The sequence below is a fragment of the Nocardiopsis sp. RV163 genome (genome assembly GCF_001029525.1).
GTDB classification, from domain to species: domain Bacteria; phylum Actinomycetota; class Actinomycetes; order Streptosporangiales; family Streptosporangiaceae; genus Nocardiopsis; species Nocardiopsis dassonvillei.
Window position 1 is genome coordinate 1 of the sequence record NZ_LEKI01000009.1, and the last position, 57,671, is coordinate 57,671.

Below are 57,671 nucleotides of genomic sequence, written 5' to 3' on the forward strand. Positions count from 1 at the left end.
GGGCATGTGGGCGGCTGACGCGCCCCTACCCCAGGGCCACCCGGGCGCGTCAGCCGCCCACATGCCCCGATACGGTCGCCGCCCCGCGCTGTCGTCGACGACTAGCGCAACCTGATGATCTAAAAGGCCCCCAGCACCCATGGGCACTGGCAAAATGCCCCTGATCGACTAACTGGTGCCGTTCACCAGATAGCAGGAGCAGAGCTAGCTCGGTCGGGTCGGCTTCCTCGCCGTAAAGTGCACAGCACACTGACCAGAGGAGAAACGATGGCACATGCAGCGGTACCGGACTTCGACCAGCGCCTCGCCGGGTTCGGATCCGCGAGGTTCGCCCAACTACGGCAGGGGCAGCGCCAAGTCCTCACCGCGTATGCCCAGCAGTATCGCGGCACTGTAGACCTAGCCATCGAGATGCCGACCGGCGAGGGCAAAACTCTCCTGGCCCTGTTGATCGCCGACTATGCCCTGGACCAAGGATGGTCAGTGGCCTACCTGACCGGCACCCGCCAACTTGCGCAACGGGTCGAAGAAGAGGCCAACGCACTGGGATTGGACGTTGTCCGCTTCGCTGCAAAGGACTACGGCGGGGCCAAGCTCGACGACTACCACCAAGCGCAAGCGGTCGGTGTAATGAACTATTGGGTCTACTTCAACAGTAGCCCTGTCCCTCAGCCAGCCGACATGGTCATCTTCGACGACGCCCACCTCGCCGAGCAGCCACTAAGCGGGCTGCAGACCCTACGCATCCCCGACAAGCAAGGCCCTGCCAGCGAGCTCTACCAAACGATCTGCGAACTCTTGGCGGCACACACCGACGCCTACCCTGGTTTGCAGGCGATGTTGGAAGGTACCGCCCAGTCCAGCACCCCGCCCGAGTTGCTGTCATTCAAGGACTGGGCGGCCATCGCAGGCCCTGCTCGCGACGCCATTGAAGAATCACCCCTCATCAACGAGGACGAGATCAAATACGTCTGGCCTACCATCCGTGACCATCTCAGCCGGTGCGGAGTGCTCATCGGGCAGTCCGGCATCGAGATCCGCCCGTACCATCCGCCGACTACGCTCAACACTTGGTACAGCCAGGCTAAGCAGCGGATCTATCTCTCCGCGACACTCGGCTCAATGGATGATCTGCAACGACGTGTCGGTGGCGGCCCGGTCACCCGGCTAGAGCCCGCGCAACCGCTCCCTCCGGGCGCAACCGGCGAGCGGCTGTTGGTGCTCAACCCCAGTTCGGAGCGCCCGTTCGACTCCACCGTGCTCGATTGGGCGCTGAGCCAAGCCCGCGCTGCGGGCGGGCGAGCGGCCTGGCTGTGCGCTAGCCACACGGAGGCTGACACTCTTCAGGAAGCCCTCATTGAGGCTGAAGAAACGGTCTATCGGCTTCGGCCTGGCGATGACGGGATAGTGGACACCTGGAGCCGGGCCGCGAGCGGACACCTTGTTACCGCAGGCCGTTACGACGGTCTCGATCTTGCGGGTGACGTTTGCAGGCTAGTCATCATCGTCTCGATCCCGCAGGCCAGTAGCGAGTTCGAACGTTTCGTCGTCGCCTACCTTGGCGACGCCAGTTTCATGCGCCACCGCGTCGGTCAGCGCATCACCCAAGCCCTGGGGCGTGCCAACCGCGACGCCACGGACCGATCCCTTTACCTCGGGCTGGACCCCAGCTTCGCACAGGTGCTCGCCGACCCTGCGGTCCGTAAGTCCATGCCTGAAAACGCTACACCCACCATCCGCGCGGCCTTGGAACGGTACGACCAAGGCTGGGAGGGCACCTTGCGCACGTGTGATGCCTTTTGGGAACAGTCCGAGCGGACCCCCGATTCGAGTGCATCTGGCGAACAATCACCATCTCGGCGCAAGGCTCGCCCCGGGCGCGGCACTGGCAAAAGCGGTGACGTATCCAGCTCTGATGCCGAGGTCTCGGCAGCGACCGACCTATGGATCGGCGACCACACGAGTGCTGCAGTTAAGGCCCGCGAGGCTGCGGCACAGCTGGTTGCTGCCGGGGAAACCGAGCATGCGGCGTTCTGGCGTTATGTTGAGGCCCACGCTCACTTCGACCGAGGCCGTGCCCAGGACCTGGCCGCTGCGCGAGAGGTTCTGGATGACGTCACTAAGAACGGACCACGGACCGCTTGGTTCCGTCGACTGGCCCGCACTGTAGCTGACCTTGAAGGCTATGAGCGTCCGACTGATGACATCGACCGGATCTTCCTCGCCTGGGACGAGTGGCGTCGTGAAGCCGGGGTCAGGCTTGACCGTGCTCTCTCCAAAGGCCGAATCTTGCTCACAGGCAACCACGATCAGCAGTGCGAAGGACTGAAGGTACTCGCTCGACTCGCCGGTGCCAGTGGCGAACGCCCACCGAAACGTGAACAGAGTGCGACTGACTGCCGCTGGACTTGGTCTACTGCCAAGCGCGCCGAGCGCCGCGTATGGGAAGTCAAGACGGGCAAACCAAACCCACTCATCCGCAACGATGTGAACCAGCTACTCGGTCAGATCGAAGTCGAAAACAGGCGTTCAGTGAAAACTCGTGTTTACGGCTGCCTACTCACCCCAGCAGGCACTGTAAAGGACGACGCGGTCGAAGCCGCGCATGACAGGACCGTGTTGATTAATCACGGCGCGGCCGTTCGCCTCTATGATCTATTGGCCGATCGACTCCGGACGTACGACGCACTGTGCGGTGACGGAAACGCCGAGGCGCGCGGCGATGCTCGAACGAAGATTGAATCTCTTTTGCCCCAAGACGGATGGCTCGGCAAACTGTTGTCTCCGACACGAGGAAAACTAGTCACCATCGATAGTATTTCCACTCTCTTTCCTTCCGCATAAGACATTCTATCCAAGAATAGTGATTCCACCCCCGCCCCCTCCACCAACTACAACGCATCAAAAGGTCGCATTCTGCACCCCCAAAGGAGGCGGCACCATAGACCCAAAGGATCTCATGTCACACGCTCGCCCTGGGCAAAATAAATTTCGCTTCGACATCATAAAGACCTACCCTCAGCGCGGCCCACTTTGCCAGTATCGCCTATCAGCATCAACCGGGTTTGAATGCAACAGATGCAGCCGAAGCAAGAAGTCGAAACTGGTAGCTACAATCCTCAGCGATTGGCAGCGCTTGCTTTGCAACGCATGCTACGGCCATCTCCTCTCGCTTTGGGAAATCAAGTCAGGAGAACTCCCGGACAGCGAAAAACACAATGAACTCTTTCGAGCACTTCAAGAGTTCACGACAAGAGATCAAGTGGAGCAGTCCCGAAAGAACCTTCTAAGCCGACAGGAGGGCGCCAAACTTCTATCGCAACCTGCTTTGACAATGATAGCGACATCCGAAGCCGTCGCCAGCAGACTTTCATTGCGAGCCACAGAACTAGACTGGTCGGCAGCCATCATTGGTCTATGCAAAGCTCTTGAGGTCGAATCAATCCGCCTTATTGCCGAACCACTTCGAAATGTCACTGAACAATTCGACCTCTCCGAGGATCTTCGAGACGGGCGCCTCAGACGCGTAGCAAAATTTTGCACCGGCAGGAGCAAGCCACCAGAACTCGGCAGCTTGGCCCACTTTCTCGCTGAGGCATCGGCCCCTCACAGACAAAGATCTAGCAGCATTCTCGTAAGCTCACTTCGAAACCTCAGCCTCAACTGGCCCCACTCAGACTGGCTATTCTCACAAGATGGGTTCATAGATTCAACCCGAGAGCTAACCCAGAAATATAGGAATCCTGCAGCACACACGGATCTTCTCACCATGGAGGAATACAACTCATGCCGTGAACTTATTCAAGGAAATGAAGGTATTCTATGGAACCTCCATACTGCAACCCAGCCCCATCGCAAGTAAAAAGTGATAGAATAACACTGTAATTCTTACATTAAAATTGAGCTCCGAGTCCGCTCTATTTATTACTCATGCCGCCAGGAGACCTTTGATCCGATAGGTTACCGGCCCCGAGCGCGAGGAAACCCCAGGCCAGTCGGGGTGAACCCGTGGACAGGCCTGGGGTCGGTGGTGCTGTGCGGCTCCTGGTGTGCTCGCCGCTTCGGCTACGACACCGTTATGCGCGTACGGGCCTGAGCATCGCGGCGGTGGCCTCAGCCGCTGCCCGCGCCACCTCGGGGAACACGGTCTGGTAGGTGTCCTGCGTGAAGTGGGTGGTCGCGTGCCCGAGCTCGCCGGAGACCACCTTCACGTCCGCTCCCGCGGCGAGCGCGAGCGAGGCAGCGCCGTGGCGCAGCCCGTGCAGGTGGATCGGCGGCAGCCCCGCCGCCTTGGCGATCCGGTTGAACCATCGGGTTACCTGCCCCGGGTGCCAGCCCGTCCCGCCGGGCTGGGTGAATACCAGCCCTGTGCCGTTCCAGGTCTTTCCTGCTTGGAGTCGGGCCTCGGTTTGGAACTTCTTCCATGAGCGCAGCACCTTCACGGTGTCCTTGTCCAGGGTGATGGTGCGCTGGCCTGCCGCGCTCTTGGGCGTGGTCGTGGCTGTTTTCCAGCCCAGGGTCACCACCTGGGTGCGGATGTCCACCTGCCCGTCGGTGAGCCGGGTGTTCGCCCACGGGAGCCCGACCGCCTCTCCTCGGCGCAGGCCTTTGACGGCGATGAGGTGGAAGAGCGGGAACAGCCAGGTGTACTTCTTGGCGTGGGCCAGGAAGGTGATGGTCTGCTCCGGGGTCCACACCATCACCTCACCGGGAACCACCCCGTCCACCTGCCACTGGCGCACCCGGTCAGCTGTCCACACCAGCGGCTTCGTACGCGGGCAGGACGGAAGGCGCACGTGGGAGGCGATGTTGACCGACACCGGCAGGTCCGGGCGGCGCACCGCCTCGGACAGGGCGCTGCGCAGCGTGGCGCGGATGCGGTGCTTGGTGGTCAGTGAGATCACCCGCTGTCCCCTCACCGAGTTCCGCACCTTCGCCTCAAGGGACTCACGGCACTCCAGAATGTGGGTGTTGGTCTCCTCAATGGCCGCGAACATCTCCTCGACCTGCCAGGAGGTGAGTTTGTCCAGGCGGGTCTGCCCCAGATGCGGGACCAGATACCGGCGGATGTGTCCGTCGTAGGACAGGCGAGTCTTCTGGGCCAGGTCCGGTTTGCCCGTCAGCCACTCGGTCAGCCATGCCGCGACGGTGGGCACCGTTTCCCGGATGCGCACTCCGGCGCCGATGCGCCGCTTGACCTCTTCGATTTCGGGGAGGCGGTGGCGGCCCCCTAGGGCGGCCTGGATGAGGTCGGCGACCTGAACCTCGACGTCTGGTTCTTCGTCGGCCAGGCCGATGAGGGCTTTGATGTGGTCGATCGCCTTCTGCGCCTCGTCCTGGGAAGCGAGCCCGGTGCGCCTGGCCTGACGGCGCCTGCCCTCGGTAGTGCGGGGCAGCTCCAACTGGAAGCCCCACTCCCCGTGCCGGGGGTTCCAGCCGCCTTCCTCCCGGCGCAGCTTCGCGCATTTCACTCCGAGGAGTTTGCCGGTCATCTGGTCGCGGCATCCGCAGCGTTTGAACACCGATCCGTCATGAGAAGCCATCTACTTCTCACCTTTCCTGTGGTCGTCACGCGCACCGCACCCACACTCGTTCCGTGAAGGGAAGGCCAGGTGGTCCAGGCCGAGGTGGACCAGGACTCCGGCGGTGGGCACCACCCACGCCTTACCGGTGCGGTACGCGGGCACCGGAAAGGCACCTTCACGCAGGAGCCGGTAGGCGGTGGTGCGGCCCAGGCCGAGCATCCGCCCGGCCGTCACCGGATCCAGCACCACCGGCAACGACCCCACCTCATCGAGCCGAAGGGAAGGTTTCACACCCACCCGTCCCACCTCTCCCCCGTCTGTGACCTGCACGGATACGGTGCGCGGCCCCGCATATGGCGGGGCACCACGCATCCACGCTCGACCTCGTAGAGGTGGTCAAGCGGATTTGATGTATCTCCCAACGGATTCACGCTCCCCCGTCAACCACCCACCCGTTTCGGTTGGTATGCCGTTTTCACTGGTCAGGGCCACAGGCGGCCCCTGTCGGCCACCCGTGCCCCGGCTGGGGTGACGGGGCCGGGCTGGGGCGGTGGGGCCGACGTGGGGCACTACAGCGCCCCACGTCGGCCCCGCCCCAGCGGGTCGCTGGTCAGTCGGGGCGCACGTGACCGGTGTAGGTCAGCCAGGCCCGGTAGGCGGCCCGGGTGTGTTCGGGGATGGCCACCGCCCGGTACCGTCCCGCGCCGTGGGCGTGTTCGACCACGTAGTGCTCGCCCTCCCACGCCGGGATGCGGCCCAGTAGGGCGGCGACGTCTGCCACTTCATCGAAGGCCTCGTCGTCGGTGTCGGTGTGTGGGAAGTAGACGACCTCCACCCGAGTGTGCGGCCCCACCGGCAACTCGGGGTTCAGGTCGAGGAAGTCGGCCAGGGTACGGATGTCGTCGATGATGCGCCTGCGCAGGTCGGCGGATGCGGTGTCGGAGAAGCCCACAGGGCCAGGTGTCCTTTCACGGCGAGTGGTGGCAACGGCAGCCGGGTTGGGGGTGGGTGGCCTCATGCCGCAGCGCTCCCCTCTCCCGCGGCCGGGGTGGGGTTGGTGAACACGAGCGCGTCCTCGTGCTGGATCACGTGCACCGGCTTGTCCTCTTTGCGCAGGCGTTTGGTTTCGATGAGTTGGAAGAACGAGGTCCGCGAGACCACCTCCCCGTCCTTGAGGGCGCACAGCAGCGCCGCGCACCGGTCGATCTGCACCAGCCCGGCCCTGCGTGCGGCGTCGGCGACCTGGCCGGGAAAGTCGATGAGGCGTCCGTCTTTGCGGTAGGGGCGGGTGGTCACCACGACCATCCCGCCCGGGGCAAGCAGCGGTCTGCAGGCGGCCATGATCCGGGTGAAGGAGCTCGCCAGCACGTGTGGGCGCTGGTAGGCGAGGTTGTCCGCGCGCCGGTCGCGGTCGCGGGAGTAGACGTGGGCGTGTTTTTCCACTGCCTCGGCGCCGTCGCGGCGCGAGCGCACCTGTCCGTGGGTCATGGATCCGTACGGGGGCGAGGTCAGCACCAACCGCACCGTCCCCGCCAGGGCGGTGTCGGCCAGACCGGTGAGAGTGCGGGCGGCTTCGCCGGTGTGCACCCGGCCCTGGCCGTGGGCTCCCCGGGCCGTGGCGGCTTCCAGGTTCAGCCTCGCGATGCTGGCCCACTTGGGTTCCAGCTCCACCCCGACCACGTTGCGGCCCAGGTGGACGGCTTCGACCAGGCTGGTGCCGATCCCGCACATCGGATCCAACACCACCTCCCCGGGTCGGGTGTAGGTGCGAATGGCGTGGCGGGCGATGGCCGGGAGCATCTTGGCCGGGTGCTCCACCGACAGGCGCGAGTAGCGGGTGCCGCGCTGTTGGCGGGCCTGCTGCTGGCCGGTCAGCCACACCGACCACCCCGCACCACTCGCCCGGTCACCCGGCTGTTCGGGGTGCTCGTGCGGGTGCGCGTCGTCGAACAGCTCCTCCTGATAGTCCTGTGTCATGCGTCCACCTCCCCGGGGACGTCCGCGGTCATGGTGTGGCCCTTCTTCGGCAGGCGGAACACCGACACGTTCAGGTGTGCGGGTGAGGTGATGGAGGCCGCCGCGTCAGCCACCGAGGCCGGCAACCCCGCCTCCATCTCTGCCTCCTCGGGGTCGAACCCCTCACCCCGGACCGGGATGGTGGCACCGAGTCCGGCTTCGCAGAGCGGTGCGGTGATCGCGATGACGTGCTGTAGGTAGACCAGCCCCGCGCAGGAGGCGGCCCGCACCAGCCCCGGCGCGGGGTCGACCACCTCGCCCTGCGGCGTGTGTCCCAGGGCGGTGATGGCGGCGATGATTCCGCCGGGGCGGGTGATGGTCGCGGCGAAGAGCATCCGTGCCCGCAGCCGCCGCTCGCGCGTCTGCCGTTCCTGGTCGACCTCGGCGCTGACCGTCAGGGCCGTCAGGTCGGCCCAGGCCACCTCCCGCTCCCCGCGTGTGGGCCGGTGCGGGGAGGTGGGCGGGGCCACCTCGCAGGAGCGCCCCGCGGCTGCGGCCTGTTCGGCGACCAGGCTGGTGCCGGTCAGGTCCGCGACCATCGCACCGGGGCGGGTGTACTCGGCCACCAGGCGGCGGGCCAACCGTCGCGGCACCGGCACCAGGTCCCCGCCGGGGGGAGGTGGCTGGTGCACGGTGGGCGCACACAGCCAGACCGCCAGCGGTGGCCTGCCCGCCCCGGTGTTGTTGAGGGTGTGGGTCATCAGGATCCCCCTTCGTTGTTCTCGCCCTGATGAACCCCTAAGAAGACATCCCCATCGCGAATGCGACACCGGCCTGGAAAAAACTGGGGGAAGTCGCAGCATGTTGAAGGCCCAAGGCCCGCACCAGCGCGGGGCTGGTGCGGGCCGGGGGCCTTCACCCGGTTGGCGCGGTCGGGGTCAGGGGCGCTTGCCCTTCAGGCGGCAGGGGCAGCCCGCCTGCTGCAGCATGTCCCGCACGAGCAGGGGCATGGGCAGGGCGATGATCATCGCGAGGTGGTCCAGCGGGGTGCCGTGGCAGCACCGCCCCGTAGCGCGGTCGTGGGTGGCCAGGTGGTGGCCGCACGGCCCGCAGATGGTTCCCGGGCCCCGCTCGTCGTGGTGGACCATGCCGGGCCACTGGCCGCGCACGTAGTAGGTGTTGAGTAGGCGGCTGGTGCGGTTGACGATCCCGATCAGGGTGACGCTCACGCACAGCCCGGTCAGGGTCAGGGCGTACTTCCACTCCAGGCAGCCGAGGTCGAACACGGTCCAGGCAACGTCGAACATTGATACTCCCCTAGGGTATGTGGAAGGTGGGGGTGCGGGCTGTTCAGGGGCCCGCGCCCCCGGGGTGGTGGGTTAGGTCTGGTCGGTGTCGTTGCCGGTGGTGGCGAGCCAGTCGATGACTTCGCGCAGCACACTCACCCGGTACAGGGCGAGCTGGTGCTCGGCCTCGCAGGCGTAGTGGTCGGCGCGGGTGAACTCCAGCCGTTCGGCCCAGCGCGCCAGGCCCTCGGCGAGGTGGGTCCTGAGCACCGGCATGAGGTCGGTGGCGGCCCTGGTAGCGATGGTGTGCGCCTCCTCGGGTGCGGCATCGGCGTGCAGGGCCCGGACCAGCTCGGTCACGGAGGTGGCGGTGCGGTCCCGCAACCGGCGTGCTTCGGCGTCGCCGGGCAGAGGTGCCCCGTCGGGGGCGAGGTGGCATCCGCAGGCCCCGACCGGTCGCCAATCACCCTTGAGGGCGGAGGCGGCGATCGTTTCGGGTGTGGGCAGGGGCGGACGGGCCTGGGCCGAGCCGTGGGCGGCGCTGGCCGTGGCGACGGGTTGGGGCCGCTGCGGGCCCGGGGTGGCTGGTGCCAGGGCGTACCACACGTGGGCGTGGGTGTCGGTGGTCCTGAGGACACGGCCCTGCGCTTCCAAACACTTGAGGTTGTAGTTGACCGTGGCGGTTTTGTAGCTGGCCCTGAAGTGGGCGAGGACCTCGGGTGTGGGGGTGCCCTTGGGGTGTTGGGCCAGGAAGGCGTGGATCGCCTCGCGGGCCTCTTCCGCGCTGGGGGTGGTCGTCCCTGTGCGGGAGTGCTTCATGGCCTCAGGGCTCTGGGGCATTTCCCCGTGCCCGTCGCAGGCCGCCCAGGCCGTCACTTCCTCCACCAGGGCCGAGGGGAGGGGGTCCTGGGCGGTGGGCAGCTTCAGGTGGGTTGCTACCTGTGGATCCTGTTCCTGGGCCATCTTCCATGCCACTCGGGGGCCGGTGTTGCCCGGTCCGCTGCGGGCGGCGCGGTGGCGGGTGAAGAACCCCGCGTCGCCCATGGCGGTGAGCAGGTGCCCGGCGTTGTTGGTGTTGGTGGTGGCAGCCGCCTCGCAGGCGCGGCGGGCGGTGACGGCTCCTTCTCGAACGGCGCAGGCCAGGAGTTGGGCGTAGCGCAGGGCGGCCAGGCCGGTGACCGGTGCGGGCATGGGGGTGTCGGCCTCGGGTGAGGTGTGGGCCCACATGCCCTGGCCCTTGGTCGCCAGGTAGGCGTGTCGGGCCAAAAGGAGGCGCATGAGCTGGTGGCCGTGGGGGCCGGTGCCGTGGGCGAGTACCTCGGCCAGCCCTGCGGTGGTGGGCGTCGTGTCGGGGTCGGACAGGTAGGCGGTCACCGACTCCTCCAGTGTGGAGCGGGTCGTCATGGGTCGTCCCTTCGTTGGGTTGCGGGGTGGGTTCACCACCCCGCCCTATACAGGTGGGGGTATTTTCGAGGTGGGGGTGCGGGCTGTTCAGGTGCCCGCACCCCCGGGTGGTGGCGGGTTAGGTGGGGTGCTTGGCCGAGCGGTAGCGGCGGGGCTTGTCGCAGGTCTGTACCGCGCGCTCCTCCGTGGCCAGGCGGGCGAGGTTGTTCTGGATGGCTCCGATGGAGCGGCCCTGGAGCAGGTGGCTGATCTCGGTCGCGGTGAACTCCTCGCCCGGGTCGGCGTCCAAGATGGCCTTGACCATCAGCTTCAGCTCGCCCGGTGCGAGTCGGGTGCTGCCGCTGACCGGGTTGAGGCCCTCCCCAGCGGTGACCCTGATACGGGTGGCGGTCGCCGTAGCCGTGCCTCGAACGTCGGAATCCGGCCGGGGCGCAGCGGGTAGCGCCGGAGCGTCTGTGGTGGTCGGGCTCTGGTCCTCGGTCGTGGTCGCCTCCTCTGCCGGGGCCCACTCGGAGCCCGCCTGCGGAGAGGCCTCCTGCGTTGCCGGGGCGGGAACGTCCACCTCGGGGGACTCCTTCGCAGCGGTGTCCGGTACGGAGGCGAGCTCGGCGGAGACGGTCTCGGTCTCCTCCTCGGCGTGGTCGGTCGCCTGGGGTGCGGTGTTCTCCCTCAGGTCCGTGTCCGAGGTGGTGGCCTGCCAGGTGTCGGGCAGGCGGCGACGTCCGTCTCGTCCGCCCGGGGTGCGCACCGCCAGCCCGTCCTTCTCCAGGGCGGGCAGGTGCTTGCCCAGGGTGGACTTGCCCACCCCTGCACGCTCGGCCAGCTCGGTGACGGTGACGGGTTCGGTGGCCTCGGCCAGGGCGGCCAGGACGAGGTCGCGGGTACGGGTAGCGGATCGGCGCGGAGTAGAGGTGGTCGTGGTCATGGCAGACGGATCCCTTCGTAGAGCGGTGGTGTGAGTGAGGGCTGCCCCGCCCCGGTGACGGGGCAGCCCGGCCGGGTGCGGGTCAGGCCTGAGCGGTCAGGTGCGCGGTGATGCGGTCGCGGATCTGGCCGGGAAGGTGGCGCTGGTCCCGGGCGGGGGTGTGCCAACTGGTGATGAAGCGCCCCTGGTGGGTGAACCAGGTGAAGGTCGCTGACTCCTCCGCGGCCGCGTCGGGGTAGGGAGTGGCGACCGTGACCGTGACGTCGGGGTGGACGGTGTCCAGGTAGGTGTCATCGAGGCGACGCAGTTCGCCGGTGTCGGTGTAGAGCGGGCGGCGCAGCAGGGCGAATCCGTTGCGGCGCATGCCTACGCGCAGCCAGTCCAGCGCGGTGCGGCGGCGCGGGCGGGCGGGTTCCCAGGGCTCCCATTCCAGGCAGGCGTGGGCGATGTGGTCGGCTGCGGCGACGAGCGCGGGCCAGGCGCGGCCGGAGGGCAGCATGCATGCCCATTCCAGGTCGTGCAGGAGGTCGCCGTAGCCGTAGACGATCGTTTCCCGGTCGGTGGCCAGGAGCCACTCGGCACCGATGAGGTGGTACCCGCCTGAGTAGGTGCTGAAGGTGATGAGCCCACCGGGTCCGGTACGGGCCAGGGCCTGCAGGAGCTTGTCGGTGAGGTGCTGGTCGGCGAGCCGCTCACGCATAGGGCGGTATACGGGCACGAAAAAGTCCCTTCGGGTAGGCGCGCCGAACACAGCGCTCGGCGCATGGGGTGTCGGGTGGTGGGGCCGCCCCGCCCCGGGGACGGGGCGGCCCGGTGAGGTGGCGGTTAGGAACGGGTGCGGCGCAGGTAGGCCTCGACCGCGTCGCGCGTGCGGTGCGCGTTGGGCCCGGTCGCGAACTGGTTACGCATGCGCGTGGGCCATCCGGTCACATGGCTGCCGTTGTCACTGATCGTGATCGAGGACAGTGCGCCGGTCTTCTCGTCGGTCGGGCTCTTGACGGTGACCGTGATGGCCGGGTCGGTCCGGTAGGCGTAGCGATCCCGCACCATCCGGGTGACTGGGCTGGTGTAGTCACCGCGGCGGGCATACCGGCCGTAGTAGAACGGACCGGCAGTCAGGTCGAACCCGAGCTTGTGCATGGTCTGGCGCATCCGGGTGACGACAAACCCGGTGGCGGCGATGTCCTCGACCTCATCGTCCAAACGTTCCCAGACGGTGCAGTCGACCGCCGGAACCAGCTCCTCCCAGCCTCGGTTCACGTCCCCGCCCCCGTACTCCTCGGTGTGCATCTCGAGGTCGCGGACCAGGTCGTGGTAGCCGTACACGATGAAGGAGGTCTGGTTGGCGGGGTCGAGGGTGCGCGAGTGGGTGGCGTAGTAGTCGCGCCGGTACAGATCGGCGATGATCACCCCGCCGGGGCCGATCCTGTCCAGGGTGCGCAGCATGCGCAAGGTGATCTCGGCGGAGGCGAACCAGTCAGTGATCGCCACGGTGGACACGTCCTTGAACACGTGAAGTTCCTTCTTGTGGGCGCGCCGAACACAGCGCTCGGCGCAGGAGTGTCGGGTGGTGGGGCCGGCCCGCCCGGGTGACGGGGCGGCCCCGGGTAGGCGCTAGCGGTCCTGGTTCAGGGCGCAGATCACCGTGGAGGCGATCAGGCGGCTGGTCGCGGCGTGGGTGAGCGTGCCACCGGTGCCCAGGGTCAGGTCGGCGACCGGCCGGGTACCATCGCCCGGGTCGCTGGCGGTGACCCTGGTCGGTTCGGTGAAGCCGAAACCGACCGTGACGGTCGCGAGGTGGGTACTTCCCTCGAGGCGGTAGTAGTCCGTCATCTGGGGCAGCCCGCTGGCGGGAAGCCTGAAGACCGGGGCTGCGGCCAGGTAGGCGCACTCGTCCGCCAGGCGCTTGCGCAGGTCTTCCACCTGGAGGTTCATCGTCCGGATTCCGGGCCAGTCAGCCCGCCAGTCGCTGGCGATGTCGGTCAGGTCCCGGGCGAGGTCCTCGTCGGTGGCCGCGTGCCCCTCCTGGGAGAGGTCCTCGGCCAACTCCCGCAGCCCCTGGTAACTGGTGATGATCATCTGGGTGGGCATGGTCGCCTGGTGCGGACTGGCCACCCCTACCTGGTGGTCGCTCTCGTCCCAGGTCAGGCACATGCCAGGGCCGTGGTCGCGCAGGTCCTTGATGTGATCGCGGGTGATGAGGATCCGCGCGCTTTGGGGCATACTCGTGCTCACAGCACACTCCATTCCGTTGGTGGTGTTGGGCCCGCGCCCAGCCGTCCTGGCTCCACACCTGTCGGTGGGCGCGGGTGTTGCGGTGTGGCCGGTCTGGAGGCGGCAACCCCCAGACCGGCCTCATCAGGCCCCGGTGACCGGAACCGCGCGGTGGGCGTGGAGCTTGAACAACAGGGCTCCGACTTCGGCGCGGTACCGAACCGCTCGGGCGTGGTCGTCCGCTGCCCGCCGGGCAGCGGGGCTCTCGCCCTCGGTGCGGTGCAGGTGCACCGCGCGTCCCCGTGCGGCCAGTTCCCGGGCGATCGCCGCCTCGTAGTCACCGGCCACCCGCCTCGCCCGTTGGGCACGCGCCCTATTGGCGATGTCGGCCTGCGTGGGCGGCCTCGGCCGGGCGAATACTCGCCCCGCGATTACCGTCATTGCGCGCATGGTGCGCATTCCTCAACCCCCTTGAATTCTCGGGTGTTTGTCGTGTGCGGTCCGAGGTTCACTTGGTTGACCGGTGTTCGTCAACTCGTGTCGCTAACCTTTTTCCGCCCGCCCCGTAAACGGTGCCCGCTTCGGGGCGGATGCCAAGGTGACCTTGGGTGACACGGGTTTGTCAACTCGTGTCGCGGGAAATTTTTCCCGCCCGCCCCGGAACCGTTGTTCCGCCCCGGGGAGCACGCCCATAGGAACTTGGTTGACGGGGGGCTGTCAACTCGTGTCGCGGGTTTTTCCGGGAATCTTTTCGGCGCGCATCCCTAGAGAGGATCCGCGCACGCGCGCGTGAGGGGACGCGGGCATGCTCGGGAGCGAGCTGGGCGATCATGTTTTTTATCCCCGGCGCCGAACTGGGCGATCATCAGGGGCGCATCGGGACGCTTTCCATGGTTAATAGAGTAAGGAAAAGAAAGCGAAGTCTGGGGGCCGCGAGGGAGGGGGGAGAGCAGGGAGAGGACAGGAGTACGCAGAAGGACGGGGGCGGCCGGTAGGCCGCCCCCGCCGAGCAGGAGAAGGGGGCGCGCCGCCCCCTACGTGAAGATGACTACCCACTGGGTATAAGTCTGGACGGCCATTGGCCCACCCAGAGGGGCTTTGACCTGCACTGATCACGCCACGGGCATGGGCCACCCAAGAGTGGCCCACCCGGTGGCCAGGGCGTTGGCCAGGGCGCTGGCCAGGGTTCAGTTCAGGTTCACTGCCCCTGCGGCACCTGCGGCTTGCAAGCGGGAACCGGCCGCACAGCCCTCATCTGCATCCCTACCGCTCCGCCCTGCTCACACCTTCGACGATCGCCTTGCTGGCGGCTGAGGGCTTTTCGCCGACGAGGGAGAGCTTGTCTTTCAGTGACCGATAGACCTGGTGTGCTATCTCAGGACGACCACGGGATACGTGTATTTCCATGACGCGCCGGTAAAGCGGTTCATTGAATTCATCGAAGAGACAAGCACGTTCCAGGAGGGCCACCTTCTCATCTTCACTTCGGGTCTCATCCGCGATCTCCAGAAGAGATTCCACTACTACCCGGATACAGGATTTCCGCGTGGGCTCCACCCACACCTCTTCCATCTCACTGAGGAGCTTCTCTGGATGTGCTTTGACAGCTTCTCGAAGCAGGTCGACCCGAGGATCTCCGGATAGCCCTCGTGCCTCTTTGCATACTCGCGAGAATGACCACAGGTCCACTGAGAAAAGATCGGGGTCGAGGGCGTAACGGCCGTTGCGGTGCACGATGACGTGGTGGTCGGGATCCTCAATAGCAGCCCGTAGGGATGAGCGTATGCTGGCGATCGCGTTCTTGCGCGCGGAAACGGCCTGGGGCGAGTCCATGGCGCCGAAGCACGTCTGAACGATCTCCTCCCCGCTCGCCCCGTGGGGGTGCAGGGCCAGGTAGGCGAGGAGGGTACGGCCCACCGTGCGCAGGCCCGGCACCTCCTGTCCCTCCACCTCGACTGCGAGCTGCTCGGAGAACAGGCGCAGCTCCACTCGGGGGCGCGTTCGCTTGGAGCGGGGTGATCCGGGTGGCGCGAGGACAGGGGTGGCCGGTTCGTTTTCCTTCGGGAGGTCTCCGCTCTGACCGGAGACAGAGGCGTCCTCGTGGTCTTTCTGCGGCGCCTTCGCCGGGCACCGGTAGCGCAGGCGCGTGCCGTTGCGGGCTGCCTCGGCACCGGCGGTCACCACCCGCACCCGGTCGAGGTCCTCGCAGCAGAGGCCGGTCCCCGCCTGTGTCTGGTCGACGCGGTCTCCGAGCAGGAACACCACCGCACCGGGAACCGCGGCCATCGCCTCCCGCAGGCCCTGCCCCTGGCCCAGGTCGCTGGCCTCACACACCACCAGTACCGGTGGAAGAGCCACGTCCTGCTCCGCACCTTCCGCCGCTTCGTCCTCTTCAGCGACACGGCGAGCGGCGGTGAGCAGCACGGACTCCAACGCGATCCGCGCACCGTGCAGGTCGGCGACCTCCTGTACTTCGCGGAACGCCGTGTCCGTTCCGCCCAAGGCGGCCAGAAGCGCCCGGGTGACGATCACCTGCCCCGTGCTGCTGTGGTCGGCGACCGCGGCACGGAGGGCCCCGGCTGCGTGGGTTCCGGTGAAGGAGAGCCCGTCACGGCCGTCCACCCGGACCGTGTCCGCCACGAGCACGTAGCCGTCCTGGTCGATGACCCCGTTGGCCAGCCCTTCCGGGTCCTCTCGCAGCAGGTCTTCCGCAACCAGGTCTTCCGGAGCCTCAACAGCCGGGGCCACGTCGGCTTCCGGCACGGACGCTGCGGCCGCGATCCGTGCGCGGCCACCGGAAGCGCGCCGCCGCCCTACCACGTACCCCGCTCCCAGACCGGCTGCTCCGGCCACGGCACCGACCAGGACGGGGTCCGGCCCGGTCTCCTGCTCGCTGGCAGTGGTCACCTCCAGCCGCACCCGCTCCGGCTCCGGTTCCTCCGCAGCCCCGGTGGCCTCCTCCGGTTGGGCTGGTGCGGTCGGTGCTGGCTCGCTGGCGGCGGCAGGAGGTTGCAGCGTGTAGGCGATCTCGACGCGCCGGTGCTCCCCGTAGGACGCCCGGAGAGCAGGAGGAGGCTGGGCGGACCCCACACCTTGGACCCGAAACTCGACTTCCTCCCCCAGGTGCTGGGCAAGGTAATCGGCGACCTCCCGGGCCCGGCGCTCGGACAGGGCCAGGTTGTAGTCGGGGTCGCCGACCGGATCGGTGTGTCCGGTGACCGTCACCGGAGCTCCGGGAAGGCCAAAGTCGCTGATGAGGCCGACCGTGGACTCCAACGACCGCTTCATCTCAGGGGTGAGGGCAGCCGAGTCGAACCCGAAGTAGGCGAGGTTACGCGCGCGGTCGACCACGTCGTTCCGGCCGTCCTGTTGCTCACGCGGTGCGTCCGTGCCCTGCGCGTCGGCGGCGTTCTCCGACTGCACCGGAACCTGGACCGGGACGTCCGTCTGCGCCGCGACAGCCGCTGTGTGGGTGCTGGTCGCCGTGGCGCCCCCGGCGACCAACACCCACACCAGCCGCACCAGCCCAACCCGTGGAACCAGGCCGCGCAGCAGAGCGATCACGTCAAGGGCGACCACGGCCAGGTGGGCTGCCCACACCCCCCACAGGACCACCGCCAGTGCGGCGATCACGGCCTCGTCGGGGACTCTGCCTCCACGCAGGTACTGCCACAGCCACGTCCAGTCGGTGTGCTCGTCCAGCGGCCAGCCCAGCGAGGACGCCAGCACGGCCGGTCCCACCAGCAGCACCACCGTGACCAGCGCTTCGCCCACCATGGACCAGGGACTTCGCGGCATATCTCTTCGCTTTCCTTCGCGTCGGACCTGCTTCGGAGAAGGGGAGCCCACTGCCTCGCGGAGCGTCAGCCCGCCGAGGGCCGGAGCGCGGTGGCCGTCGCCTCGGCCTCGATCGTGCGCTCTGCGATCGGCAGCAGGACCGGGGTGTAGGCGGCGCGGGCCAGTACGACCACCCGGTCCTGCTCGACCGCCACCCGGCCGCCCATGCCCACCGATCGCAGGTGGTCGGCAGCGGCCCGGCGGGCGCCGTCGTTGTCCAGGACCGGTGCGCCCTCGTCGACGGTCGCGACCGTGTCGAGCTGGTGGGTTCCCGCCCGTGCGGCCGAGTGGGCCGCAGCGAGGAGCTCAGACTTGGTGACCAGCATCTGCCCGGCCTCCCAGACCAGCGCGAACACCGCCATGACGACGGGGACGAGCATGATGAGGAACACCGAGGCGTGTCCGTCGTCCCGGTGCTGACAGGTCCTTCGGCGTACTCGGGTCATGGCTCCTGCCCTCGGTAGGGGTCGACCGGGGAGAGCGCGGTGGCGGTCAGGGTGCGCTGGCCTCCGAACCCGCCCAGGTCGATGACAGTGACCGTGCACGCCACCCTCACCCCGACCGTCCCGCCCGGCTCGAAACCGGAGGCGTCCACCACGGCGGCGAACGGGGAGCAGACCACGCCCCGGTCGGCCAGCTCCCGCTCGGCTGCCTGGTGGGCCTGGGTACGTGCGGCGGAGGAGCCTCGTTGCAGGGAGGCCGCCCGTGCCGCCGCTGCGGCGGCGTCCTGAGTGATCAGCGCGGCGGAGACCTGGCGTCCGGCGATCACCATCAGCACCAGAGCCACGACAAGGACCGGAACGAGCAGGATCAGCTCCACCGACGCGCTTCCCCGGTCGTCGCGTCGGCAGCGCTTCCGCAGCAGTGCGCTCATGGCGCGAGGCGTTCGACGGGCCCGGACACCTCCGAGGCCACGGGCAGGGCGACGCCCGGGAGAAGGCTCACCGTCTGCGCCTCCACCCTCACCCGCGCCTGGGCTACTCCCCGACGCACGTCGACCTCCATCTGACGGAGCATCCCGCCGCCCAGCTGCTCCCGTGCCTGTCCGGCCTGCTCGTACGCCGATGCCGCCGAACCGTCGTAGGCACGGGCTGCTGCCAGGGCTTGGGAGGCGATGGCCTGGGCGCGGTGCTGGGCGTGCGCCCACAGCCCTGTCTGGACCACGCCCAGCAGCATCACGAACACCAGTGGCAGGATGAACAGCGGCTCGGCGCTGCCCCGGTCGCTCCCGGAAGACCTCGGACCGGGGCTGTCCCGGACGGGCGTGCTCACCGGTTCACACCCAGGTCGATGGACTCGGCCGCCGTGGTGAACTCCCCGACGAGGATCCCCCCGACCACGGTGGCGATGGTGATGGACACCATGATGACCAGGATCCAATCCGTGGTCGCCGACCCAGCGTCGGCGGTCGCTTTCCGCGGTGGAGCGGTCCAGGTGCGTACACGGTTCCGGGCGTGCCGGAGAAACCCCTTCATGAAGACCTCCTCGGTCAGAATCCCGCGGTCACGTGGGCGAGGGCGACGAAACAGATCAGCAGCAGAAACCCGGCCACCAAGCCCATGGTGGGCAGAGTCATGCGCTCGGTGGCCGTGTGCGCGACGGCCTCGGCCTCCGCGAGTCCGCGGGCTCTCAACGAGGCGGCCTTAGCCGCCACGGACATGCGGGTACGTGCTCCCGACGTGCCGCCCAACCGCAGCGACGCGGCCAGCTCGGCGAGCTCGCGCACCCCGGTCTCCTCAGCGAGGGCTTCGAGCCCCTCCCACGGGGGCCGGTGCCGCAGGGTCGCGGTGTGCACCGCGTTGCGGAGCCGCTCCGGGGTACGCCCTCTGCCGTGGCGCAGGGCTGTGGTGAGCGCGCTGGTGGTTCCCGCTCCGGCCGCCAACCCCATCACCACCAGGTCCGCCAGCGCGGAGGTGGCCGCGCGCAGCTCGGCGCGGTGCTCGGCTGCGGCGCTTCGGGCGGCCAAGTCCGGTGCCAGGAAGCAGCCGCCCGCGACCAGGGCGGCGAGCAGCCACGCCGCCGCAGGGCTGGAAAAGAGCGCGCTGCCCACGGTGGCCAGCACCGTTGCCAGCAGGATCCCGACGCCGGTCGCGGCGGCCTTCTCCGCCCGGTAGACCTCCACCGGTGTACCCGCCGCCGTCAGCGTGCGGGCCGTAGCCGGGCCCGGGATACCGGCACGGGCGAACAGGTGGCCTGCTCGGCGGCCTGCCCGTTGCGCCCGTCCGCCCTCGAAGGCGGGTCGGGAATCCGGTGCGGGGCGCGGTGTGAGGCGCTCGGTCAGGCTGGGGCGGCGCAGGGCGTAGGCGGCGGCGCACGCCCCTGCTCCCAGGAGGCTTCCGGCCGCACCCAGCACCACGGCGCTCACCGGGCACCGCCGACCGCTGGACCTGCTCCCGCCGGAACGGGGGCGAAGGGGCGCGGTCGCTCGGGCGGCGACGCGAGGCGGGCCAGCCAGAAGAACGAGACCGCCCACAGGCTTCCCACGACTCCGAGGACGAGCTGCCCGGAGAGCGTGCCGAGCGGTTCGAGGAAGGCGGGGTTGAACGCGGCCATCCCCACCAGCATGAGAGTTGTGGCGGCGGCGATGATGCGCACCGAGGAGCGGACCCTGGCCCGGGACGCCGAGACCCGCGCCACCGTCGTCGCCCTGTCCCGGGCGGCCTCCGCCAAGCGTGAGAGCGTTCCGGCGACGTCCCCGCTCTGGCGCGAGGAGCCCATGGACAGGGTGATCGCGATCAGGTCCGCCAGGTCGGAGTCGGCCTCACACGCGAAAGCCTGCGCTGCCTGCTCCAAGGGCTGTCCGGCGCGCAGCCGCGCATCCAGGGCGGCGACCTGGTCGCGGATCGGCACCGGGGCGACGGGCACGGTCGCGGTGACGGCCTGGTGCAGCCCGGAGGCACCGGTGATCATGTCCCTGAGTTGCTCGGCCCAGGAGGCCAGTGCCTCGGCCAGGTCGGCTTCGGTGCGGTGGGCGGTGTCGGGCCCGAGCAGGGCGGGCATCCACCACCCGGCCGCTGCGGCGAGCGCCGCACCCACGGGCCACCCCGTCACCAGTCCGATCACCGCACCCGCGCTCGCGGCACCGGCCGCGCGCAGCCAGGTCCCGCGCTGGCGCAGGGGCGTCGTCCAACGGTACTGAGAGGGTCCGGCGGAGACCGCAGGCCTGGGGATGAGGCTGACCGTGTAGGCGGCGCAGGCGATCCCCGCCCCAGCCAGCGTCCCGCCGAGGGCGAGTGCGGCCACGGTCCAGTCCGGCATCACGCCCACCCCCGCACCGCGTACCCGGCACGGGCCAGGCGTTGGCCGACCACACCGCTCGGGGCGCACACGAGCGCTCCGGCGGGCTGGTCGGTCTCCCGTGTGTACAGCTCGTTCGAGACGACCTGCTCCCCTTCGGACCCGGCGACCTCCCGGATGCTGGTGACCACCCGTTCCCCGGTCCGGGCGGTGTCGATGTGCACCACCAGGTGCACCGCCGCCCCGACCAGCAGCGCGGTCGCCGAGGCGCTCAACCGCTCCGGGGACTGGGCGCAGTACGCGGCCAGTTTGGCGAACACCTGCTGGCTGGACGAGGCGTGGATGGTGGACATCGACCCGTCCGTGCCCATGCTCATGGCGTTCAGCAGTGCGATCGTCTCCGGGCCCCGGGTCTCCCCGACGATCACCCGGTCCGGGCACATCCGCAGCGCCGCGCGTACCAGCTCCGCCAGGGTCACCTCGCCCAGGCCCTCGATGTTGGCCGGACGGCCCTGCAACGCGACCACGTCGGCATCCCGCAGATGGCGGTGCAGCCCCAGTTCGAGGGAGTCCTCTACGGTGATGATCCGCTCGGCCTCCACCGTGCCCAGCAGGGCGCGGAGCAGGGTGGTCTTGCCTGCGTTCGTGGCGCCGGAGACGATGATGTTCAGGCGCGACCTCACCGCAGCGACCAGCAGGTCGCGGGCGTTCTGGTCGACCATCCCCGACCTGGCCAGGTTCCCCAGGGTGAGGTACTCGGCGGGGTGGCGGCGGATGGTCACGGTCGGTCGGGCCGCGACCCCTGACATGACCGCTGACAGCCTTTCCCCGCCCGGCAGCTCCATGGACAGGATCGGCGCGGCCGTGTCGAAACGGCGCTCCCCGCCCGGTGCGCGGACAGCGGCCCGCTGCACCAGCGCCACGAGGTCGGTGTCCGCGTCCACCACGGCCGGACGGCGCTCGCGCCGCCCTCCGCCGAAGTCGACCACGGCTTCGTCGTTTCCGGTGATGTGGATGTTCTGCACCCCCGGCTCGGCCAGCAGCTCCTCCAGAGGCCCCAGGCCCAGGACGTGATCCAGCACGAACTGGCGGAGCCGTACCTCTTCGTGCGGAGCGAGTGCCCCCTGCCCACGGACCAGGGCCGTGCGGGCGCGCTCCTCCAGGAGTGCGTCCACGAGCCGCCCCACGTACTCGGCGTCCGTAACCTCTTCGGGGCGGGTGACGAGCTGTTCGGTGACCCGGTCCGCCAGGGCCACCGCCGTGCTGCGCAGGGAGTCCTCGCCGTTGCCCCTGTCGGGTGCGAGAACCGGGCGCGGAAGTTCGGGAGCCGCCGTCATGCCGCGCTCACCTCAACCGCGTTCCGCGCTCCGGACGCCATACCGATGCCGGAGAAGTCGTCGCACAGCTCCGCCAGCGCCTTGGCGGCCCTGATCAGCGGCATCCACTCCAGGCCGTCGGGATCCCGGTGCTGGGAGCGCCACGCGGCCACCCGGTCCCGCAGGCGGGTGGGCGGGCGGTGCTCTCCCCGCACCAGCGCGGCCCCCACAGTGTCGTGGGGGACGCGAGCCCACACGGGCAGAGCTGAGGCGATGCGGGACACCTCGCTGTCGGCGTGCGGGCAGACACCGGCGACCGCCAGTCCCACACGCACCCCCTCCTGCCGCAGTGAGGCCAGCACCGGGGCGCACACCCGCAGGCGGGCCGCACTGCCCACGTCCCCCGGTTCGGTGAGGACCACGGCCGCGTCGGCGTGGCGGAGCAGGGCCGCCCCCGCGGACCCCGGCACCGCACGCCCCACGTCGACCACGGTCGCCCTCCCCGACTTCAACAGGTGGGGGCTGCGGGCGAGCGCGTCCACCGCGCGCCCCGCCTCCAGCGGATCGGCGGGAGCGGGCACCGCCCGGAGCCCTCCGGGAAGCTCCACCGCGTGGCGCAGCATCGGCACACCGGCCGAGACCGCGTCCCGCACACCGGCCTGCGCCCAGGCCTCGGCGGAGGCCGGAGCCGGAACCGAGGCGCGGGAGGCGGCGGCCAACGACACCAGGCCCACATCACCGTTGAGGCCGATACCGTGCCAGGAGGCGATGTCCCCGCCGGAAGCGTCGGCTTCGACCAGCACCGGCACCGTCAGGGGAGTCGAGGGCCAGCAGGCCGCGAGCGCGGTGGCCAGACTCGTCACCCCCGGAGCCCCACTCAGGGAGCACACCGCGACGATCATTCCGCGCCTTCTTCCGTGTGGGTGTTCTCGTGCGGGTTCACCACCGCGATCTGGACCTCCTGGCCTGCCGATGCCCGGGAGAAGCGCGCGGCCTCGTCCCGGGGCAGGACCACCTCCACCACCTGCTGGCCTCCCCCGAGACCGTCCTCGGCCGCGGTCACACGGTGGACCAGCCCCGTCACCACCCCGGAGAGGTCTTCCGCGCCGTCGCCCCCGGCCTCCTCACCGGGTGCGGCAAGGGTGACCAGGTCCACGGTCGTCCCCTCCGCCAGGTCGGCAGGGGCCGTGGTCACGGGCACCGCGACCACCGCCTGCCCCGGTTCCGGCCACAGGGCGCTGTCGGAGACCGAGCCCGCAACCAGCGGGGACCCGGCGGGCACCGGCCGCGTCAGCACCATCCCTTCGGCCACCTCAGGGGTGAGCAACCGGAGCCCCTCGGCCTCAGCCAGGTCCACCGAGGCCACGTCCGCAGCCGTGATCAGGTGTCCGGCGGAAAGGTCGGAAGTGAGGACCGCAACCGTGCGCGTCTCCTCTCCGGCCAGCCCGGCCCAGGCCCCCGCCACCCCTCCCGCTGTGATCAGCGCCCCGGCCAGCAGCGCCCACTTCCACCGGCGGCGCGAGGCCGCCGCCAACCGCACCGACTCCCATTCCCCGGAACCGCCTCCGACCCGGGATTCCGAGCTTTTCTGGTGGGTTTGCTGGGGTTTCGCGAGTGCGACCATCCCTCCTCCTCCCTCTTCCATGCCTGTTCCGTACTGTCAGCGGGTGTGGGTGACCACCGAGTGGATCTCACTCACGGGCACCGAGACGGAGGAGGAGGTCGTCAGGTCCTCCAGAGCGCCGCCACGCCCGTCGGTGGTGGACCAGAACACCCCCCACTCCCACACCGCCGTCACGTCCACCGCTGTCCCGGCCCCGCCCGGCGGCAGGGCGGTGTAGGTGTGACCGCAGTCCGGCGACCCGCCCTCCCCTGCGGTGGCGCGGGAGAAGACCGTGCCCGGTCCAGCGCACACCACCTCGTGGCCGTCCCCGGTGTCCCACACCACGCGCTTCGGAGTCGCGACCACGGTCACCGACCCGGCGCTGACCGACGCGGTGACCGACACCGGGCTCCAGTCCTCCCCATCGACCCACAGCCAGGTGGGCAGGTTCACGAACCGGGGTTTGTCAGGTTCCGGAGCGGTACCGATCACGGGCTCGGGCAGGCGCATGACCGCGCGCGCCTGCTCGGCCAGCACTTCAGGGGAGAAAATCCCCGGCGCGTCCCCACCGGCCGCCGCACCCTCACACCTGGCCATCCCGTGGGGAAGCGGCAGAGGCCCCTCCTTTCCGGACTCCAGGAACTCCGCGCTGGTGAACACACACGGCTCCCCGGCCTCGTCCGTTCCCCCGGCCGCGCCCTCCGAGGCGCTCCGCCCACCCGAACTGGAAGGCGCGGGCGGAGAACTCGCGCCCACCCGGCACTCCCCGCCTGAGCAGTCGGTCGTGGCGAAGAAGCCGTCGGCTGCCGCTTCTCCCGCTGCGGAAGCAGCCACCAACGCGGTCAGCGCGCCGACCAGACACACGCGCCAGGGGCGGCGGGGCACGCGGGTCAACACGACCCGTAGTCCTCAAGCCAGAGCTCCTCGACCAGCCAGCGCTCCCCGTGGGAGACGGCGGTCGCGGTGACCGTCCTCCGCCCGCTTCTGTCCTCGGAATCCGTCGTCTCCTCGGGGACGGTCCACTCCGAGTCGTCGATGCAGTCCTCGATGGACACCGAAGGCGGATTCCCGGACTCCTCCGCTGCCTCCGGATTCATCCGGGGCTTCCCCGTGGCGTGCACGCCGCGCAGCATGGCCGTGGTGAGTTCGAGTGCCTGCCCCGTGGCGTACTCGTCCAGGTCCGGATGGCCTACCGCTCCCTCGTGCGAGCCCTTGACCACCACGTCCCACATGCCGCGATAGGCGTCGAGCGCCACCTCCTCCGGCGACGGGCTGGCGGGCGCGGCCACAACCGGAGGCGTGCGCGCCGGAGTCTCCGCCGGACCGCTCCCCTGGGCCGCGCATCCTGTCAGCACCGCCGACGCTACGACAGCCATCCAGCGCGCCACAGGCGTACGCATACCCTCACCGCCGTTTCCACACGGGGCACGACTCCATGCCGTGCTTTCGAAAGGTGACACTAGCCACACCCAGAGTGACAACACAACCGCGCGCCGAGCACTCACAGTGATGAAAACTGTGAAGAGAACCACCGGGTTTCGATGTCGCACGTTCTACCTGCGAAAACACGGAAGGCTGCCTCCCTGAGGAGACAGCCCCGCGCTCTTTTTCCGAGGTCAGGCCACCGGCACCCGCTCCCTCTGCGCCTTCCACTGGCGCACCAGGGACGTAAGCTCATCCCATTCCCCGGCGGCCTCCGGACTCCCTGCGGCCAGAACGTCCGCCCCCTGTGGCTCCCGAGGAGGAACGCGTCCGGGAGCCCTTCGCTGCCGTTGCTCGTGTGCGACCAGGTAAGGGCGTACCGCGCGTATCCCCTCGTCGTCCACGCACCACCCCAGTTCCGGCAGTCGCTGCGCCGCACGGTTCCGCTCCACTTGCCCGGTGTCTGTGAGGAGGTCGAACGCGCCGACTTCTCGGCTCCGCCTCGCCTCGTCGTAGTACCTGATCCACTCGGGTTCCCGACGCGCCGCCGCCGACGGACCCTGCGACTTCAAAGATGGAGGCGACGCCGCCTGTCCGCTGGCTCCTCCCCGGGGAGGCCCTGCTCCGATGACGGCGGCGAGGACTGCACCCACTGCCCACCGCACGCTTTCGGCCCATCCCCGTCGACGCCTTCGGTGTCGGCCCGTACCATGGCTCACTGATCTTCCTCCTGCTACTTCAGGTGGTGGATCACGCCCCGGGCGGTGTTCCCGCACCGCCCGGGGCGCCTTCTTTTCTCTTATGGATTTTTCTGGTTCTGTGCCGACAGCGACCGAATCGGGACGGGTGTCATTGGCTTCGAAGCCCTACGCCCTCGAAGCTGCGCTTCCTCGTCCGAACCGACGCTGTCCGGCCAGCCCTGCTACGTGGAGATGAGGCCCTCCACCCCCGCCTTGCCTGGGGTTTCACCCATGACGGATTCAGACATGACAAAGCCCCCCATTACAGGCATGCAAATCAACTAGGACAAAAAGGAACGACTGCGTTCACCCGAACTGAACGCGTTCGCGATGTTTCCCCATACTCGCGAGAAGTTTCAACCCGTTCGGCTCGGAAAAGTCATGGGCGCGGAAAAAGGGCCGCCGGGTGACAGCGCCCCAGCGGCCCGTGTGCCCGCGATGCCCGGCGGGACGGCCCCGACCCCTACCCTGCGGGCGCCCGTGCCCGAGCGGGCGTTTCAGCGCCGGTCAGCCGGGTCGGACGGCCACCACGAACCGGCTGCTGTAGTAGTCGCCGCCGACCGGCTCGACGCGGATCGACTGCCCCGACCGGGGCGCGTTCACCATCTGCCCGTCTCCGATGTACATCGTCACGTGTGAGGGCGAAGCGCCGCTTCCCGTGTCGTAGAAGAGCAGGTCGCCCGGTTGGAGCTCATCGAGCCCGACACGGGCACCGGCCTCGACCTGGTCGGTGGTCACCCGCGGGATCGACACCCCCGCCACTGCCCACGCCCGCATCGTCAGCCCTGAGCAGTCGAAGGCGTGCGGCCCCGTTCCACCCCACAGGTAGGGCTTGCCGACCTGGGCCAGCGCCCACTCCGCCGCTGCCCGCCCCTGCTCGCTGGACGCTCCGGAGCCCACGGCGAGGACGTGCTCGGTCTGGGCGGCGATCCCGGCGTAGTGCCCGATGTGCTGCCGCACCTCTTCCGCATAGGACTCCGAGTGGTTGTAGCGCAGCAGCGCCTTCTCCAGGTCATCCTCATCAGCGAAGTCGACCCCGCCTGCCTCCGGGTTGCTGACGCACAGGTAGACCGCCGCGCTCCAGGCCGCGTCGAAGACGTTGTGCGGGTCAGCGACACCGTCACCGGACGCGTCGAGGCCATGGGAGGCCCACGTGGCGGGGATGAACTGCATCAGCCCCACCGCACGGTCGAACCCGGCGTCCCCGTCCCATTCCCCTCCATCACTGTCCCGGTGGGGTGAGGTGTTGCCCCCGGCCCCGCCGCCGTCCAGACGCGGACCGATGATCGGCGGGTCCACAGCCCCCGAGGAGGAGATCTGCCTCCCGGCCGCGTGGTCGGACTCGACCCTCCCGATCCCGGCCAGCACCGGCCAGGTCATTCCCCGGCACTCCCGGTGCTTCGATTCCAGGCGCACGGCGGCCTGGACGTAGGCGGACAGCACCGCAGCGGGTATGCCCTCCACCTCGCGGGGGACCCCGGAGAGCCCCTGCTCGCTGGCCGCCATCGCGCCGACGAACACCGGCACCAGCAGCAGGAACGCGCCCGCGCCGACCGCGATCCGGATCACCCCTCTCCCCCGGCCCGGCCCGTGTGGCGTGAAGCGATGTCCACCGGCCGCAGCCGGTCCGGGGAGTCCGCGGTCCGCCACACCGCCGCAGCAGGACCCAGTGCCCCCAGTCGGGCGTGGGTGGAGACGTACACGCCCACCCGGTCGGAGACGTCACCGGCCAGCTTCGCGGCGAGGTTGTCCTCCCGCTGGTCGGAGTGGACCGCGAACAGCACGATCGACGGCAGTCGGCTCTCCCTCGCCAGGCGCGCGTACCCCCTCATCTTGCGCTGCACCTTCGTCAGCGGCTCGCTGCCGGTGTCGTACTCCCAGAACGCGTCCAGTGCGAGCCCGTCCTGGTGCCAGCACATGTAGGCGTCGGGACGGATGTGGCGACCCCACCGGCGCGCGCACTCGCGCTCGTTGTCCCAGCGCACCAGGCGCGCTGCGGAAGTACTCCGGGCCGACTCGGTGGTCAAGGCGAGGCACTCGACCAGGCCGAGTATGTGCCCGAGCCGCCCCGAGTGTGCCCGGGCCAGTACCCGGTCCTGCCGGAATCCCAGCTCTTTGGCCTCCATGCCGCGGTTCTCGGCGACCAGCGCGGCACCGGTCTGGGTGAGTACCCAGTGGTCGGGCACCCGCGCCTGAGCGAAGAAGGGACGGAACCGGTCCAGAAGCCCGTACTGGTGGAGCATGAGCAGCCTCCTGCGCGCGCGGCGGGGCTCAGAGTCCGGGAAGTAGAGCCTGTGGATGTGGTGGGTGGTCATGACGTGGTGGTCGTACAACCCGCCGAGGATCTCCCGATCCCTGGGCGTCACCCGGCGAGCCAGCCACACCAGAGCGCTCGCGTACTCGGTGCGCTCGGGGCCGTGCCCCACCCGTCCAGAGGCGGTCATGCGGTCCTCCCCTGCTCTCCTCGGACCTCGGAAGGAGGTGCCCCGTCCTTCGCCCCGTGGCACCGCGCCGCCTCCCTGGCCTGAGTGGCCCGGCCCGCGATCCCGGGCGGCAGCGGGCGGGTGCGCACCGTGGCCGCTCCCTGCTCCTTGGCACCCACCAGCGGGCGGACCACGGCCTGGTAGGCGCCCAGATGGGTCAGGTCATAGGCCCCCAACACGGGCAAGGTGTGCTGTTGCAGGCTCACCGCGTCGTCGGGCGAGGCCGAGAAGTACACCTTCGTGCGCGCGTTGGCCGAGACCGCCTTGCGCAGGTCAGCGGGGAGCTGGCCCAGCTCCTGGTGGGCCAAGGTCAACCCGAGCCGGTAGCCACGGGCCTCGGCCAACATGTCCTCCAACGAGCCCGGAAGGTTGAGGAAGTTCTGGCACTCGTCCACGTACGCGCACAGGTCCTTGCGCTGGTGCTCGGGGGTGTGGATGCGGGCGGTCACCGCCTGCCAGGTCGCCGCCAGCGCGAACGATCCGATCAGGCTGGAGGTGTCCTCGCCCAGGCGCCCCTTCGGCAGTCGGAGCAGGACCAGGTGGCCGGTGTCGAACAGGGTGGGCAGGTCCACCGTGGACGGTCCCGACGCCACCACCTGGCGCACCCACTTGCGCAGCAGCGCCGTCCGGAGCTTGTTGAGCACCGGCCCCGTCACCGCGCTCCTGGCGGAGGCGGTGAGGCCGGAGTACCAGTCCCAGAAGTCCTCCAGGGCCTCGTCTTCGCCGGTGCGCGCGGCGACCTTGGCCAGCGTCTCGGCGCGGAGCGCGTCCTCGGCGAGCAGGCGGGGGATGTGCCCCAGCGTCAGCTTCGGATCGCTCGCCCGGGTCAGGGTCAGCGTGGCCGCTCTGAGGATGTCGTCGGTCCTGGGTCCCCAGTACTCGGCGTAGATCCTGCGGAAGATGCCCACCACCGTGTCGGAGACGAAGTCCGGGTCGCCACCCTGGAGCAGGTTCAACCGGGGCGGCGAGACCCCGTCGTCGGGGTCGAACAGCACCACCCGGTCCACCGCGTCCTCGGGCAGGCGGGCCAGGATGTCGGTGACCAGGTCTCCCCGCGGATCGATCACCAGCCCCGCCCGACCGGCCTCGGCGTCCTGGAGCACCAGGTTGGCCAGCAGGGTGGACTTGCCCGAGCCGGTCTTGCCGAGGATGTGCGTGTGCTGGCGCGCCTCCACCACGCCCAAGGCGACCGGGCGCCGGGTGCCGGCGTCGCTGTCACCGACCACCCGGGTGTTCTCGCCCCCGCGCGCAACCGCAGGGGCCGGTGCCGCTGGCCGCGCCCCGGCCCGGACCAGCCCGGGGACCGTGGTGTCGGTGGGCAGGTGCGCTACTCCGGCCAGCTCGGCGGTGGAGAGCAGGAACCCGTACCCCAGGAACCGGTTGGCCAGCCACCAGGAGGGCCGGACCATGAAGCGGCGGTGTAGGTGGTTGGTGCCTGAGGTGAACGCGGCGAACGCCGAGCCGATCCCGTGCGCCCTTCCCCGGAGGCGTTCCCTGGCCGCTTCGCCTTCATGGACGGTGGTGAGAACGTAGGCGGCATCGCACGCCAGCCGGGGCGAGGACGCCTTGGCCAGGATCGCGCGCACGTCGTCACTCGTCCCGGGAAGAACCGCAGGTCGGCTGCGCGCGGTGCCGTGAGCGGTGGGGTCGAGAGCGTCCACCAGGTACGCGGCCGTGCTGGTGTGACCGTACAGGCGCGCTGCCGCCCGGCGGGCCCGCGCAGCCCGCCAGCCCGTGGCCGGTCGGGCGGTGACCCGCACCAGGGCGTACTCTCCCTCGATCAGGTCCTCCATCGCCCCTAGCAGCGGACGGGCGGGGTCGTCGTCGAAGCGGGTCCGCAGGGGGAACACCTCGCTGCGGCCGAGCCGGAGGCGGCCCCCGGTGGTGTAAGCCCCCGCTGGCAGCGGCGACTCGCCGGAAACCGGGTGGCGGGTGGAGGTGGTGGCGCCGGGCCAGGCCGCGGAGACCGCGCGCTCCACCGTCCCCGGCGGCACCGCGCCCGGCACCCACACCTGGAACCGCACTCCGGCGGCCGAGGCGACCATCTCCAAAGCCAGGTGTGGCTGGAGCAGCCACCGGGACCACCGGGGCTTGAGCAGACCCATGGCGTGCTGCCAGAAGGCCTGGGCGTTCTCCAGCGTCGCCTCGGGCGGAGGCAGGATCTCCACCACCCGTGCGTCCCTCGACAGGCAGCGGTGGCGGGCCAGGCGCGTTCCGGCCAGGGCCGCGCACACCACCGCTCCGGCCAGCGGGACGGTCGCGAGCAACAGGAAGAACCCTCCGCTCAACAGGAAGTCGGCCATCACATCAGCTCCTCGATGTCGAACCCGTCCGTATCGGGGTCGGGGACGTCGTCCTGTCGCTCGTCCTCCTCGAAGAGCTCCGCCCGCTGGGCGGCGAGTTCCGCCGGATCGGAAGTGATCAGCCGGTGTTCAGCCGGTGAGGCGATCGGGTGGAAGCCGACCCTCTGGTGTCCGGCGACCAGCAGTGCCGAGCCCCGGGGCGCGGTACCGACGAGGTGGGCCTCCCCGGAGGAGAGGTGGAACGCCTCGGCCACCCGGTCCAGGTTCTGCGGGGCCTGCTTGAGCAGGATCTGGGTGGCGGCGTTGGCGATGACCACCCGCCCCAGCTCGGTGCCGAGCACGTCGCCGACGTCCTGGGTGATGAGGGTGAGCCCGGCCCAGTGCCTGCGTCCGGCTTTGGCCAGCCGGGCGAGGTAACGGGCCGCGGACGGGTCCTGGAGCAGTAGCCACGCCTCGTCGACCACGACCATGCGGGGTCGGGCCGGTGTTCCCGCGGTGACGTGACGCCAGATGGCGTCCAGCGCGATCAGGACACCGACCGGACGGATCTCGTCGGGCAGCTCCTTGAGCGAGACCACTGTCAGGTGCCCACCCACTCGGTGGGTGGAGGGCCCGTCGAACAGGGTCGCGTGCGATCCGTGGACGAAGGGCTCCAGGCGGCCCGCCAGCTGCTGGGCGGCGTGAGCGGTCTCCTTCCCCGTGTCGGGATCGGTCGCGGCGTCCTCCAGCGCGGCGGCCAGGTCGGCGAGTACCGGCGCGGGCCGGGACCAGGTGGCGGGGTCCCGCGTGATCCCGGCCCCGGCGTAGGCGGTGATGATCGCCCGGTCCAGCACGCTCTTCTCGGTCGCGGACATCCGGTCGACCATCGCGGTGACCAGGGTGTGCAGGAACAGCGCCCGCGACGTGAACGCCTGGCCCTCCTCGTCCGTTTCGGGGAGTGCGAAGGGGTTCAGTCGGCCCTCCTCGGTGCCCAGGCGCAGAACGGTGCCGCCGGCCTCCTCGGCCAGGCGGCGGTACTCACCCTCGGGGTCGATGACAGAGACCTCCACTCCGACCAGCAGCGACCGCAGCACTTCGAGCTTGGCGAGGTAGGACTTGCCCGCCCCCGAGCGGGCGAGGACCACCGCGTTGTGGTTGTCCAGGCCGCCGCAGAACCGGTCCCAGGCGACCAGTCCGTTGCTGTGGGCGTTGGTGCCGTAGACGACCGTGGTCTCGCCCAGGTCGGCGACCAGCTCGGGGGAGGTGAACGGCAGCAGGGTCGCTGCGGCGTCGGTGTCCATCGACCGGCCCATCCCCAGCGCGTCGGTGCCCAGCGGCAGGGTGGAGACCCACCCCTGCAACGGACGGAACGTGGCCGGGACCGCGTCCACGAGCAGGGACGAGCACAGCGCCCTGATCTGCTGGAGTTCGGCCTCCAGAGTCTCCAGGTCGGAGGCGTGCGCGGTGGCGTACACCGCCACCCGGAACAGGCGGCCCTGGCCAGTGGCGATGCGGTCAGCGATCTCGGCGGCGTCCATGGCCGCCGTCACCTGGTGCGGGTCCTCCACTCGCCCCTGGGACGTGCTGGTGCGGTGAGCCGACTCCAGGCGGGTCCGGCGTTTGCGCAGTCGTGCGGCGGCGGTGGGAGCGGGCACGGGTTCCAGGTGGAAGGAGATGTCGAGCTGCCCGGGATAGGTGAGCAGCGGCTCGGCCCACCCGGCGGTGACCTCGCGGGGGTACCCGGTGACGGCGAGGGTCTGGCACACCCCGCCCTCGACCTCCAGGTGGCGCGAGCCCAGGCGGATGGCCGGACCGCCCAGCGCGTGCGTTTCGGATCGCGTCCTCGAACTTCGGAGATCCATCAGCGTTCCTCCTCGTGCTCGTGTCCGTCGGTGGCACCGGTGTCCGCGAGCTCGCAGCCGATCGGCGCGGGGTCGATGATGCGGGTGCCCGGGGCGGTCATCGACGCCCGCAGGGCGTCTGCGGCTTCGCCTCCGTCCAGGACTTGGGTGCGGATACCGAGGGCGGCCAGGCGGTCCGCGGTGTCGGCGGCCCTGCGCAGCAGAGCAGGACCCGCACGGCGGGCGGTACCGGCCGCGGTCACCACCACCAGCACCTGCTGGTGGGACAGCTCGTGTGTGGCGGTCAGCTCGTCCAGGAAGTCGGCGTGCGCCGTGGCGGCCTCGGCCAGTCCCGGGTGCGGCAGGCGGGGCGCGTTGTCGCGCAGCATCGCGGTGAACTCGCCCAGGTCGGCGCTGCGCCGCTGGACGAGGATCTGCACCGGTTCGGCCAGGGCGTCCAGCACTCCGGCGAAGGCGGCCAGCACCTGGTCCTGTTCACGTCCCGAGGCGAGCTGGAAGGGCAGGGTGGTGCAGGCGATCATGACCGCGCACCGGCCGTCCAGGTCGACCACCCCTTCCGGAGAGATCGCTGAGGCCGGAAGCCGCAGCGGTGCCAGCCGTGGGCCGCGCCGCAGACGGGGCGCCCACCGGGGCAGCGCGGGGACGTGCCCTGAAGGTGCGGAGACCAGGTGCTTGGATGCGCGCGCCCAGGCCAGGGCACTGGCCGCGACCCGCTCCAGGCCCCGGCCGTCGCGCTCCCCCAGGGCGAGGGCGATGGCCGTACCCAGAACAGGGGCCAGGACCATCACGAACAGCCACAACGGCACCGCTTCCCGCAGGAGCAGGTAGGCGCCCCACGCCCCCGCCAGAACCGGGGTGATGATCAGGCACTGGCGTGCGGTCAGGTTGAACAGGACCGGTTCGGGCCGGTCGATGTCGGCGGGGATGCGTCCCCGCCACGCGGACGCCTCGTCGGTGGTCACACGGTTTCCTTCCTCGTCCGGAGATCACTTGGTGTCGCGGTCGGGGCGCGGGAAGAGCCCGTACTGCTTCCACACGCGCTTGGGGTTGGGAAAGAGCGCCCGCTGGCCCTTGACGTGCGGCGGCTTGCCCCAGGCCAGCGGCGGCATGTCGGGCAGGTGGCGCAGCCCCGCCGAGGGCCGGGGCGCCGGGTCCGGCAGGCCCAGGCGCTGCACGGCGCGCCTGCCGGGAACGCGCACCGGTGGCGGGGTTGGCAGGACACCCTGGCGCCACCGACGCTCGGGCGGCGCAGACGGCGCGGACGGCGCAGACCGGCCCGGTGGCGAAGCCGGGCGCGGGAAAAGGGCCTGTTGGCCGGTCCTGGGTGATCCGGGCATGCGGCCCACCTCCAGCTCGCGGCGCACCGCTGCGGGCGGTGCCAGGCGCGGTGGCGGGACCGGCGGCAGGGCGCGCGGTCCTGTCAGCGCGAGTGGGCCGCGGGCGCGGCCTCCCGGCCACGGCGGGCCACCTGTCCCTGCGGAGGGCCCGCCAACGGGGTCGACAGCGGGCCGGGGCCCTCCTGGCCCCGGGTTGGAGTGGCCGTGGCCGGGTCCGGGCAGCGCTCGTCGGCCTCCTACGGTGAGGGCACCGACGGGTTCAGGCGGGTCTTGGCGGGCCCGGTACCACCACGCCTGGGGTTGCAGGGGTTGCAGACCCGAGGCTGGCTTGGGCCTGTAGCGAGGCAGCTTGCGGCCGGGCGTGCGCGGTGAGAAGAACTGCCACTTCAGCGACGACGCCGGAGCAGACGGCAGACGCATGCTGCTGACCGAGCGGAACGCCATCATCCACGCGATGTTCTTCAGGATCGCGGCGATGGGCGAGGTGCCCGGGTTGGGCTGCCAGACCAGTTTCATCACCCAGGAGCCGATCCGGATCTGCACATAGAGCAGGACCAGGAGCAGCATGATGTTCATCAGCCAACCCGCGTCACCCGCGTCGGCGTCGCTGGGTGTGGCGAGCACGCTGCTGGCCAGCACCACGGTCGTTTCGTGCCCGAGCCCGGTGTCCAGGACCAGGCCGGGATCCGGTTCCGGTTCCGGTGCAGCGGAGGTCTGGCGCAGCGATCCGAAGATCGTCATCTGCCCCTCGAAGAACAGGCGGGCCATGGCGATGAACACGATCGACTGGGCGATCGGGATCGCGCACAGGCCCGCCATGGACTTCCACCACAGCTCCGCGATCCGGTTGGTCTGCGGCAGGGCGTGAAAGATCAACAGCAGCGGCGCGGCGATGGTCAACACGATGGCCATGCAGATGCGCACCGCCTCGGTGGCCATCCACACCACCAGCAGCACGACCACGACCACCAGGAGCAGGATGGTGAAGACCAGCGCCTCCTCCAGGATCACCTCCATGCGGTCGCGCAGGTTCTGAGCGGCCTCGCGTGCGTCGATGCCTTGGGCTCCGATGGCCGCGGAGATCTGGTTGGAGGCTCGGATCATCTCCCGGGCCGCCCACAGCGAGAAGTTCGAGGCCACGAAGGCGAACACCGCCCTGGGCAGGATGTCGGCGGCCGAGTAGCGGCTCTGCACGGTCTGGTAACCCATGGCCACGATCCCGCCCGCCACGATGAGCAGCACGAAGAGCGTGTTGCTGGTGGCCAGGATGCCGCCGTGCAGAGCCTGCATCCCCTCGGTCGGCTCCGGGGTGTGGAAGGCCTTCTGCGCGAGCCACCCCAGAACTGGGGTCAGGCCGGACACGACGAAATCAGCGAACCAGTTCGACACGTGACAGCCCGGATCGACCAAGCCGCAGTCGAAGACGTCCTCGTCGGCGCCCACCTCCACCGGCAGCTCGGACTGCTCCCGCAGCGGCGGCTCGTCCTCGCGCTCATCCTGCGGGGGCGGCAGCGGGTCGTCGGTGATCTCCGGTTCCGGAGCCGGTACCTCCGCCGGCTCAGGTGCGGGTTGGGTCCCGGGATCTTCGGGTTCCGGGAGCGGATCGTCGGAAGGGGGCGGTTCCGGGCTGGCCGGACCCTGCCCCCACGACGCGGCGCTCACTCGCCTGCCCCGCCCACGCTGACGACCCACTCCACGATGTCCATGAGCACCGTGGCCAGGATCGCGATGCCGTAGCCCACCGCCGTTCCGGTCAGGGCGCGCTTGGCGCCGTCGATGGCGCCGACCTCGCCGTTGGCGGCCAGCCACCGCACCGCCGCGATCGTCAGGAACAGCGTCCCCAACGCTGACGCGAGGGCGATGATGACCATGCGGATGCGGTTCACGACCTGGCGCAGCTCGGCGGTCTCCTCCTCAGCCGACTCCGCGGTGGCCTCGGCCGCCCACACCCACGCCGCGTCATCGCCCGCCGCCACCCACCACACGGCCGCTCCGGCGGCGGCAAAGAGCACTGCCGCCCACCGGATGGCGTGCTGTCCTGCCCCTGAAGCTGCTGTCACCTGTTCCCCCTCGACGTCCTCGGCTCCCGGCCGGGCACCGGGCACCCGGTGCTGTGCGCCGGGGCCCAGTGCCCGTATCTGGTCCCCTAAGAAGCCCGGGGAAGGGGGCGATGCGACATCGGCTTCGAGCGCTTTTTCGCGCCTGTCACCAGGAGCCGGAGCCCGCTCCGCTGATCCGGGAGGTCCTTGCCGTGGACGAGGGCGTCGGCGATCACCACCTCGCCCGCGCGCACCGCCTCTAGCAGGCGTGCCTCAGCGCGTTCGCGACGCTTGGCCACGGCCTTGTAGGACGCCCCCAGTTCCGCGGCCTCCTCTCCCAGCGGGACGTTCTCCAGCCTGGTCCGGGCGATCAGGCGCGCCTCCGTCCGAGAGAGGACGCCCACCCGCACCGCGGACAACAGCAACAGGTCCGGGCTGGCCTGAACTCCCGGGTCGGGATCCTCCTGCCGTCCCGGGTCACCGGTCGGGATCGGCGCCTCCTGCTCGTGCCTGCGCGCCGAGAGCGCGGCGCGGTGCGCGGGCCGGGTTAGGTACCAGACCAGCCGGGCGTAGTCGAGGTTGATGGTGCGGACCTGGTGGACCACCTCGCACACGATCGCGGACTCCACCGTGTCCACCCCGTCCGCGGTCAGGCCCCGACACGTCCTCCTGGCGGTGGACCGCAGAGCGGGCATGCACAGCCCGAGCGCTCCGACCATCCAGTCCTGGGACAGGCGGGCGGCGCGGATGGTGTGCCGCCAGACCGCGTCGCGCACGTCGTGCGGAGTGCCCTCATCCATCAGGACATCGCGCAGCTCGTACAGGGAGTAAGTGCGGTTCTGGAGCCAGGGGTGGACGTCGGTCCCCCGCAGGGTCAGGTGGGTGGGTGACAGGCGGACGAAGCCGGTTTCGACGACTGCCAGCGGTGACGGTGCAAAAACCACGGATGCCCCCTCGGATACGAGCGAGAAATGACATCCGCATGGAACACGTCGGCGTTCTCAGGCAGGGTTCACAACGGGTTCACTGCGTATTCGGGAGCCACTCAGTGGGCACTCAATTCGTGGTCACGAGAGTAAAGAATCAGCCAAGGGGACGCGAGCCACACACTCGCGAGGCCCTCGCAGCACCAGCGGTGAACCTCATCTGAACCCGCTCCCACCTGCACATACACCAGAACGGGCAGGCGATGGGGGGTCGTCTCCGGGCAGCACTCATCAGCAGGACGACCGGACGGGCAGCGTTTTTTCAGAACACGCGCGACGACAGAACTCAATCGGGACCGTTCTCAAACGGGAGAGCTCTTGCTCACGCTTCTTCCTTGAGAGTCATGGGTGCAGGAATGAAGCACACTGGGACCTTTGGTCCTGGTGGGGCGCCGTGGCTTATCAGTAGCCTGACCGCGCAGACAGAACTGCCCCCGCCTCCTGGCCTGGCGGGGGCAGTTCACTCCTCCTGGGGCTACCGGGAGAACGCAGCGCCGAGGAACGCGCTCCACTCGCCGCCGGAGAAGGACAGGCAGCCCAGGTCCCGGTGCTGCGTATCCCTGACGAGGACAGCCTCCGGAACCGCAGTCTCGTTGACCTCGACGCACTCGCCCTGGGCTCCGCTGTAGCTGGACTTGTGCCACCCGCTGGTCAGGTCGATCACTCCAAGCCTCCCATGGCTCTCGAAATCACATCATGTGAGGCTACAGGGGGTAGCGCCCACGTTTGCAGCTCCCCGTACACGGCCAGAAGCCGCGTCACGGTGTCTCCGCCGAGCAGCTCGCCGCCGGAGGCGTGCTCGACTTCGACAAGCGTCTCGCGCTCTTTGAAGGACAGCAGCCGGAACGGACCAGCGGCTCCCCCGTAGTACGGGGTGTCCGCTGGCAGGATCAAGATTCTCACGACCCCGGCGGAGTCCAGATCGAGGAGATGTCCCAGCTGCTCCTTCATCACCGCGGGCGAACCGACACGGGCTCGAACGACTGCCTCGGCGAGGATCGCGACCAGACGCGGATTGTTCATCTCCCTCAGCGCGTCGAGGCGGCTGGCTCTCAGGTCCACGAGCCGGTCGATTTCCTCGGACGTGTCCAGGGGCCGGCCGTCGCGGAAGATCTGACGCGCGTAGTCGGGCGTTTGGAACATACCCGGAACAAGGGCGGGGTTCCATATCTGGATCCCGGACGCCTGCTCTTCAGCCGTGACGATCTTTCGGTGCCAGTCGGGGTCCTCCTCGGCACGCTTCGCATCCGTCCAGCGGCGGAGAAGGTCACCGTTCGTACCGAACAAGGCCTCCGCCTCGTTGAGAAAGTCCCTTTTTGGCGACCGATAGGCATTCTCGTATTTACTGATGGTTGACGCACCGTAGCCGGTCGACTCGGCCGCCTGCTCCAGCGTAAGCCCACGCCGGTCACGCAGCCTGCGGAGCTCCTTCCCGAAGGTGATCCATGCTGACAGCATCTTCTCAGGCATGGGTAGAACTTTACAGAAGCTCTCTACATTCTTGTACGGGTTCCACCAAATAGCGATCGATGCACGTAAAGGCATTGAGGAGGAGCACCTCGCCCTGGACGATGGGCACCCCGGCGGAAAGCGTCGGCCATAGGAAACCCCGGCGACTGTGCCACCAGCCCCGGGAACGGCTCCCACCGAACATGCCAGAGGTGAGAACGTGGCAAATCCTACCGAACCAGGGATTCCGACCAGCACTTCGCACACCCGTCCGCAAGAAGACGGACCCCCGTTTCCCGGAGAGCATTCGGACGTCTTCCAGCGGGCTGGTGAAGTGCGGACCGCTCCGGAAGTCGGCCTGTCGGCTGGCGAGGCTGTTGTGGTCACCGCCCGCTCCCGAAGGACGCACGCGGTCGCGCGCAGGTCCTTCCCCGGAGTCCCGGACTCAGTGGCGCACGTGCGCGACTGGGTCGAGCAGACCTGCGCACAGTGGCAAGCCCCCGTCCCGGAGGCGCTCACTCTAGTGGCCTCCGAGTTGACCTCCAACGCGATCGCCCATACCCACAGTGGCCTGCCGGGCGGACAGTTCGCTATCCGGCTCCTGCTCCACCTGGACCGCATGCGGCTGGAGGTGCGCGACGCCGGTCCCCTGTCCGGCCGAACTCCGCTGCGCCGTACCCCCGCCCTCACCGCCGAGCACGGCCGGGGGCTGGTGCTCGTGGACGCCCTCGCCACTGGCTGGGGACGGCTGCCCGCAGGAACCGGAACCTTCGCCGAACTCCCGCGAGTGGCGGGAATGAGTGAATGAGGCTCCCGCGACGCACCCGTTCTCGCCCACTGGTCGTCCGTGCTCTGGCCGTCTTCGACGACGCCCGGTGGCGCGCCGCCCAGCAGGGCTATGTCCTGACTCGTCAGAAGCGCTTGCTGGGAGCGGTGTACGCACTCACCTCGCTTGACGGAGACACCGCGATCCTGCACGACCTCGGGGAGGTTCGCGCCTTCCTCGAGCGGCCCTCATGACCGCGTGCGGTGACGGCCCCGTGGCCCGCCCTGCGACCGCAGCCACAACATCTACGCCCCTCCATGATCAGGAACAAGGAGACCTGTGCCCGCATCCGCGCCCCACGACCTGACCGTGATCCGAACCCGGGCGGACCCGCTGGCCGAGACCGCCCATCTGACCCGCGTCACTCACGACGTAGCACGCCACCTCACCATCGCGGAGCTGGTGCGTCTGGCCTCGGACGGGGAGCACGGGCGAACCCCTGGCGGTGCGCGCCCTCATCGACCTCGCCGGACACCAACGGAAAGCCCCTCATGCCCGACTACAGCTACCTCCTCGACGGCCGCCCTGATGTCCTCACACCCAGCGAAGTCGCCGCCCTGTTCAACATCCGCCCCCGCAGCCTCCACCGAGGCGAATGGGACAACGTCCTCCGGCCCTTCCGCACCCCGGGGGGAGCACGCCGATACCCGAAGGAACACATCGCCGCCCTTCTCAACCAGCCGGACGATTCCGCCCCACCCCCTGAAGCCGTCACGAGCCGGATCCGCGCATCTTCGTAGGTAGCCCAGGCCAGGTACGACACATGGAAGCCGACGAGCCGCTGTCGGAGGTGACCGTCCACGAGGCGGCCGTAGTGTACCCGCACACGCCTCGGACTCCGGGACGGAGCAGTCTTCCGCTGGAAGGTGGCATAACCAGCTGCGCCCCCGGCTTCCACCGAATCACCGCTCCACACAAACAGCACGCGACCGTCCGCACAGCCCGGTTTTATTCCCAGGCAGGAATATCCGGCCAGAGATTGACCGGACCCGATCACCTCTCTACTGTAAATTCCGTTTCGACCCTTTCAGAAAGGGCCATGCCATGAAGTTCGAGAAGCTCTCTGGTGACTGTAACCGGGATGACTGCCCGGGAATCTACTCCACCGACAACGGGACCGTCGTCGTGCAGGGCGCGCTCCTGACCGACACCACCGGCCTCACCCCCTCCCCCGGAGAGGCCGCGGTCGAGATCCCCACGCACCTGATCGAGGAGGCCGCCCGTGCGCTTGGAAGGTGACGCCTGGCGGGAGTTCTTCGACTCCTTCCAGCACGAGGCGTTCCGCCTGGAGACCCTGCCCAGCTACACGGTGCCCGAGGAGGAAGAGGAACTGCGCCAGTTCCTGGCCGGGCAGACCCGCCCGGCCGAGGAGCTGCACACCGACAGCTACCTGCTCCGGGTGCGCAACCACGTCGAGTCCGGACGCCGGATCCGACGGGTCCACACCCTGACCAGCCCTCTCGGCGACCACCTGAAGTTCCAGTTCGAGTGGGGATACGCCTTCAGCGTCCAGGCCGGTGAGGAGGTCAACATCCTCGACTTCGCCACCACCCCCGACCCCGGCCTGCCCCGCCAGGACTTCTGGCTCTTCGACGACACCCGCGTGGTGCTCATGCACTACGCTGCCGACGGAACCCAGGCCGGCCGGGAACTCCTGGAGGGGGCCGACCCCGCCCCCTACGTCGCCTACAAGAACCTGGCCCTGGAGCACGCCGTCCCCTTCACCGAGTACTACAAGGCCGACTGATTGACGCTTGAGCCCGACCGTGCCCAACAGCCGCGCAGCGAGCTGGCGGAGGCCCTTCGCAGCCTCCGCCGCGCCTCGGGGCTGACCGGCGCGCGGCTCGCCGTCCGCAGTGGGATGAGTCAGGCCAAGGTCAGCAAGATCGAGAACGGCCGTGTGCTGCCCTCCGCGTTGGACGTCGAGCGCATCCTGCGTGCGCTCGACGTTCCGCCCGGGGAGGAGGAGACGGCGCGCCTGCTGGAGTTGGCCCGTGTGGCCAACACCGACTACCAGGGGTTTCGTACCGCGCTCCAGCGCGGTCTCGGAGAGACGCAGCGGGACCTGGCCGCGATCGAGGCCTCGGCCACCACCATCCGCTTCTTCCTGCCCTGCATGATCACCGGGCTTCTACAGACCCCGGACTACGCGCGCCAGACCCTGTCGCACACGCTGGTGAACCGCGGTGCGAGCTGGGAGACGGCGCTCGCTCGGCGCCTGGAGCGCCAGACGGTGCTCTACGACGAGGGCAAGCGCTTCGTGTTCGTCCTGACCGAGGCCGCCCTGCGCTGGCCGTTGTGCCGCCCGGAGGCGATGGCGGTGCAGATGGACCGGATCGCCTCGCTCAGCGAGCTGCCCAGCGTGGACATCCGCGTCGTGCCCGCCGATCCCCCCGTGCCCAGCGGTCCCCTCAACGGGTTCACCGTCTACGACGACCGCCTGGTGACCGTCGAGGTGTTCACGGGCAAGCTCGCCCTGCGCGACCCGAAGGATATCTCCTACAGCATGGAGATATTCGCCTTCTTCCACGAACACGCGCTCGAAGGCGAAAACACCAGGTCATTCCTGCGTAGCCTCGCCCAGGAATACCGCAACCGGGCATAACCGGCACCGCGGGGAACGAATTTATTCCCTGGCGGGAAACTCCTTCACCTTCCTTGTGCGGGTCCCTAATCTGAGCTGTGCTCACAGGCCCCCATGAGAAAGGAAAGACCTGTGCAGAACACGCAGGACAGCCCCAGCCCGGAATCTCCCTTCGCCCTCGACATCCGCCTGCTCGAGAACAGCGACTCCCTGGCCCAGTTGATCAACCTCACCGATGACGGCTGCGGCTCCAGCTGCCCCAACGCCTGCACCACGAGCGCAGCGGACTGATCGGCACGGTCGGCACCGGCCCGGATCCGGTGCCGACCAGCACTTCTAGGAGGAGGGGATATGGGTTCCGGCGAGGAGCGGCACGTGGGTTGGCGTGTGGTCGGCCGACCGCTGGTGCGGGCGAGCCTGCTCAGCGGCCTGCCGACGAGCGGCGTACCGGACCTGAGCGGTAGTGACCCGCATCCGTGGTTGAAATGGCTGCGCCGCGTGTGGGAGCACCCGGGTCTGACCGAGGCGATCCGGAACGCCTCGCCTGACCTGGCCGCCGGTGTGGAGGCTCTGCTCGACCAGGATCCGGCCGCGGTGCGGGTACGCCGGGCCCGGAAGGCGACCGCTTCCGTTCTGCGCTACGTACTGCGGGCCGACAGCCGTGCCACTCCCTTCGGGTTGTTCGCCGGCGTGGCCGCCGCGACCTTCTCCGAACGCTCACGAGTGGTGTGGGGTGGCGCCCACCGGAGGGTGGTTTCTCCGGGCGGGGCATGGGTGGCCGAGGTCGTCAGTGCGTTGGAGGCTCCGCCTGTGGTGCGTGAGCACCTGCTGGTCGTCGTCAACAACACCGTCGTTGAAGAGCGCGGGCACCTCGTCGTGCCCCAGTACGCGCGTCCCGCCCCGGGTGCGCCCGGGTCGGACGCGGAGCAGGTCGAGGTCCGTGTCAACAGCGCCGTACGCCTGGTCCTGGAAACAGCACGTGAACCCGTGTCGTGGTCGACGCTCCAGGCCAAGCTGGCCGCCGAATACCCCGATGAACCTGCCGTGAGCACTGACGCCATGCTCGCCCGCCTGGTCCAGGTGCAGGCACTACTCACCTCGCTCGCCCCTGCGTCCACCGAAACCGACTCCCTCGGCTGCCTCGTCTCTTCCCTCGCCCAGCACAACACCTGCGCTCCACCCGAAACCCGCCCACTGATGTCGCTTCTCCAGAAAGCGCACACGGCGACGGAGGAGCACAACTGCGGTGGTAGGTCCAGCACCCTGGGGAAGGCCGACGAGGCGGTCTCGCGCGTGTCCCGGGTTCAGCCGTTGGGGGTGGACGTGCGAGTGGACGCCGACATGGCCTTGCCCGTGACGGTGGCACGCGCGGCGGAGCAGGCCGCGCACATGCTGACTGTCCTGTCCCCTTACCCGGACGGGCTGCCCGCGTGGCACACGTACCGGGAGCGCTTCGCCGACCGGTACGGCGACGCGCTCGTGCCCGTCCGGGAGGTCGTGCACCCTCAGACAGGGCTGGGCTTCCCCGCCGGATACGCCATCACCGACGCCGAAGGCCGCGCCGAGTCCCTCACCGATCGTGACCGTTGGCTGCTGGAGCAGGCCCAGGCTGCCGCTCTGGACCGGCGGCGGGAGATCAGCGCAGACGCGCTCCTGGACGAACTGGCCGCCCGGCAGTCCGCGCTACCTCCTGGGCACACGGAACTGAACCTGCGTGTGGAGTCGCCCTCACGAGCCGCACTGGACAGCGGCCGGTTCCGCGTCGCGGTGCTGGGCGCCTCCCGCAGCGCGGCCACCATGGCGGGACGCTTCGCCGCCCTGGCCGGTGTCCGAGGCGACCTGCGCGAAGCCGTCTCGCGCACCACCTCCGCCGGGGCGGTGCCGGTGCAGCTGTCGTTCCCGCCGCTGCGAGCCCGCAGCTCCCACCTGGTCCGCTCGGAGAGGCTTCTCGATCACTTGATCAGCGTGGGCGAATACCCCGCTTCAGTGCCCGGACAGCTGGGTGTGGACGATCTCGCGGTCGGGTGCGATGACGGCGGCCTCTTCCTGTTCTCACGCATCCTGGCGCGCAGGGTCGAGCCTGTCGTGCCGCACGCGCTGAACCTGCGCTACGCCCCGTTGCTGACCCGGTTCCTGGCCGAACTTCCCCGTGCCGGACGCGCGGTGGTTATCGGGTTCGACTGGGGCGCGGCCTTCTCGCTGCCGTTCCTGCCCCGTGTGCGCTCGGGCAACGTGGTCCTGGCCAACGCCCGCTGGCGTGTCAGGGCCGCCGACCTTCCCCCGCGTACCGCGCCGTGGCCGCAGTGGCGACAGGCGTGGTCTACCTGGGCTGAGCGCCGCAGCCTGCCCGGGGTGGTGGACCTGGGCAAGGGCGACCAGCGGCTGCGCCTGGACCTTGCCGAACCGGCACACCTGTTCCTGCTGCGCGCCCAAGTGGACAAGGAAGGCGGCACGGTCCTCACCGAAGCGCCCGACCCGCGCTCGTCCGGATGGTGCGAGGGGCGGCCGACCGAGGTTCTCGTTCAGCTCTGCCGGAAGGAGGCCGCGTGAACACCACGATCACCGAAGCGACGGAGATAGCGGGACTGGTGGCCGACCGCCTGGCCACACCCGAGCAAGGGCGTGCTCTGGCTGGAGAGCGGTGGTGGCCCCAGTCGCTGGCACACGGTGCGGTCGGGGTGGCGCTGTTGCACATCGAACGCGCGCGCACCGGTCACGGGCCGTGGGACCGCGTCCAGCGGTGGCTGGAGTGTGCAGTCGCCGAGGGCGTGGACTCCTCCCCCAGCACGCACCTGTACTACGGCGCGCCTGCGGTGGCGTTCGTCCTGCGCCGAGCCGCAACGGCCCATCCGGGGTATGAGCGCGACCTTGCCCAGCTGGACCGGGCCGTGGACCGGATCGTGTTCTCCCGGCTGGAGCAGGCACACGCTCGGATGGACGCCAGTGAGCTTCCGTTGCTCGCAGAGTTCGACACCATTCGAGGCCTGACCGGGCTGGGCGCCCTGCTCCTGGCCCGCGACCCGCGGAGCCCGCTCTTTCGGGACCTGCTGGCCTCTCTGGTGCGGTTGACCGAGCCCGTCACCGTCCACGGCCACAAGCTTCCCGGCTGGTGGAGTCCGGTCGGGCCAGGAGGAAGGGTTGACGCCGTTTTCCCTGGTGGGCACGCGAACACCGGTATGGCCCACGGCATCGCCGGTCCCCTGACCCTTCTCGCAGCCGCCCTGCGGCGCGGAATCGCGGTGGAGGGGCACATAGAAGCGATCGAGCGCATCCTGGCCTGGCTCGGCACCTGGCAACAGACGTCTCCGGCTGGAACGTGGTGGCCGTACTGGGTCACCCGTGCTCAGCTCAACGGGACCTGCGGCCTAGTCGGCCCGCAGCGGCCCTCGTGGTGCTACGGCGCTGCGGGAGTGGCCCGCGCGCAGCTGCTCGCGGCTGACGCCCTGGGAGACCAGCCGCGCTACGCCACCGCGCAGAGCGCCCTCGTCCGCGTCTTCACCGAGGAGCCCATGGCGCTGGACTCTTCGCTGTGCCACGGCCGTACCGGTCTGGCGGTGCTCGCCCACACCACCGCGCTGGGCAACGCCCCCGGGCTGTGCGCCGCGTTCTCGGACGGCGATGCCGCAGCAATGGCGGACGATCTGGTCTCCGGAGCCGGCATCGGGCTGCTGGAAGGTGCGGCGGGCATCGCCACCGCGCTGCACACACTGCACACCCCCACCCCCGACATGGGCTGGGCCGCCTTCCTTCTCCTTGACCACCAGGAGCACCACGTTGACGGGTGACGAGCAGCCGCAGATCCTCATCCAGTGGGCCGACTGGACCGCTGCCGAACACTGGGCCGTGCACAGCCTGAGCCCGGCTCTCGAACAGGCACGCGAGGAAGGGCTCGTGTCGGCGTGGTGGTTCCTCCGTAAGAAGCCCCACTGGCGGCTGCGCTACACCGGAGGCCGCCCGGCCCGGCAGTTCCTGGACACCGAACTGGAGCGCCTCCACGCTGAGGGCGCCGTCACCAGGTGGGTGCACGGCATCTACGAACCCGAAACCGGGGCTTTTGGCGGATCGGCGGGGATGGCGTTGGCCCACACCGTGTTCTGCGAGGACAGCCGACACCTCCTCGCCTACCTGACACGCCGCAGCACGATGTCCGGCACGGAGCTCGGCCGTCGTGAACTCGCCCTCCTGCTCGGCGGTGCCTTCCTGCGCGGAGCACGGCTGGACTGGTTCGAACAGGCCGACGTCTGGGCCAAAGTCGCCGCCCTACGAGCCCTCCCCCAGCCCTTCCGTCCGGAAGAGGAGCTGCTCTCCTCGACGCGCACCCTCATGACCCTCAACCCGCGCCCCCTTACCTCTTCGGGGCCGCTGCACCACACCAGCAGCTGGGTGCAGGTTTTCACCGCGGCCGGAGCCGCCCTGGCCGACCTCGCCGCCCAAGGCAGGTTGAGCCGGGGCCTGCGCGCGGTGTGCGCCCACCACCTGATCTTCGCCTTCAACCGGTGGGGCCTGCCCTACCGGGACCAGCACATCCTGTCCGCCACCGCCAGAGAGGCCGCCATGACCGATACCACCCACCACACCACACCCGAGTCCGCCCAGGCCCTGCGCGAGGGGCTCATCCGGCAGCTACGGGAGAACGGTGTCCTCACCACCCCGGCGGTGGAGGAGGCGTTCCGCGCAGTACCGCGCCACGCCTTCGTCCCCAACGCCACCCTGGAGGAGGCCTACACCAACGCCCCCGTGCACATCAAGCACGACGACAACGGCGCCTCCATCAGCTGCGGCTCCCAGCCCGGAGTCGTCGCGACGATGCTGGAACAGGCCGCCCTGGAACAGGGTATGCGCGTACTGGAACTGGGCGCGGGCACCGGGTACAACGCCGCTCTCATCGGCCACATGGTCGGGTCGGCCGGGTCGGTCACCACCATCGATGTCGACCAGGACCTCGTCGAGGGCGCGCGGGCCCGGTTGAAGGAGAACGGCGCCACCAATGTCACCGTGGTCCTGGGCGACGGCGCGCTCGGCCACCCCGACCGGGCGCCGTTCGACCGGATCATCGCCACGGTGGGCTGTCACGACGTGCCCCGCGCCTGGGTGGACCAGCTCGCCCCTGGTGGCAGGCTCATCGCCCCGGTGCGCATCGCCGGAGACGTCTCCCGCTCCATCGTCTTCGAAGCCCGCGGCAACCACTGGGCGTCCACAGGCAGCCAGCTGTGCACGTTCATGCCCCTGCGCGGCGGTGTCGGTGACGACCCCCGCCGCATCCTGGCCCTGGACGCTAACGGGACAGTCCTGCTCCAGGCCAACCAGGACCAGGGCATCGCATCCGAGCAGGTGGACCATGTGCTCGCCGAGCCCTGCACCACCACCTGGACGGGGGTGGACTTCGGCAAGGGCCAGCCCCTGGACCCGATGTGGCTGTGGCTGGCCACCCGGCTAGACAACCGTGTCTCGCGCATGCCGGTGCAACCGCAGGCCGTGGCCAGCGGCCTGGTCTCCCCCGGTTTGCCTTGGGGTGACATGGCCAGCGTCCCCGCGGGCGAGCGGGGACTGGCGTACCTGACGATGCGCCCGGTGCAAGGCCAGCAGGGGCGTCATGAGGTCGGCGTCATCGGACACGCCCCCGCCGGACAGAAGCTGGCCGAGCAGATGGCCGAGCACATCCGGGCCTGGGAGTCCCACCGCGCCGAGGAACTCTCCTTCGCCCTGCACTACAGCCCCGCCCCGGAATCCTCTACACCGACGCGGCGTGTGCTGGAGCGAGCCCACTCCACCCTGGTGGTCTCCTGGGGAGAACCCGCATGAGGTTCGCACACTGGTTCCCTCTCATCCCCCGGCCGCGCCCGCCCGCGGACAGCCTGAACGCGCGCGTGGAACGCCTCGCCGCAGCGGGACGGACCGCGCGGCTCGGTTCGGGTGAGGAGGCTCTGGCCGCCGCCGCGCAGGTCTATAACGGCGCGGCGCTGCTCGCCTCCGACGTCGGGCTGCCCGACCTGGCCCGCGACTGGTGCTGGGAACACGCACACGCGTACCTGACGCACCTACCTCTGAACACCGCCATGGCCCAACGCGTCCTGGAACCGGTGATCAACCTGGCCCGGCTCCGTATCCGCGCGGGCAACGGCACAGCAGCCTTCGCGATGCTCACCGCCCTGCGCGAAGGGTTACGTGCGGCCAAGGCCACCGTGATCGACGGCCATGAGCTGCCCCTGGACCGGATCGTCGCCTCCGACGAGGCACGAGCGGAACTGTACCGCTGGCTGTGGACGGTCTGCCTCGGCGACGGGATGCGGGCTCTGGCGGCGGAGGGCCGGTGGCAGGAGGCCGCCGAGCAGGCCAGGCAGCACGGCGGGATCGGCGACCGTCTCTTCGACGGCCGTCAGGTCACCGTGATCGCAGAGATGGTGTCCGAGAACCCAGCCAGCGCTCTGGCCATGATCGAGAGCAGCGTTGTCCGAGAATCATGGGAGAATGCCGTCCAAGCGGTTCTGGCTTTGTGGTGTCTCAAAGAATTTGGTGAGACCACGGCCGACGATGCGGAGACGGCCTTGTCCCGTGTTCGCGACGTCGAGAGCCGCCAGGTCGTGTTCACCACACGACTAGGGATCGTCGCAACGGAGCTCACCGGAGGATTCCAGGGAGGCACTCCTGCACTCTTGTCACAGCTGGTCTCCGACGTAGTCCAAGCACAGGACGGATACGGGGCCCGGGACCTGCTCACCACATGGAAAGAAGAGCTCGCACCCCAACAGGTGAGCAGCCTAGTCCCCGTGCTCGAATCCTCCGGTCTCGGCAGGAGAACCATCCCCGAGCCGCTGCTCCACGAGCTCCGCACTGCAATCAGCGAAGCGAGCCAAAGACTCGGCGATCACTCGGTTCTTACATGACAGGCCGGGGGCCGCAGTCGGGCCTTCGAACTGACAACCCTGGCCACCGCCCACATCGTCAACGGGGACCCCGACCAGGGAGTGCGCATCGGTCGCCAGGCCGTCGACCTCGCCCGGCAGGTCCGCTCGGTGCGCGTGATCGACCGCCTGGCCCCGTTGCAGCAAGCTGCCCAGGCCTACCGGGCCAGGGGTGAGACAGCGGACCTGGCCGCCGAGATTGCTACTCTTCGCACATCATGAGCACCACCCCCGCCTCCACCAGCCCCCGGTTCGCCCTCACCAGAGACCGCGTCCACGACGTCCTCGCCGCTTTGTGCGAGGAAGCCGGACTGGGCGCCAAAGCGGCCGATGACGCCGAGCTGATCAAGTTCACCAACAACGCCGTCTACCGCCTCCCGCACGCGAGGCTGGTGGTGCGCATCGCCGGTTCGGCGACCGTGGTCGAACGCGTCCCCGTGGTCGGGCGGCACGATGGCTCGCTCAGCACGACGCCCCCACGGTGCGTTTGGCCGAGGACATCTCCCAGCCCGTCCAGGCCGGCGGAGCCACGGCGACCTTCTGGCACCTGGTGCCCTCTACCGGCCCCGAACCGACCGGTACCGACCTCGGGCGCATCCTCAAACACCTCCACGCCCTGCCAGCCCCGAATCTCGCCCTGCCGTCGTGGGAGCCGTTCGAGCGGATCCGCAGCCACATCTCGGACGCCGAAGGACTGGCCGACGTCGACCGGAGCTTCCTCACCAGGCGCACCGACCAACTAGAGGCCCAGGTCCAGGACCTGGAGTTCGAGCTTCCCGCCGGGGTGATCCACGGCGACCCGTTCCTGGGTAACCTCATCTCCGGCCCTGGCGGCCCGGTGATCTGCGACTTCGACAGCCTCAGTCACGGCCCCCGGGAATGGGACCTGGTGCCCGCAGCGGTGGGCAAGGTCCGCATGGACTACGCCCAGGATCCCCACACCCCGCTCGCCGAAGAATACGGCTACGACGTGCTGGACTGGCCCGGATTCCCCGTCCTACGCCAGGTTCGCGAACTCAAGCTCGTCACCAGCGTCCTACCCGTCCTGAACACCAACCCCGGCCTGCGCGCCCAATGGCGCCACCGCCTCGACACCCTGCAGCACGGTGACACCACCACACGCTGGAGCACCTACAGGTAACCGCCACTGGTCTCGTCGGGCGATGGAGGCTCAGCACTCCTCTTCCCAGGAAGCGAAAGACTACGGCCTTCCCCGTTACTCGGAAGGGGTGATGGCGATCCAGCAGACGAGGTGGATGTCCTCCTTCTCCGCCGGTGGCAGGGGCTGCACCCTCGGCGGAGGCGTCAGCCCGTTGGACTCGGCGAACGTGTGCAGGGCCCGGACCTTCTCCTTGTCGGTCGTGTGTTGGTCGGCCAGGATCGATCGGACTTCCCGCTGGATGCGCGGAGCGTAGGGAGCGTTGAGGCGCTGGGCCAGTTTTTCCTGCTTCTCCAGGAAGGAGCCGTGGGCTTTGACGAGCGCCGATGCGCCGCGCATGGCTTTGGGCACCTGCGGGGCCAGGTTCAGCGGGTCGGTCTGCCGCTTCCACTGGGTGAGGATGTCCTCCTGCGCCGCCTCCCAGGCGTCGAAAGCTGCTTGGTACGTCCGCTCGTCCAGCACGGGTTCGGCGGTCGCGCTCGGCGGTGTGGCCTGGGCCAGACAGGACAGGACGTCGTCGATGACCACGGCCGCTTCCTCACCGGGGTTCACCTGGACGGTGAGGTCCCTGTTCATCGGTACGTAGCGCAACCACGGCTTGGGATGGTCGCCGATGCGGGCGCAGAACACGAATCCCGGATCCGCTCCGGACCGGTGGAACCCCGAACCCGAACTCCAGGGCAAGCCCAGAACCGTGTCCTTGACGAGAGGGTTCTGGAACTCGTTGGCGAGCTGACGTCGGTACTCCTCGCCCGACAGGGAGGAGTTCCCCGCGTCGGAGAACAGAAGCGATTCCTCCCGACGCAGACGCTCGATCTGCTCCCGGGTGTCGGTAATGACGCGTTCCACGGCGGCCACGTCGGGCAGGACCGTGTCCTGTCCGATAGACGCGGCGGCCTGCTTGAGTTTGCGCTGGAGGCGCTCCTCCAAGCGCAGGACCGCGTCGAGGCCCTCGTCGGGGAAGAAGCACCGCATGAACACCTCGGTGTGGGGCGATCCGATGCGGTCGATGCGCCCGTGGCGCTGGACCAGGCGCATGGGGTTCCACGGCAGGTCGTAGTTGATGATGTGGCGGGCCTGCTGGAGGTTGACGCCCTCGGCGAGGGTGTCGGTCGCCACGATGACGTCGTAGCGGTCCTCCTCCGTACCGTTGCCCGCGGTCATGGGGGCGAACCCGGTGATGGCCTCGCCGCGGTTGGCCTTGTCGCTGCCCTTCACCAGGACGAGACGGTCCCGGTAGGCGGCCAGGCGTTCGTTGACGGTGATCGCGTGTTTGAGGGCTCGGTCGAGGTATTCGGCGGTGTCGGAGAAGTAGGTGAAGATGAGGACCTTGCGCTTGTTGCGGACGTCGTCCTCACCGATGCCCTCCTCCTTGGCCTCTTGGGCGATAACGGCGAGCTGTTCGATCAGTTCGGCGATCTTGGGGTCGTTGTGGAAGTCGACCACCTGGACCTTCGTGCGGAACTGCTGCAGCAGCGCCAGATCGGCCTCGACCGCTTCCCGCAGACGCTCGACGTCATAGCCGTCGGCGCTGGAGACGTTCTCCTGGGAGTCGACGGAGTCCAGGAATTCCTCGATGTCCTCGCCAGCGAAGTCCCCCCACTCGCCGAGGGCCTTGCCGGTCAACACCATCCTCGATTCCAGCGCCTCCAGGAACAGGGCGTGGGACTCGACCATCTTGCCCACGGTCTTCTCGAAGGCCTGTGCCGAGGACTCGAAGCGCTTGAGGAGGTTGGACCGCAACAATCCGGCGTTCTGGGCCTCGTACTGTTCCGCCGTCCCCGTCTTCTTGAACCGTGAGGGGACGTAGCGGGCCATGGTGAGCACCGCTCCGAGGCGTTCGAGGATGACCCCGGTGGCCGTGCCGTCGACGGTGTCGGTGTCCTGATGGGTGTCGGCGCCCAGGGCCGAGGCCAGCTCGTCGAAGATGCCGGGAAGCAGCTTGTCCAGGTCGTAGTCGATGCGCTGTACACGGCAGGTCGGGAAGCTGATCTCCCGTTCCTTGCCGTTGATGACCACCTTGTCGCCCACGTAGTGGTTCTTGACGAAGCGCCGGGTGCGGCGGACGGCCACCTCGTCCAGGACGTCGAAGAGGTGCTCGGGGGACAGGTCGTCGGGGCGCAGCGCCGAAGCACGGTTGAAGTAGGCGCGCAGACTGGGGATGCCCACGTCCGCGAACTCGGCGTCATTGGTGGCGAAGTAGCTGATGAGGTTGTGGAGATCGTCGAGGCTGTTGTTGACCGGGGTGGCGGTCAGCTCCACCAGGTCCTTGGCCACCGACCCGGCCAGCAGCCGCCGCACGGCCGCCGCACGCTTGGTGCTGTCGTTGCGCAGGGCGTGTGCCTCGTCGACCACGACCATCGCGTACTGGTCGGGGTCCTGGAGCGCGGAGTTGTGGGAACCGGCGTCCTCGATGTGGGCGACGAGCTCCTCGAAGGACACGCACTCAACCGCGGCGAGGTTGTGCTCCCGCAGGAACGGCCGCCAGGTCGCGTCCCGCAGGGTGGCCGGCGCGATGATCAGCACCTTCTGACGGCGTTCGAAGACCGCCTCGTGGATCAGCTCACCGGCAAGGAAAGTCTTGCCCAGACCGACCTCGTCGGCGATGAGAACGCCGCGGCGCCTCTGCAGGATTCTCCTTGCCCGCCACACACCGTCGGCCTGGAAACGGGTCAGGCCCAGGCGCGAGTCGCCTTGTGTGTCCTCCTCCAGGTCGGCGCCGTAGAGTTCGTGCAGCATGCGCAGGAACACGTGCCAGGGCTGGTGCGGCTGCCACCGCGCCTCGTACAGGGCCGCGAGGTCGTAGGGGACAGCCCCTTCCCACTGCCGGTCGAACCAGTCCAGGACCTGCCCGACCACGTGCGGCTGGTAGTGGCCCAGGTTCAGCTCGTTGTTGCGGGCCAGACCGGCGTAGGTGAAGTTGCTGGACCCGGCGATCACCCCGGTCGTGTCGGTCTCCACCAGGAACGCCTTGCCGTGCAGGAACCCCTGCTCGTAGCGCCGCACCTCCACACCAGGGTGTTCGCGCAGCCATGCCACCAGGCGCCGTTCCCGGGCATCGGCCTCACGGGTGAAACCCACCAGGTCCCGGTCCTGGTGCAGGGACCGCTGATGGCCTTCCAACGCCCGGCGCACCTCGGGAGCGGGGTCGGAACCCCGCCCCCGGCGCTTCTTCGCGCTGCGGCTGAGCGGCCGCACCTGTGGCTGCTCCTGGGCGGGTTCGGCCCCCAGCAGTAGGCGCACCCGCCCGACCTGCTCCAGCTCCTGGGCGAGGAGGGCGAACCCGCCCGGGTTAAAGTAGGCCGTGGCAATGGCCACGTCCGGCGGCTGCACCAGCCGGGTGCGCAGCCCTCCCAGGAGGATATTGATCGCCGTGGCGACCGTCTCCTCCTTCTCCGGGGCGTTGGTGGCGAATTCGGGCCTGTAATTGTGGGGGGTCACTGGGAGGTTCCCTTGCCAAGGTTTAGGGCGGTGCGGAGTTCGGACGGCAGTCCGGTGGTGTTGAAGTCCTGCGCGATGATCTCCAGGTCGTGGTGCTGGAGACCGAAACCGCGCAGGGTGAGGTGTTCGAGCTCGGCCAGCAGGTCCACACTGTCCGTGCCCTTGTGCTGGTCGGTGACGTCGATGCCTCCGGCCAGGCGGGTGCTGCCGCTGCGGCTGAGCAGGGAACCGGTGATCGCGGCCGCGGCGTCGATGTCGTCGCTGTCCCAGTTCGGGAGTCGGAGCTGGTTGATGATGGGCGAGGTGACGTGCCGGTCCACGAAGCGCCGTGCCCACCAGTCCATCGTCAGCGTGTTCACCAGGCCCACCAGCGCGAGCCGGGCGGTGGGGGAAGAGGTGATGTCGTGCATGATGGCGTGCACGGATCCCTTGTTGTGCAGGTGTCCCGTTTCGGGCAGTGCGGTGGCGATGAGGGTCCGGCTGTCATCACTGCGGCTGGGGTGGCGGAAGATCAGCAGCGGATGGCCCGCCCCTAGGGTGAAGGCCCCATCGGTGAAGGCCACGCCGCGTTTGAGTTCGGAGAGCGGGCGCAGGTCGGTGACGAACTGCTTGTGCGGTTCGGCATCGAAGGCGAACGCGTCCACGTGCCGGGTCATCAGGACCTTCCAAGCGCCCGGAGCGTCCTGGGGCGTGACGAGCCTTTTGTCAGGACCGCTCCCGCGAAAATCCCAGCGTGCGTCGTGAGAAGCGCGGATCCACCCCTGCCCGGAGGAGATCCGAGGGAAGACCCGCATGATGTCGAAGACCCTACGGTCCTCCGGCTCGTTGAACCAAGGGACGACGTTCGCGTCCGACAGGGTGCCCAGCTCGTCGGAGGTGAAGGAGATGCTGCGGCCCGCGGCGACGGCGGCCACCTCCTCAGGGCTGCGGGCGACACCAACCTCGATGGTGCGCTGCCTGCGCGGCCCCACCGACAGCAGGACTACCGCATAGGAGGCATGGACCTCCTCGAAGATCCACTCGCCGTGGTTGCGTCCCTGGACGATGCTCAGGTCGTGGGAGCCCACCAGATGGCCGCGCAGCTTCTTCCACCCCGCCAGGACCATGCTCTGGCGAGGCAGCACCAATCCCAGATGACCCGTGCGGGATAGGGATCGCAGGGCCCGCTCCAACATGAGCTGTGCCAGCTCCAGGTGGGTGCCACCGCGCAGTGTGTAGGCCTTTTTGAAGAGGTCCTGGAGGATCTCCCGCTCCTGCCGCTCCTGCTGTTCCCGACCGGCCTCCATGGGTCGCTCGGCCCGCAGTTCCTCGATCTTCTTCTCACGCGCCTTGTCGGTCAGCGCCATCAGACCAGGAGAGACGCCCACCCAGTACGGAGCGGCCTCCCACCGGACCTTCTCCCACGGCGGGTTACCGAGGATCACATCGAAGCCCCCTTCCGGACGGAGGAAGACCTCGGGGAACTGATACAGCAGATGCGTGGCACGGACCGCGGCAACGGCCTCGCGCGCCTTCTCGCTCTTACCTCTCGCGATGGCCTGCTCCGGGTCCATCGGCAGAGGAACGGCCCCCATTTGAACCGCCACGGCCGCATCGAGCAGCGCCTTGACCTCCTCAGCCTCCTGCAGAGCCTGCGCGTGCGCCTCCCGGGCCGCATGCACCTCCTGCTTGGTCGCCTCGGCAGTCCGGCCGACCCGCAACAGCCGAGTCCGTGCCTTCTCCAGCGTGGTCTCGATCTGCTCGGCGAAGAGACTGGCCTGCCCCGGAGTTCGGTTGGAGTCCAAGACGTCCAGCACCTGATCGATGGTGGCCATCCCGGTGAGGCTGTTCCCGGCCACCAGGCCGTGGTCCAGCGCCGACATGGGCAGACCCGGCACGAAGGTGTGGATCCAGATACCCAGGCGGGCCAGCTCCACCGCCATCGTGTTCAGGTCCAGCCCATAGATGCAGCGCCGAGCGATCTGCCTGCGCAGCAGCATGGACGTCTCGATCTCCACCCGTTCGGCCTGGTCGCCCAGGGCCTCGCGGGCGATCTGGGCGAGCCGCTCCAGCTCCTCGGTCACCACAGGCAGCCGGTGCTCGGTGAGGAAGGCGGCCAACCGGCGCTCGATCCGGTCGATGGCGGCGACGAGGAAGTGGCCCGAACCCATCGCCAGGTCCGCCACCCGGAAGTCGAAGAACGCCTCGGCGGCCTTGGCCTCATCGTCCTGGTCGATCAGCGCGCGGAGCCGATCCAGGTGCTGCGTGAGCGCCGGTTCCAGCGAGGTATCCAACAGGTGCTCGACCGCGAAGGACTTGGTGAAGTAGGAACCGGTGGCCTTGCGCTTGCCGGAGGCGTTGTGGAAGTACACCTGTCCAGCTGGGATCTCGACCTTTTGGCCGGTCTTGGCCGGAACATAGGACTTGTCCTTGGCCAGAACCAGATCGGTGGGGGCGATACTCAGCGAGGACTCCAGCAGGCCCTCGTAGATCGTGCCAAACTCCCGTACCGACAGGCTGCGGAAATCGACCGGGCCGAACACCCCGTCGTCAGAGGTGTCCACCAACAGCGCCCGCAGCGCCGGGCCGATCTCGGCGTTGGTGAGTTGTATCCGGCCGATCTCCCGGCCAGAGGGATGCCGCTCGTCGTCGGCGAACAGGCCCCCATTGTAGGCGGGGACGTCCCACTCCTCGTTGCCGTCGTTGATGGCGCGCCACACCGACAAAAGGTCATTCCACAAGTCCGTGGCGTTGGCGTCGAACTCCTCGCCAGGAGAGTCGACGAATTCCCGTGCCAGGGTCTTCAACGCCTTGCGCGTGTAGCGGGGATTGCCAGGGTAGGGCAGGAGCCCGCGGTCCTCCGCGTAGGCCACGAAGAGGAGCCGGAACAGGACGATCAGGGTGCGGTGGTAGGCCTCCTCGAGCTCCTCCTCGCTCACGGCCCCCATGTGGGAGGCCACGGCAATGGCGAGCGCGGGCACGGCCTCGGTGTAGATGCGCTCGCGCAGCCGCGCTCCAAGGGCGGCCACATGGTTGGCGGAGGCCTGCAGGATCTCATCGACGCTGCCCGAGGGGGACAGGGCGGCGGCGTGGAAGAGCAGGGGCAGGTAGGTGGCGGAGTCCTCGTCCAGCAAGGCGAGGTCGAGTTCGACGTAGGTCTCAGTCTGGCCCTTGCGTCCCACACCCACCTGGGGCTTGGCCGAGTACAACCGCAGCTGGGTTCCGCGCAGGAGCAGCAGCCAGGGAAGTTCCTGCTGCTGAGCCATGCTCAGCCCGTACAACACCGGGGACTCGGCGTTCAGGCGTGAGGAGGGCCGGTCGAAGTGCTCACTGTCCTCCACCAGGACCGCCACCGCACGGCGCGGACCGTCCTTCGTGCTGAGGAGGAATCCTGCGGACCGGTAGGAGGAGACGTCGTATCCGAGCGCGTTGAGAAGACTTGATCCCCGGTGAGCCACCAGGGACCGGGCCAGGACCTTCTGGTTCTGCCAGTCGGGACGCTGGGGCACGCCTGCGCGCAATTCGTGGGAGGCGAACAGGCCCGTGTTCGTGAGCCCGGCAATCTGGTTCTCTACCGGATCCGAGAGCAGCTTCTGGAAGAAGCGCTCCCCTTCAGGAACGGTAGGAGAGTCGAACGCGGCGATTCCCACCCGTTCGACTTGCTCCACGTCGAGGTCGAATACAACGTCGGCGTCCTCGCGCAGGCCGCAGACCGCGGCCCGGTTGCCGTGGGCGGACTCGTACTGGACTACGAGGGCCACGGGTGCCGCTCTCTTGCCCCAACGAGCCCTCCACAGCCGTCGCAGGTCCTCGGCTTTGGGCCTGGCCTGGCTGCGGGCGACGACGACCTCGAGTGCGTCGGGCAGGTCCCCGACCAGCACGGTGTCGACATGCAGCGCTTTGGGGATGTCCGAGGGTGCTTCCCAGGGGATGTCCGTCGCGTTCGCGTTGTCCAGCAAGTCATCCACAGAGGCACCTCTAGCTCTTGTCCCGGTCGCCAGCCCAATCTTGCCGTACGAGGGTGCTTCTGTGCATGGCGTGAACCTCTTGAGGCACTGGCCACTGCCGGGCGGGCGCAGGTAGCCGGGCACCGCTCACGTGGTGGGCATCCGTCTTGTCCCCATCAACAACCCTTTGACCTGTGGTGTTGCCACGACGGTATGACACCACCGCCGTCTGCTGACACAGGGTGAGAGGGAACGGTTCGTTGACCGCTCGTCAGAGCCGAGAACACGGTTCGACACTGGAGTCCAGCGGTGCGTCGTGGAGCGGAACTTCGCCCTGCTCCACCTCTTCCGTCGGTTGCGCAACCGATTGGAGATCCAAGCCAGTACCTACATGGCTTCACCCAGGCTGGGCGGCGCGTTCATCTGAAGGAGGCACCGAAGCCGTTGCGGCAGAAACTCTTACATTATTGATGTCCAAGAAGGCAATAGTTTTCTGGCTCCGGTTTGAAATCATCCGCATAAAAATGATGGTGTGGTAGGTGGCAACTGGTGTCCACATTCGGCCATCAGTGGATGTTTCAAAATGCTTAGCCTGAGTCTGTCCAGGTGATAGCGGACTCCGTGCTCCTGCCGCTGCCTCAAGTTCAAAAAGTGACTCCGATCACTCTTTACCGTTCATCCTGATTTGGGTACTTTGTTCCAGGCCTTAAGGGAGATCTCTTCCGCTTGCCTTTGAGGGCAAGCTCGCGACAGTGAAGACTGCCTCATGGCTGGAACTTGTTCGCGGGCGGGGGCAACCCCGGTAGGGGGTGCTGATGCTTCGGTCTCTTTGGCGTGCGCGGATCCTGGTCGTGTTGGTTGCTTTGGTCTTCCTGGTCGGAGACATGCGTCCCCAGGATCTTGACTTTGGCCCCATGGAAGCAGCCTCAG

48 protein-coding genes are annotated in these 57,671 nt (G+C 68.9%); 13 read left to right on the forward strand and 35 right to left on the reverse strand.

Annotation, left to right across the window (positions count from 1 at the left end):
• The first annotated feature begins 267 nt into the window (after positions 1–267).
• Complete coding sequence (locus tag ABD54_RS03060) at positions 268–2,844, forward strand: DEAD/DEAH box helicase family protein (protein WP_047867907.1); 2,577 nt, start codon at positions 268–270, stop codon at positions 2,842–2,844.
• 1,232 nt (positions 2,845–4,076) lie between these two features.
• Here ABD54_RS03060 and ABD54_RS03065 read toward each other — a convergent pair.
• The 33 genes from ABD54_RS03065 to ABD54_RS03235 all read right to left on the reverse strand — a co-directional run bounded on the left by ABD54_RS03065 (position 4,077) and on the right by ABD54_RS03235 (position 37,924).
• Entirely contained in the window at positions 4,077–5,543 is a 1,467-nt protein-coding gene (locus tag ABD54_RS03065; protein WP_047867908.1) for a site-specific integrase, read from the reverse strand.
• Positions 5,544–5,816, reverse strand: coding sequence for an AlpA family transcriptional regulator (locus ABD54_RS03070; RefSeq protein WP_235431952.1), 273 nt, complete (start codon positions 5,814–5,816; stop codon positions 5,544–5,546). It lies immediately after the preceding gene.
• Between the two features lie 319 nt (positions 5,817–6,135).
• A complete protein-coding gene (locus ABD54_RS03075; protein WP_047867910.1) occupies positions 6,136–6,477 on the reverse strand; it encodes a hypothetical protein in 342 nt (113 codons plus the stop codon).
• Between the two features lie 62 nt (positions 6,478–6,539).
• Positions 6,540–7,502 carry a DNA methyltransferase gene (locus tag ABD54_RS03080; RefSeq protein ID WP_082166662.1) on the reverse strand — a complete coding sequence of 321 codons (963 nt, stop codon included), beginning with the start codon at positions 7,500–7,502 and terminating at the stop codon, positions 6,540–6,542.
• A complete protein-coding gene (locus ABD54_RS03085) occupies positions 7,499–8,242 on the reverse strand; it encodes a hypothetical protein (protein ID WP_082166663.1) in 744 nt (247 codons plus the stop codon). The genes ABD54_RS03080 and ABD54_RS03085 overlap by 4 nt, the downstream gene beginning before the upstream one ends.
• A 177-nt stretch (positions 8,243–8,419) precedes the next feature.
• A complete protein-coding gene (locus ABD54_RS03090; protein ID WP_047867911.1) occupies positions 8,420–8,788 on the reverse strand; it encodes a hypothetical protein in 369 nt (122 codons plus the stop codon).
• 72 nt (positions 8,789–8,860) lie between these two features.
• Complete coding sequence (locus ABD54_RS03095; RefSeq protein WP_047867912.1) at positions 8,861–10,171, reverse strand: hypothetical protein; 1,311 nt, start codon at positions 10,169–10,171, stop codon at positions 8,861–8,863.
• A 118-nt stretch (positions 10,172–10,289) separates the two neighbouring features.
• Entirely contained in the window at positions 10,290–11,096 is an 807-nt protein-coding gene (locus tag ABD54_RS03100) for a MarR family transcriptional regulator (protein ID WP_047867913.1), read from the reverse strand.
• A gap of 82 nt (positions 11,097–11,178) precedes the next feature.
• Entirely contained in the window at positions 11,179–11,814 is a 636-nt protein-coding gene (locus ABD54_RS03105; protein WP_152691980.1) for a hypothetical protein, read from the reverse strand.
• Between the two features lie 107 nt (positions 11,815–11,921).
• Complete coding sequence (locus ABD54_RS03110; RefSeq protein WP_047867915.1) at positions 11,922–12,608, reverse strand: hypothetical protein; 687 nt, start codon at positions 12,606–12,608, stop codon at positions 11,922–11,924.
• A gap of 102 nt (positions 12,609–12,710) precedes the next feature.
• The gene (locus ABD54_RS03115; RefSeq protein ID WP_235431953.1) at positions 12,711–13,331 is read right to left on the reverse strand and encodes a hypothetical protein; all 621 of its coding nucleotides are present in this window, start codon (positions 13,329–13,331) and stop codon (positions 12,711–12,713) included.
• Positions 13,332–13,454: 123 nt separating this feature from the next.
• Positions 13,455–13,751 carry a hypothetical protein gene (locus ABD54_RS03120; protein WP_130397930.1) on the reverse strand — a complete coding sequence of 99 codons (297 nt, stop codon included), beginning with the start codon at positions 13,749–13,751 and terminating at the stop codon, positions 13,455–13,457.
• Positions 13,752–14,573: 822 nt separating this feature from the next.
• Positions 14,574–17,087, reverse strand: coding sequence for an OmpA family protein (locus ABD54_RS03125; RefSeq protein ID WP_053063513.1), 2,514 nt, complete (start codon positions 17,085–17,087; stop codon positions 14,574–14,576).
• A gap of 86 nt (positions 17,088–17,173) precedes the next feature.
• On the reverse strand, positions 17,174–17,593 hold the full coding sequence (locus ABD54_RS03130; RefSeq protein WP_082166664.1) for a pilus assembly protein TadG-related protein: 420 nt from the start codon (positions 17,591–17,593) through the stop codon (positions 17,174–17,176).
• The gene (locus ABD54_RS03135) at positions 17,590–18,021 is read right to left on the reverse strand and encodes a TadE/TadG family type IV pilus assembly protein (RefSeq protein ID WP_047867920.1); all 432 of its coding nucleotides are present in this window, start codon (positions 18,019–18,021) and stop codon (positions 17,590–17,592) included. Before ABD54_RS03135 ends, ABD54_RS03130 begins: the two co-directional genes overlap by 4 nt.
• Positions 18,018–18,419: a TadE/TadG family type IV pilus assembly protein gene (locus tag ABD54_RS03140; protein WP_235431954.1), complete on the reverse strand. Its 402-nt coding sequence runs from the start codon at positions 18,417–18,419 to the stop codon at positions 18,018–18,020. Before ABD54_RS03140 ends, ABD54_RS03135 begins: the two co-directional genes overlap by 4 nt.
• A 217-nt stretch (positions 18,420–18,636) precedes the next feature.
• Positions 18,637–19,512 (reverse strand): type II secretion system F family protein, encoded by an 876-nt coding sequence (locus ABD54_RS28765; protein ID WP_047867922.1) that lies wholly within the window; start codon positions 19,510–19,512, stop codon positions 18,637–18,639.
• Positions 19,509–20,405 (reverse strand): type II secretion system F family protein, encoded by an 897-nt coding sequence (locus tag ABD54_RS03155; RefSeq protein WP_047867944.1) that lies wholly within the window; start codon positions 20,403–20,405, stop codon positions 19,509–19,511. The genes ABD54_RS28765 and ABD54_RS03155 overlap by 4 nt, the downstream gene beginning before the upstream one ends.
• A complete protein-coding gene (locus tag ABD54_RS03160; protein WP_047867923.1) occupies positions 20,405–21,721 on the reverse strand; it encodes a CpaF family protein in 1,317 nt (438 codons plus the stop codon). The genes ABD54_RS03155 and ABD54_RS03160 overlap by 1 nt, the downstream gene beginning before the upstream one ends.
• Positions 21,718–22,602: a hypothetical protein gene (locus ABD54_RS26660; RefSeq protein ID WP_053063514.1), complete on the reverse strand. Its 885-nt coding sequence runs from the start codon at positions 22,600–22,602 to the stop codon at positions 21,718–21,720. Before ABD54_RS26660 ends, ABD54_RS03160 begins: the two co-directional genes overlap by 4 nt.
• A complete protein-coding gene (locus tag ABD54_RS03170) occupies positions 22,599–23,324 on the reverse strand; it encodes an SAF domain-containing protein (protein ID WP_235431955.1) in 726 nt (241 codons plus the stop codon). The genes ABD54_RS26660 and ABD54_RS03170 overlap by 4 nt, the downstream gene beginning before the upstream one ends.
• Positions 23,325–23,360: 36 nt before the next feature.
• Complete coding sequence (locus ABD54_RS03175) at positions 23,361–23,963, reverse strand: hypothetical protein (RefSeq protein ID WP_235431956.1); 603 nt, start codon at positions 23,961–23,963, stop codon at positions 23,361–23,363.
• Between the two features lie 230 nt (positions 23,964–24,193).
• Positions 24,194–24,592 (reverse strand): hypothetical protein, encoded by a 399-nt coding sequence (locus tag ABD54_RS03180; RefSeq protein ID WP_053063516.1) that lies wholly within the window; start codon positions 24,590–24,592, stop codon positions 24,194–24,196.
• A 1,380-nt stretch (positions 24,593–25,972) separates the two neighbouring features.
• Positions 25,973–27,034 carry an NlpC/P60 family protein gene (locus ABD54_RS03190; protein WP_047867926.1) on the reverse strand — a complete coding sequence of 354 codons (1,062 nt, stop codon included), beginning with the start codon at positions 27,032–27,034 and terminating at the stop codon, positions 25,973–25,975.
• On the reverse strand, positions 27,031–27,909 hold the full coding sequence (locus ABD54_RS03195; protein WP_047867927.1) for a replication-relaxation family protein: 879 nt from the start codon (positions 27,907–27,909) through the stop codon (positions 27,031–27,033). Before ABD54_RS03195 ends, ABD54_RS03190 begins: the two co-directional genes overlap by 4 nt.
• A complete protein-coding gene (locus tag ABD54_RS03200) occupies positions 27,906–30,251 on the reverse strand; it encodes a type IV secretory system conjugative DNA transfer family protein (protein WP_152691981.1) in 2,346 nt (781 codons plus the stop codon). Before ABD54_RS03200 ends, ABD54_RS03195 begins: the two co-directional genes overlap by 4 nt.
• Positions 30,251–32,092 carry a VirB4 family type IV secretion system protein gene (locus tag ABD54_RS03205; protein ID WP_082166665.1) on the reverse strand — a complete coding sequence of 614 codons (1,842 nt, stop codon included), beginning with the start codon at positions 32,090–32,092 and terminating at the stop codon, positions 30,251–30,253. The genes ABD54_RS03200 and ABD54_RS03205 overlap by 1 nt, the downstream gene beginning before the upstream one ends.
• On the reverse strand, positions 32,092–33,054 hold the full coding sequence (locus tag ABD54_RS03210; protein WP_047867928.1) for a PrgI family protein: 963 nt from the start codon (positions 33,052–33,054) through the stop codon (positions 32,092–32,094). Before ABD54_RS03210 ends, ABD54_RS03205 begins: the two co-directional genes overlap by 1 nt.
• Positions 33,055–33,078: 24 nt before the next feature.
• Complete coding sequence (locus ABD54_RS03215; RefSeq protein ID WP_047867929.1) at positions 33,079–35,091, reverse strand: hypothetical protein; 2,013 nt, start codon at positions 35,089–35,091, stop codon at positions 33,079–33,081.
• Positions 35,088–35,489, reverse strand: a complete 402-nt coding sequence (locus ABD54_RS03220) for a hypothetical protein (RefSeq protein WP_235431957.1) — start codon at positions 35,487–35,489, stop codon at positions 35,088–35,090. The genes ABD54_RS03215 and ABD54_RS03220 overlap by 4 nt, the downstream gene beginning before the upstream one ends.
• Before the next feature lie 86 nt (positions 35,490–35,575).
• Positions 35,576–36,412: a sigma-70 family RNA polymerase sigma factor gene (locus ABD54_RS03225; protein WP_053063518.1), complete on the reverse strand. Its 837-nt coding sequence runs from the start codon at positions 36,410–36,412 to the stop codon at positions 35,576–35,578.
• A gap of 517 nt (positions 36,413–36,929) precedes the next feature.
• Positions 36,930–37,118, reverse strand: a complete 189-nt coding sequence (locus ABD54_RS03230) for a DUF397 domain-containing protein (RefSeq protein ID WP_047867930.1) — start codon at positions 37,116–37,118, stop codon at positions 36,930–36,932.
• Positions 37,115–37,924: a Scr1 family TA system antitoxin-like transcriptional regulator gene (locus ABD54_RS03235; protein ID WP_200904032.1), complete on the reverse strand. Its 810-nt coding sequence runs from the start codon at positions 37,922–37,924 to the stop codon at positions 37,115–37,117. Before ABD54_RS03235 ends, ABD54_RS03230 begins: the two co-directional genes overlap by 4 nt.
• A gap of 358 nt (positions 37,925–38,282) precedes the next feature.
• On the opposite strand from ABD54_RS03235, the gene ABD54_RS28265 reads away from it, so the two are divergent.
• The 12 genes from ABD54_RS28265 (at position 38,283) to ABD54_RS03285 (ending at position 49,356) form a co-directional block, all read left to right on the forward strand.
• The gene (locus ABD54_RS28265) at positions 38,283–38,711 is read left to right on the forward strand and encodes an ATP-binding protein (RefSeq protein WP_047867953.1); all 429 of its coding nucleotides are present in this window, start codon (positions 38,283–38,285) and stop codon (positions 38,709–38,711) included.
• On the forward strand, positions 38,708–38,923 hold the full coding sequence (locus tag ABD54_RS03245) for a hypothetical protein (protein ID WP_047867931.1): 216 nt from the start codon (positions 38,708–38,710) through the stop codon (positions 38,921–38,923). The genes ABD54_RS28265 and ABD54_RS03245 overlap by 4 nt, the downstream gene beginning before the upstream one ends.
• A 297-nt stretch (positions 38,924–39,220) precedes the next feature.
• Positions 39,221–39,469 carry a helix-turn-helix domain-containing protein gene (locus tag ABD54_RS26945; RefSeq protein ID WP_082166668.1) on the forward strand — a complete coding sequence of 83 codons (249 nt, stop codon included), beginning with the start codon at positions 39,221–39,223 and terminating at the stop codon, positions 39,467–39,469.
• A 304-nt stretch (positions 39,470–39,773) separates the two neighbouring features.
• On the forward strand, positions 39,774–39,968 hold the full coding sequence (locus ABD54_RS03250) for a hypothetical protein (RefSeq protein WP_047867932.1): 195 nt from the start codon (positions 39,774–39,776) through the stop codon (positions 39,966–39,968).
• Entirely contained in the window at positions 39,952–40,476 is a 525-nt protein-coding gene (locus tag ABD54_RS03255) for a DUF6879 family protein (protein ID WP_047867933.1), read from the forward strand. The genes ABD54_RS03250 and ABD54_RS03255 overlap by 17 nt, the downstream gene beginning before the upstream one ends.
• A complete protein-coding gene (locus ABD54_RS03260; RefSeq protein ID WP_047867934.1) occupies positions 40,477–41,334 on the forward strand; it encodes a helix-turn-helix transcriptional regulator in 858 nt (285 codons plus the stop codon).
• 111 nt (positions 41,335–41,445) lie between these two features.
• Complete coding sequence (locus ABD54_RS26950) at positions 41,446–41,604, forward strand: FxLD family lanthipeptide (RefSeq protein ID WP_152691982.1); 159 nt, start codon at positions 41,446–41,448, stop codon at positions 41,602–41,604.
• Between the two features lie 60 nt (positions 41,605–41,664).
• Positions 41,665–43,863, forward strand: a complete 2,199-nt coding sequence (locus ABD54_RS03265; protein WP_053063520.1) for a lantibiotic dehydratase family protein — start codon at positions 41,665–41,667, stop codon at positions 43,861–43,863.
• Positions 43,860–45,098 (forward strand): lanthionine synthetase C family protein, encoded by a 1,239-nt coding sequence (locus tag ABD54_RS28770; protein WP_235431958.1) that lies wholly within the window; start codon positions 43,860–43,862, stop codon positions 45,096–45,098. The genes ABD54_RS03265 and ABD54_RS28770 overlap by 4 nt, the downstream gene beginning before the upstream one ends.
• Entirely contained in the window at positions 45,088–47,115 is a 2,028-nt protein-coding gene (fxlM, locus tag ABD54_RS03275; RefSeq protein ID WP_047867935.1) for a methyltransferase, FxLD system, read from the forward strand. The genes ABD54_RS28770 and fxlM overlap by 11 nt, the downstream gene beginning before the upstream one ends.
• 65 nt (positions 47,116–47,180) lie before the next feature.
• Positions 47,181–48,197, forward strand: coding sequence for a hypothetical protein (locus tag ABD54_RS03280; RefSeq protein WP_235431959.1), 1,017 nt, complete (start codon positions 47,181–47,183; stop codon positions 48,195–48,197).
• A 505-nt stretch (positions 48,198–48,702) separates the two neighbouring features.
• Entirely contained in the window at positions 48,703–49,356 is a 654-nt protein-coding gene (locus tag ABD54_RS03285; protein ID WP_235431960.1) for an aminoglycoside phosphotransferase family protein, read from the forward strand.
• 75 nt (positions 49,357–49,431) lie between these two features.
• Here ABD54_RS03285 and ABD54_RS03290 read toward each other — a convergent pair whose 3' ends face one another.
• Together ABD54_RS03290 and ABD54_RS03295 are read right to left on the reverse strand one after the other, a co-directional pair.
• The gene (locus ABD54_RS03290; RefSeq protein ID WP_047867937.1) at positions 49,432–52,815 is read right to left on the reverse strand and encodes a helicase-related protein; all 3,384 of its coding nucleotides are present in this window, start codon (positions 52,813–52,815) and stop codon (positions 49,432–49,434) included.
• The gene (locus ABD54_RS03295; protein WP_152691985.1) at positions 52,812–56,762 is read right to left on the reverse strand and encodes an Eco57I restriction-modification methylase domain-containing protein; all 3,951 of its coding nucleotides are present in this window, start codon (positions 56,760–56,762) and stop codon (positions 52,812–52,814) included. The genes ABD54_RS03290 and ABD54_RS03295 overlap by 4 nt, the downstream gene beginning before the upstream one ends.
• Positions 56,763–57,671 lie beyond the last annotated feature (909 nt).

Excerpts from the sequence above, each read along its gene's own strand:
- ABD54_RS03125 (WP_053063513.1), bottom strand. The coding sequence starts at position 17,087 with ATGGTGGGCGAAGCGCTGGTCACGGTGGTGCTGCTGGTGGGACCGGCC.
- ABD54_RS03120 (WP_130397930.1), bottom strand. The coding sequence starts at position 13,751 with ATGACGGTAATCGCGGGGCGAGTATTCGCCCGGCCGAGGCCGCCCACG.
- ABD54_RS03155 (WP_047867944.1), bottom strand. The coding sequence starts at position 20,405 with ATGCCGGACTGGACCGTGGCCGCACTCGCCCTCGGCGGGACGCTGGCT.
- ABD54_RS03160 (WP_047867923.1), bottom strand. The coding sequence starts at position 21,721 with ATGACGGCGGCTCCCGAACTTCCGCGCCCGGTTCTCGCACCCGACAGG.
- ABD54_RS03245 (WP_047867931.1), top strand. The coding sequence starts at position 38,708 with ATGAGGCTCCCGCGACGCACCCGTTCTCGCCCACTGGTCGTCCGTGCT.
- ABD54_RS03235 (WP_200904032.1), bottom strand. The coding sequence starts at position 37,924 with ATGCCTGAGAAGATGCTGTCAGCATGGATCACCTTCGGGAAGGAGCTC.
- ABD54_RS03100 (WP_047867913.1), bottom strand. The coding sequence starts at position 11,096 with ATGACCACGACCACCTCTACTCCGCGCCGATCCGCTACCCGTACCCGC.
- ABD54_RS03080 (WP_082166662.1), bottom strand. The coding sequence starts at position 7,502 with ATGACACAGGACTATCAGGAGGAGCTGTTCGACGACGCGCACCCGCAC.
- ABD54_RS03135 (WP_047867920.1), bottom strand. The coding sequence starts at position 18,021 with ATGAGCGCACTGCTGCGGAAGCGCTGCCGACGCGACGACCGGGGAAGC.
- ABD54_RS03205 (WP_082166665.1), bottom strand. The coding sequence starts at position 32,092 with ATGGATCTCCGAAGTTCGAGGACGCGATCCGAAACGCACGCGCTGGGC.
- ABD54_RS03250 (WP_047867932.1), top strand. The coding sequence starts at position 39,774 with ATGAAGTTCGAGAAGCTCTCTGGTGACTGTAACCGGGATGACTGCCCG.
- ABD54_RS03265 (WP_053063520.1), top strand. The coding sequence starts at position 41,665 with ATGGGTTCCGGCGAGGAGCGGCACGTGGGTTGGCGTGTGGTCGGCCGA.
- ABD54_RS03060 (WP_047867907.1), top strand. The coding sequence starts at position 268 with ATGGCACATGCAGCGGTACCGGACTTCGACCAGCGCCTCGCCGGGTTC.
- ABD54_RS26660 (WP_053063514.1), bottom strand. The coding sequence starts at position 22,602 with ATGATCGTCGCGGTGTGCTCCCTGAGTGGGGCTCCGGGGGTGACGAGT.
- ABD54_RS03085 (WP_082166663.1), bottom strand. The coding sequence starts at position 8,242 with ATGACCCACACCCTCAACAACACCGGGGCGGGCAGGCCACCGCTGGCG.
- ABD54_RS26945 (WP_082166668.1), top strand. The coding sequence starts at position 39,221 with ATGCCCGACTACAGCTACCTCCTCGACGGCCGCCCTGATGTCCTCACA.
- ABD54_RS03195 (WP_047867927.1), bottom strand. The coding sequence starts at position 27,909 with ATGACCGCCTCTGGACGGGTGGGGCACGGCCCCGAGCGCACCGAGTAC.
- ABD54_RS03130 (WP_082166664.1), bottom strand. The coding sequence starts at position 17,593 with ATGACCCGAGTACGCCGAAGGACCTGTCAGCACCGGGACGACGGACAC.
- ABD54_RS03065 (WP_047867908.1), bottom strand. The coding sequence starts at position 5,543 with ATGGCTTCTCATGACGGATCGGTGTTCAAACGCTGCGGATGCCGCGAC.
- ABD54_RS03170 (WP_235431955.1), bottom strand. The coding sequence starts at position 23,324 with ATGGTCGCACTCGCGAAACCCCAGCAAACCCACCAGAAAAGCTCGGAA.
- ABD54_RS03090 (WP_047867911.1), bottom strand. The coding sequence starts at position 8,788 with ATGTTCGACGTTGCCTGGACCGTGTTCGACCTCGGCTGCCTGGAGTGG.
- ABD54_RS03200 (WP_152691981.1), bottom strand. The coding sequence starts at position 30,251 with ATGGCCGACTTCCTGTTGAGCGGAGGGTTCTTCCTGTTGCTCGCGACC.
- ABD54_RS03095 (WP_047867912.1), bottom strand. The coding sequence starts at position 10,171 with ATGACGACCCGCTCCACACTGGAGGAGTCGGTGACCGCCTACCTGTCC.